Consider the following 55,836-nt stretch of genomic DNA (forward strand, 5'->3'; position numbering starts at 1 on the left):
AGCGCTCACTCGAGTGGCCCTGCCGTCCCGGCTCTCCTACGTGGGTGGTGGTTCGGAGCGCTCACTCGACTGGGGCGGAGCGCTCACTCGAGTGGTCCTGCCGTCCCGGCTGTCCCATGTGGGTGGGACGACGCGCTCACTCGAGTGGTCGTGCCGTCCCGGCTGTCCCATGTGGGTGGGACGACGCGCTCACTCGACTGGTGCCGAGCGCTCACTCGAGTGGCCGCGTGGTTTCTGTGGTCTCACTCGCCCCGTTTCGGGTGTGACGACGGAGCGGGGCGGGTGTCAGAAGTACTCGGTGATGAAGGGCTGGCAGGCGAAGACGTCGTCGAGGGCTGCGTCGCCGTCGAGGCTGCCGCCGCTCGCGAGACCGGCCTGGCGCAGGCGCGACACCGACCAGCCGCACCAGAGCGCCGCCAGCCCCCGAGCCCCGACCCGCAGCGCCCCGCCCGACTCGCCGTTCGGTGTGATCCCGTCGGCCGGCGGGGTGCCGGCAATACCTCGAGCCGGGGCGTTGTCGGCGCGCGTCGCGGTGCCACGGCCGTCGCGGACCGAAAGGCGCCACCGACCGGCGTTGGCGGGCGCCTCGGCGTCGTCGACCACGAGGTCGGCCTCGACCGAGAGGTGCCCACCGAAGCCTCGCCCGGCGAAGGCCCCCTCCAGGTCGACGACCCGTGCCATCCAGGGGGTCTGCTGGACCTTCACCTTCGGCAGCCCGCCCAGCACGAGCGTCACCGGGTCACGCGGGTCGAGGAAGGTGTGCACCGTCGGAGCCGCGGACGAGCCCGACCCGACGACACCCCAGAGGGTCGCCGCCGCCTCGGGCGTCGTCGCGACGAGATCCTCGACCGTGACTGCCTGCTCGGACAGGTCGTAGACGACGAAGCCGCCGTCGACGACGTAGGCGGTGAGCTCGTCGCGCTCGAGCATCCCGGTGAGTGCCGCCACCGACCGCAGCATCGGTCCGCTGACCCCGTGCCGGGCGCTCGAGGCGCGGGCGAGGTCGTGCATCTGCCGTGCGTCACTCGGCACCGCGGGGCGCAGGCCGGTCATCCCGGCCCGCCGGGCGCCCGTGGCGCCGAGGCCGCGGAGGTGGTGGGCGGCATACGTCATCCGGGTCTGCACGCCCCCGATCTCGTAGCCGGAGCGGCGGTACAGGGTCGCCGTGGTCGGGAAGAGGCACGACACGACGTCGCCGAGCTCGCCCATCCGCGTGACGAGAGCGCGGGTCAGGGTCGTCGCGACGCCCCGGCCGCGGGCGCTCGGCTCGACGTAGACGCCGGCGACGCCGCCCATCCTCAGGTGCCGCCCACCCCAGGCCTGCTCGTAAGGTCGGATGCGGCCCGCGCCGAGGACCCGGTCGGACTCGTCGACGACGGCGATCATCCGGCCACCGAGGGTCTCGGCCGAGACGCGCTGCCACCACAGGTCGCCCCCGGTGCCGAGCGGACCGAACGACCGGTTGCGGATCGCCAGGACGGCGGGGAGGTCGGCGTCGACGACGTCACGCGTGCGCAGCTCGCTCATGGCCCCGAACCTAACGAGTGGTCACCCTCGATCGCGAACGGGGTGATCCCTCAGGCGCGGTGCAGGTAGGTCAGCCGGCGCACCTTCGAGACCGCCCAGGCGAGCACGGCGTAGACCAGCCAGCTCACGACCGAGAGCCACGTGTAGTTGGCGGCCTTGGTCAGCACCGCGATGAGCGAGCCGAGCACGACGACGGTGAGGGCGGGCACGGCATACCAGGCGACGACCATCTGGGGACGCAGCATGAAGGTGGGGGAGCCGCGGAAGGCCGCCAGCACGTTGCCGGCGACGACGAGGACGAGGACCAGCCACAGGGACAGCGGCGCACTGGCCGGCAGCGAGCCGACGGCGCCGGCGACGGCGACCCAGCCGCCGAGCACGAGGACGGTCAGCGCGGTGGGGACCGTCACGTGGGCCACGGCCTCGGTCAGCTCGCCGGTGCCGAGGAGGGAGGGAGTGCCGACGTTGTCGGCCTGCAGACGCAGGCCCTCCGCCCAGGCGCCGAAGCCGAGGTAGAGCGGCAGCAACCCGATCGTCGCCGCGATGCTCGGCGCCGCCGGCTGCGTGAACGCCCAGGTGACGATGGCGCCGCCCAGGACCGTGAGGCCGAGGCCCGAGAGGAACGCGCCCGGCGTGCGCCGCAGCCCGATGACGTCGCGGCGGACGAGCACGCCGAAGGGGCGGCCGGGGCGCAGTCGGGCAGAGCGTCCGTGCCGGACGGGGCGGGTCAGGGCGAGCCGCGCCGTGCGGAGGTTGCCCGTGAGGGCCGACCCGGCCATGGTCGAGGTGTTGGCGGAGTGGGCGCGCAGCGACTCGGCATGCAGCTCCCGCAGGGCGTCGGGAACGCGCCAGAGCAGGCTGAGGCCGCGGTCGGGGCCGGGCCAGGACCGCACCTGCGACCAGAGCCAGAGGCGGGTCGCGAGGACCCCGAGCGCGGTGCCGACGAGCGTGGTGACGACGACCGTCCCGACGCCGGCGAGGTGCGCGAAGGCGAGGCCGGCTCCGACGGTGAGGCCACTCAGCGCCCCGACGAAGATCCCGCCGACGGCGGCGTAGCGCCACCACCGACGGAGCGCGAGAGCGCGGTCGAGGGGGACCGGGAGCACGAGGTCGATCCACGGCATGGGGGGCACGACCGGCCCACGGAAGCGGCCGGCGAAGACGACGGCGCCGAGCAGCGCCGCCACCGACGCGACGAGCAGCGCGATCGCCACGGGCGAGCGCAGCTGGTCCCCGAGCGACGTGGCGTCGGACGTGCGGAAGACCGCCTGGACGATCGGGAGGCCGTAGACGAGCGCGCCGAGGAAGAGGACGTAGCCGGCATACAGACCCTGCTGCCGCGCCTTGCGCGCGGCCTCGCCACCGATGACCCAGTCGGCCTGGCCGAGGAGGTCGTGGTCGTCGTAGTCGACCTCGGCGGGTGCCGTGAGGTCGCGTGCCGAGCCGTCGTATGCCGTCTCGCCGGGTGCCCGGGTCGGAGTCGGCGTTGCCGTCGGCTCCGGCTCCGGCGTCGGCTCGGGAACCGTGGGCTCGGGCACCGTGGGTCGGGGTGCGGCCTGCTTGCGGGCCGGCTGCTTGCGCTTGCTCATCGTCGGTCCGCGATCAGCGCGCCGGGACGATGTCGACCACGCGGGTCGCGAGGGTGGCCGTCAGCTCGGGGTCGTGGCAGGCCATGACCACCGTGCCGCCGGACTCGGTGCGCTCGCGGATCAGCTCGGCGACGACCTGGCGCTTGCCGGTGTCGAGCCGCTGCTCGGGCTCGTCGAGGAGCACGACGCTGGCGGGGCGCGAGAACGTCAGGGCGAGCCGGAAGAGCTGCTCCTGACCCGACGACAGCTCGTGCGGGAAGCGGTCGTCGAGGTGGGCGATGCCGAGACGGTCGAGCAGGGCGAGGCTCCGGTCGTCGGACGTGGCCGGGTCACCGCCCCACGTCGAGTCGATGAGGACGAGGTGGTCGACGAGGGTCAGGTCGCGGTAGGTCGTCGGCGCGCCGAGCAGGGCCGCGACGGCGGCCCGGACCGTCCGGTCGCGCTCGTCGGCCTCGCGACCGCCGATGGTAGCGGTTCCCGTGCTGGGCACGAGCAGCCCGCCGATGATCCGCAGGAGGGTCGTCTTGCCCGAGCCGTTGGGACCCCGGAGCACGATGCACTCGCCGGGATCGGCGCTGACGTCGGTCGGCAGCAGCAGGGTCGTCTCGTCGATCGTCTTGCCGACGCCCTCCGCACGGACCTCACCGGTCAGCACTGCGACCGCACCCATGTGCGTCCATCCCTTCGTCGACCCTGTCGAGCTGTCGGAAGCCACCGTATGCCGCCCGGCTCGGAATGCCCTGACCGGGAGGAGGCGCCCACCGCCCGGGAGCGGGCGACGTGGAGGCGTCGGGTCAGCCCTGCGTGCCGACGGGCGGGCCGAGGAGCAGGGCGACACCGGTCAGCGCGAGCACCGCGACGACGCCGACACCGACGGCGACCAGCGGGCGAGCGAGCAGGGCGGCGACGAGTCGTTCGGCCGGGGTGGCCGGGGTGTCGCCGCCGCGGCCGAGGCGCCAGCCGCCGTCGAGGCGCCCGCGACGTTCGAGGCGTCGCTCCCACCACACGGTGAGGAACGGCGGCACCGCGCTGAGCAGGCCGAGCAGGCCCTCGCGGGCGGTCCAGCGCTGGTTGACCCAGAGCAGGAGCGTCACGAGGCAGAACGCGAGGAAGACGACGCCGTGCACGAGTCCGAAGACCCTGACCCCGAGCTCGGTCGTGTGGGTCACGTACTTGAGGAACATCCCGATCAGGAGCAGCGCCCACGTCACCACCTCCGCGAGGGCGATCCGGCGGTAGAGGGAACGAGGGGTCATGCGGAGATCTCCTACGTCGTGTCGTACTGGAGCGCCCAGTGTGCCAAACGCCCGAAACGCCTCGACGGGCACCCCGACGGGTGGGCACCGGGTCCACCGGCACAGGGGTATGCCGTCGCTGCGTGGTGCGACGGCATACCTCGGGCGCGGCGCGTCGTGGGTCAGCGCCGCGCCACCCTCTCGGACCAGACGATCCGGACGCTCGTGCCGATGATCCACACGTCGACGAGGGTCTGGGCGGCAAAGAGGTTCGAGACCTGTGGGTTGCCCGTGACCGCCAGCAGTGGTGCGGCGACCGCGAAACCGAGACCCCCGACAATGCCGAGGACGGCGAGGAGCCGGGCGGGCCACGTCGCTGCCGCCCGTGCGACGGCGATGGCGAGCAGGGCCGCAGACACGCCGACGAGCGGGGTCGTGAGGGTCGAGAGCGCCAGATGGGTGTCGACCATCGGGGTCGCGCCGCCGGCTTCCAGCGCGTCGTGCTCTCCGCCGGCGAGCAGGTGCGGCACGAACTCCGGCGTCGCGACGGCCCAGGCGACGATCGTCCCGGTGAGCCACGGCCGGACCCGGGCCGGGAAGGCGTCGTGGCGCCGGAGCAGGACGAGGCCGATCAGCGCCGTCAGCATGCCCGCGAGGAGCACGGCGTGTGCGGGCAGCCAGACCGGAGACCCGATGAGGGCGAGGAGGCTCTCGTGCATCGACCCCGACGTCTCGTGCGGGTGCATCATCCCGCCGACGGCGAGCAGGGCCCCACCGACGCCGAAAGCCACGGCAGCGTTACGCGCGAGGCGGGACGGGCCGGACGGACGCTCCGACACCGGCGTGGCGGTGGGCTGAGCGGCCCGGCCCGCGAGCGCCTCGCCGACGGTGCCGCCCACGAGGGCGCTCATCGCGTGGCCTCGAGGGTGTTGTGGGTGACGGCGATCTGCCAGGTCTCGCCGACGCGGACGAGGATCGAGGTCGACGTGGCGGCGTGGACGCCGGCCAGCGGACCGCTCGGGGCGTCCATCGTGTTGCGTGACGTCGCGACGATGACGTCGTCGGCGAGGTGGCGCGCGTCCATGAGCTCCATCCGGTTCGTGCTGCCGGCGTAGATGGTCGCGAAGATCGCCGCGTGCCCACCGGCGATGGCGTCGCGTCCTCGGTGGTGCTCGCCGCGGATGTTGACGAAGGACGCGTCCGCGGCATAGGGCGCGCCGAAACCCTGACCGTCGCCGGCGTTCCAGGCCGACTCGAGGCGCCGGAGGACGGCCGTGGCCGTGTCGCGGGCGGGCGTGTCGGTGGCAGCCCTGTCGGTGACGGCGGTGTGCGGCGCGGCTTCGGTGGCGGACGGGTGCAGCTGGGTCGTGCTCATGGTTCTCTCCTTTGAGTGAGTTGCTCATGATTGATTGAGCGATACTCAGTCAATATAGACACGCTCAACCGACCTGTACAGTGGTTTCCGTGAAGAGCTCCGAGCCCGCCCCCCGCGCCTACCGCTCCGCCCTTCGCGAGGAGCAGGCCGAGCAGACGAGGCAACGCATCGCCCGGGCCGCCCGGCGGCGCTTCATCGAGTCGGGGTGGGCGGGCACGAGCGTGCGCTCGGTCGCGGCGGATGCCGGCGTCTCCGAGGCCACGGTCTATGCGGCCTACGGCACCAAGGCGGGGCTCGCGACCTCCCTGATCGAGAGTGGCGAGCTGGATGCCGGGGTCGAGCAGGTGGCCCGCGAGATCGAGGAGGCGCAGGGTGACCCCGCCGCACAGCTCGCTGCGTTCATCCGGTTCGACCGGCGACTCTTCGAGCGGGGTGGTGACGGCCTGCGGCTCACCGTCGAAGGCGGACGCAACGAGCCCGCGCTCGCCGCGGCATATGAGCACGGCCGGGCCCGCGGCGACACGAACCGTCGCCGGCTGTTCGCCTCGTGGCCGAGCGGGGCGCTGCGCGACGGACTCACGGTGGACCGGGCCTTGGACGTCTACGCGACGGTCTGCTCGATCCAGACCTTCGACATCGCGACGCGTGAGCGCGGCTGGTCCGTCGACGAGGTCGAGCAGTGGTGGGTCGAGTCGCTCACCGAGCTGCTGCTCGCCTGACCCGCACCGCTGTAGGGATCACCTCACCCGGATCACCCGGTCGGGATCACCCCGCTCAGCGGTCCTGGTCAGCCGTCCCGGCGGGCGAGGGTCAGGGCGAAGTCGCCGTCGTCGTCGGTCCACGTGCGCTCGACCGTGAAGCCGGCCGCGCCCAGCTCGTCGCGCAGGCTCTCGTGGCGGAACTTCGTCGAGATCTCGACGCGGATCTCCTCGCCGTGCGCCAGGTCGAACGTCAGGTCGGCACCGGGGATGCTCACCCGTTGCGGCATGTCGGCGCGCAGCCGCAGGTCCATCCGCTCCTGACGCGGGTCCCAGAACGGGACGTACGAGAAGGCCTCGATGTCGAAGTCGGCCCCGAGCTCGCGGTTGAGCACGCGCAGGCAGTTCGTGACGAACCGCGCCGTGACTCCGCGGCTGTCGTCGTAGGCGGCGATGAGCCGGTCGGTGCTCTTGACGAGGTCGGTACCGAGCAGGAACCAGTCACCCGGCTCGAGGCTGTCGTGCAGGGCCCCGAGGAAGGCCGCCCGCTCCTCGACGTAGAAGTTGCCGATGGTCCCGCCGAGGAAGGCGACGAGCCGCCGCCCGCCCCGCGGCAGGTGCCCGAGGTGCAGCGTGAAGTCGCCGACGAGGGCCTCGACGCGCAGTGACGGGTAGCGCTCGGAGAGCATCACCGCCGCGTCGCGCAGGGTCTGCTCGGACACGTCGACCGGGACGAAGCGCTCGAGGCTCCCGCGCGCGGCGAACGCGTCGAGGAGAGTGCGGGTCTTGTCGCTCGTGCCACTGCCGAGCTCGACGACGGTCGTCGCGTCGCACGCGGTGACGATGTCGTCGGCATGGTCGCGCAGGATCGCCCGCTCGCACTCGGTCGGGTAGTACTCCGGCAGTCGGGTGATCTCGTCGAAGAGGTCGGAGCCGACGTCGTCGTAGAGCCACTTCGGCGGGAGCGTGCGCGGTTGCGACCCGAGCCCACGACGGACGTCGTCGACGAGCGCTCCCGACGCCCAGTCGGGGTCGAGCGCGACGGTGACGACCGGCTCTCGGGCGCTCATCGGCGCGCACCCCCGTCTGCGAGGCGGACACCGGACAGCGCCCAGCGTGATCCCGGCGGGAAGAAGTTGCGGTAGGTCGCGCGGGCGTGACCGGGCGGGGTCAGGGCGCACCCACCGCGCAGCACCATCTGGCCCGACATGAACTTGCCGTTGTACTCGCCGATGGCGCCGGCCGGTGGGTGGTAGCCCGGGTAGGCGAGGTAGGCCGAGCTCGTCCACTCCCAGCAGTCGCCGTAGACCTGGCGCAGGTGGCCGGTGCTCGGACCGGCCGCGCGTGGGTGGAACGTCGCGGTGTCGGCGAGGTTGGCGCCGGTGGCCGGCGGCTCGGACTGGCCGTCGGCGACGACGGCGTGCTCCCACTCGCCCTCGGTGGGGAGCCGCTTGGCCGCCCACGTGGCGTACGCGTCGGCCTCGTAGTGGCTGACGTGGCTCACCGGGAGCCCCGGGTCGACAGGCCGGGTGCCGCTCAGCGTGTGCTCGAACCACACCCCGTCGACCTCGGACCAGTAGAAGGGCGCCTGCCAGCCCTCGGCGCGCACCTTCCCCCACCCATCGGAGAGCCACAGCTCGTGGCGCTGATAGCCGCGGTCGGCCATGAACTCGAGCCACTCGCCGTTGGTGACGAGGCGGTCGGCGAGGCGGTACGGCTCGAGCCACTGCTGGTGCAGCGGCAGCTCGTTGTCGAAGCTGAACCCGCCGCCACGATGCCCCACCTCGACGAGGCCGCCCTCGACGTCGACCCAGCCCAACGTGTCGGGAGCCGACGGCGCGAGCGGGCTACCGGCATACGTCGGCTGGAGGGGGTTGACCGACAGGACGTGCTTGATGTCCATGAGGAGCAGCTCCTGGTGCTGCTGCTCGTGGTGGAAGCCGAGCTCGATGGTGGACGTGAGCTTCTCGAGCGCCCCGCCGTCGAGGGTCGTGACGAGGTCGCGCATCCGCGAGTCGACGTCGGCGCGGTAGAGCCCGACGTCCTGGGCGCCCGGGCGGGTGATGAACCCGCGCTCGGCGCGGGCGTAGCGGGGCCCGACGCCCTCGTAGTAGCTGTTGAAAAGGAACCAGTAGCGGTCCTGGTAGGGCTTGAACGACGGCTCGTGGTCGGCGAGCACGAACGTCTCGAAGAACCACGTGACGTGCGCGCGGTGCCACTTCGTCGGCGACACGTCGGGCATCGACTGGACGGTCTGGTCCTCCGGTGACAGCGGGGCGGCGAGCGTCTCGGTGTGGGCTCTCACCTCGTCGTAGCGGGCGACGAGCGTGTCGGCGTCCCAGGTCGGGTCGGGCATGGGTGACCTCCTCCGTCGGGCCGCTGGCGCACCGTGCACCGCGGACCGGTTCATCGAGCCTAGGCATACCCGGTGACAGCCGCGCGTGCGACCGACGGTCCGTAAGGAGCTGTTCACCGTCTCGACGGTCCCGACCGTCCGGACGGACCCCCGGAGCCGGCCGCTCGGTCGGCGTTCCCGGCGTCGGTCGTGGCGGTTAGGGTTTCGGGCATGGCCACCGCCCTGTACCGCCGCTACCGGCCCGAGAGCTTCGCCGACGTCATCGGCCAGGAGCACGTGACGGAGCCGCTCATGCAGGCGCTGCGCACGGGCCGGGTCAACCACGCCTACCTCTTCAGCGGCCCGCGCGGCTGCGGCAAGACGACGAGCGCGCGCATCCTCGCGCGCTGCCTCAACTGCGAGCAGGGCCCGACGCCGATCCCGTGCGGCACGTGCGACTCCTGCGTGGCGCTCGCGCGCGGCGGCTCCGGCTCGGTCGACGTCATCGAGATCGACGCCGCTAGCCACGGAGGTGTCGACGACGCCCGCGACCTGCGCGAACGGGCCAGCTACGGCCCGGCGCAGAGTCGCTTCAAGATCTACATCATCGACGAGGCGCACATGGTGACGCCGCAGGGCTTCAACGCGCTGCTCAAGATCGTCGAGGAGCCGCCGGAGCACGTGAAGTTCGTCTTCGCGACGACCGAGCCCGAGAAGGTCATCGGCACGATCCGGTCGCGCACGCACCACTACCCCTTCCGCCTCGTCCCGCCGGCCAAGCTGTCGACCTACATGGAGCGGCTGCTCGAGTCCGAGCACGTGGCGGTTCAGCCGGGCGTGCTCAGCTTCGTCACGCGCGCCGGCGGGGGTTCGGTGCGTGACTCGCTGTCCGTCCTCGACCAGCTCATCGCCGGCTCGGGTCCCGAGGGGCTCACCTACGACGGCGCCGTGTCGCTGCTCGGCTTCACCGATGGCGAGCTGCTCGACAGCACCGTCGACGCGATGGCCGCCGGTGACGGCGCCGCGACGTTCCGCCAGATCGACCGGGTCATCGAGTCGGGCCACGACCCGCGACGCTTCGTCGAGGACCTCCTCGAGCGGCTGCGCGACCTCATCATCGTCGCGGCCATCCCCGAGGGCGTCTCGCAGGTGCTCCGCGGCGTCCCCGAGGACCAGCTCGAGCGCATGCGGGTGCAGCAGGCGGCGTTCGGCCCGGGCGCTCTGTCGCGCGCGGCCGACATCGTCAACACCGGCCTGACCGAGATGACCGGTGCCACCGCGCCCCGCCTCCAGCTCGAGCTCATCTGCGCGCGCATCCTCCTGCCGGCCGCCTCCGGCGAGCAGGGGTATGCCGCCCGCCTCGACCGCCTCGAGCGTCGCCTGGACGTGGGCGGGGTTCCGACCGCTGCCCGTGCCGACGTCCCACCCGTGGGGGCGCCCAGGAGCGCGTCGTCCGCCCCATCGGCGGCCCCGGCACCCTCCGGCCCGTCGGCCTCGGGGTCCTCGGTCGTGTCTGCGCCGCCGCGCACCGTCTCCGACTACACACCTCCCTCGAGCGGCGGGTCAGGTGCGTCGCACGCCGCCGGTGGGATGGGTGGGGGCGGTCGCAGCACCGGCCCCGACACCCCCGGAGCGGCTGGCGCCGCGACAGCCGGGTCCTCGGGTCCGGGTGATGCGGGCCGGGTCGACGCCGTGCGCGCCGACATCGGCTCCCCGCCGGTCGCGGCGCCGGACGAGTCCGTCGGCGGCCCGTCGTCCGTCGACCAGACGCACTCCGGCGGCCAGCACCTCGCCGGTGCCTCCGAGGAGGCCCGGTCCGCGGCCGAGCCGTCGCCGTCCGGACGCACGTCGCAGCCGTCGGGCGGAGCGCCCACCGGCACCGACGAGCCGAGCGGCGTTGGCGAGGGCGCCCCGGCCGGTGGCATGGACACCGATGCGATCCGCCGGGCCTGGCCCAACGTGCTCGGGCGCATCTTCACGATGCGTCGCATCACGTGGACCTTCGTGTCGCAGAACGCCCAGGTCACGGCCTTCGACGGCAAGAAGCTGACCCTCGGCATCGCGACGGCCGGCCTGACGCAGACCTTCCGCGCCGGCAACCATGCCGACATCGTCCGACAGGCCCTCATCGACGAGCTCGGTGTCGACGCCATCGTCGACGGTGTCCACGTCGACGCGGTCTCGCAGCAGGCCCCCGTCGCGCCGCCGCCAGGGGTGGTCCCTCCCGGCCTGCCGGACCCTCCCAGCAAGGGCGCGCCCGGCGGTCCGGACGCCGGTCAGCCCTCGGGCCAACAGGGTGACGGCGGCGCAGGCGGACAGTCGTGGGGTGATGCCGGCGCGGGGCATGAGTCCGCCGGCTCCCGAGACAGCGCTCTCGGCGGGACCGGCGGTTCCGGTGGATCGTCCCCGAGCGCAGGAGGCGTCTCCTCGACCGCCGGCTCGCGTGGCACGACCGCCCTCGCAGAGGCCGGGCTGAGCCCGGTCTCCGGCCGCTCGCTCGAGGACAACGCCGGCTGGGGCTCGGCGACCGGGCCCGCTCCCGACTGGGCCACCGCGCCCGCCGGGGAGTCGCCGGCGCCCGGCGCATCGGGTGGGGCTGCACAGACGGCAGCGTCCGCTGCCCGTCCCGCTGCCCCGGCAGCCGCCGGCTCGTCCGCCGGGGGAGAGGTGCCCACCGACTCCGCCGTGCGCGGGGCGAGTGCCGTCAGACAGTCGTTCGCCCAGGCCCGGTCGCGCGCGGGAGGCTCTCGCCCCACCGACGACGACGAGCCGCGGCAGCCGGTCACCGACGACTCGGCGGTCAGCGACGACGACGAGGACATCGAGCAGTCCGGGGACGTCGGGCGCTCCGTCATCGAGAAGGTGCTCGGCGGTCGGGTCGTCCAGGAGCTCGAGAACTGACATAGCCGGTCCTGCCGCGCCGCTCCGGCGCCGTCCGACCCGTGAGCACGGCAGGTGCATTCCCTCGAGTGGCCTCGCCGTCCCAGGCGCACCACGACCCAGGGGGTCAGGAAGGGCGGCGCCGGAGGCCCAGGGCGCGAGCCAGCGCCGGGAGAGCAGCGGCGAGGACCGGGTCGAGCTCGCCGCGCGCGATGACCGACAGGCGCACCGGGAGGTCGACCCGTGAGGCCATGACGCGGTCGCCGGGACGGCCTGACATCCGGGCCGCGCTCGAGGGCACGATGGCGATCCCGTCGCGTCGGCGTGAGATCTCGAGCGCCACGGGAGCCGTCGCCGCGTGTCGGGGCGTGCCGCCGAGGGCCGCGATGCGCTCGGCGATGAGCGGGCCGGAGTTGTCGTAGGGGGCGTACGTGACGACCCGGTCGAGGAACGGCAGGTTGCCGCGCCGGGGCGGCTGAACCCCCGACGCGACGAAGGCGACGAGCTCGTCGGTGCCGAGACGATGGGCGACGACGTGGGGTGGCAGCTGCACCTGCTCGGCGATCCCGATGAGGGCCGCGTCCATCGACCCCTCGGAAACGAGCTCGATCATCTCGCCGCCGTGGTGCACCACCGTCGAGAGCCGCACGGCGTCGCCGACGAGCTCGTCGAGCGCCGGGAAGGCATAGCCTGAGATGCCGGCGAAGGTGCCCACGCGGAGGGTGCGCGCTGCCGCTGAGGACCGGACCGCCGCGAAGACGCCGTGCAGGTGACCGAGGATGTGCTCGGCCTGCCGGACCATCTCGAGACCCGCCGGGGTCGCCGTCGTGCCGAGCGGGCTACGGGCGAAGAGGACTGTCCCACAACGCCTCTCGAGTCGGGACAGGCGCTGCGACGCGGCCGGCTGGCTGATGAGGAGCTCGCGCGCCGCCGCCCCGAGGGACTGGGTCCGCTGCAGGGTGAGCACGAGCGTGAGATCTTCGACATCTGGCACCTGAACCAATGCGTCCATAAGTCCACCTTATGAGCAGTGCGCACCTCATGCTGTCTACCGCCCAGGGCGGCACACGTCGAGGCTGGAATCCGTGACCGCGACCCCGACCACCGAGAACACCGACCACTCCCCGACTAGACCCATCCGGATCCTGCTCCTGTCCAACGCCATCGAGCACCTCGCCTACCGCTTCACGCAGATCGCCCTGCCGCTCGTCGTGCTCCGCGAGTTCGACTCGGCGGCCGTGGCGGGCCTCGTCGGCGGTCTCGCCGGTCTCCCGGTCGTCACGTCCCCGTGGTGGGCCCGCCGCCTGCGCCAGCGTCTCAGCGACGGCCGGGGACTCGCCCTCGTCTCCCTCTGGCAGGCCGGCGCGGTGCTCGTCGTCCCGATCGCCCTCGCCCTCGGCACGCTGCACCCGGTCATGCTCGCCGTGGCCGGCCTCGCGGTGGGGGTCTCCGACGCCCTCGCCTCCCCGGGGCGGACGGCCCTGCTCGGAGATCTCGGCGACCGGGTCGGTGGCGGCGCCGCGATCCGCGTCATCACGTGGGACGACGCCCTCCGCCGAGGCGCGATGGTCGTCGGACCCGCCCTGGCCGGGCTCGGTGTGCAGCTCGGCTGGACCCATGCCCTGCTCTGGGTCGAGGGTCTCGCCCTGGTCGTGTCGGCGCTGCTCGTCCGCCGCGTCGTCGTGCCGGTCGCCCCGGTCGCCCCGGTCGCCCCGGTCGCCCCGGTCGCCGCCGGCCGCTCGACGGCACGAGCCGACACCAGGTCGGCCGCCACGGCACCGGTTCCCGCGCCGGGCATCCTGGCCTCCGTCCGGGACCACCCCGACGTGCTGCGCGGCTGGGTCATGCGCGGGACGAGCTGCCTGCTGTGGTTCGCCTTCGCGCTCGGGCTCGCCGTCGAGGGGGAGCGGACCGGGCGGGCGGGGGCCCTCTACGCGACGGCCCTGACGGCATACGGCCTCGGCTCCCTGATCATGACCCTCGCGATCGCGCGGCGCCCGCCGTCCGCGCAGCCCCTCCGTCTCGCGACGGTCGCCTGGGTGGGACAGGGCCTCGCCTTCGCGGCGATGGCGGTGTGGACGACTCCGGTCACCGTCGCGGTGGGCGCGGCCGCGGCCGGCGCCGTGACCGTCGTGGGCATCCGCGCGATGATGCAGGTCCTGCTGACCCGGACGCACGGCGCTGCCCGGCGAGCGGCTCTCGCCGGCCAGTCGATCCTCGTCGACGTGACCGTCTCGGTCGGGATGCTCGCCGGAGGGCTTGTCATCGACCACGCGGGTCCTCGCCCGACCCTCGCCCTGACCGGGCTGGTCACGGCGGCCGTCGCGCTCGTCGCCGGGCTCACCGCACACGAGGCAGCCGCGACCTCCGACCTCCGGTCGCACGCGGCGGTCCCCGGCGGCCTCGGCCGGGGACGCTTGCGGCAGTTGCTGACCCGGGGATAGGAGAATCTTCATTCACCCGTGGACGTACGTCTTGCGGGAGTAGCGTCACAAGGTGACCTTCGAGGTTGCGGCGGACGCCTACAACCGCTTCATGGGGCGTTACTCCGGGCCGCTCGCCGCACGATTCGCCGACTGGTCCGGTGTGGCCGGACCGGGTCGGGCCATCGACGTGGGCTGCGGGACCGGCGCCCTGACCCGAGTCCTCATCGAGCGGCTGGGCGTCGACGGCGTCTCGGCGGTCGACCCGTCTCAACAGCTGCTCGCGGCGCTGCGCCAGTCGTTCCCGACTCTCGACGTGCAGACGGGGTCGGCCGAGGCGCTGCCCTTTCCCGACGACCTCTTCGACCACGCGCTCGCCCAGCTCGTCGTCAGCTTCATGGCCGACCCGGTGCTCGGCCTGCACGAGATGGCTCGGGTCACGCGCCCGGGCGGAACCGTCTCGGCGTGCGTGTGGGACCTCGCGGGTGGGGGAGCGCCGCTCACCGTCTTCTGGCAGGCGGCCCGAGACCTCGACCCCGACGTCGACGACGAGTCGGGGATGAGCGGGGTCCGGGAGGGCGAGCTGGCGCACCTCTTCGACCGGGCCGGACTCAACCAGATCGAGGACACCGCCCTCACGGTGTCGGTGCGACACCCGACCTTCGACGACTGGTGGGACCCCTACACGCTCGGCGTCGGCCCTGCGGGAGCGCACGTGCAGAGCCTCGACGAGGTCGGACGCGTCCGGCTGCGCGAGCACTGCCGCGAGCTGCTGCCCGAGCCGCCCTTCTACATCATGGCGACCGCCTGGGCCGTTCGAGCCCGGGCCTGAGACCTCTGCGCGCGACGCGCTCCGGGCCGCCACCCGGCATACCAAGGCGTGAACACCGGGCCGCTGCGACGCACGCCCCACACCGGGCGGCCGGTCCACGGCCCTAGGCTGTGGCCCATGTTCTACAGCCTCGGGCGCAACCTCCTGTACCCGCTGTCCCATGCGCTGTACCGGCCCACCATCGAGGGCAAGGAGAACATCCCGCGCGAGGGTGGGGTCGTCGTGGCGAGCAACCACCTGTCGTTCATCGACTCCTTCGCGATCCCGCTCGCCTCGCCACGGCAGGTGCGCTTCCTCGCCAAGGAGGAGTACTGGACGGGCACGGGCGTCGGCGGCTTCGTGCGCAAGGGCTTCTTCAGCGCCGTGGGGATGGTGCCGGTCAACCGGCACTCGCCGACCGCCGCGCAGGAGAGCCTCGACGCGGCACTGGAGGTGCTCAAGGCGGGCGACGCGTTCGGCATCTACCCGGAGGGCACGCGCTCGCGGGACGGCCGGCTCTACCGCGGGCGGACGGGCGTGGCGTGGCTCGCGCTCACCGCGCAGGTCCCCGTCGTGCCGGTCGGGCTCATCGGGACCGAGGACATCCAACCCGTCGGGGCGAGCTTCCCGCGGCTCGCGAAGGTGACGGTGCGCTTCGGCGAGCCGATCGGCGTCGAGGAGTACGCCGGCATGCCGGCGGGCAAGGCGCGGCGCCTGCTGACCGACCGGGTCATGGAGGCCATCGCCGAGCTGAGCGGCCAGGAGCGCGCCGACACCTACAACGAGGTGCCGGGCGGCGAGCCCGCCATCTGAGGGAGGACGTTGCAGATGCGACCCAGTCGCATCTAGCGTGGGGTCGTGACCCTGACGTCCTCACGCCCGAGCTCGGGCCCGCGCTCGCGCTCGCGCTGTGCGGTGCGTCGGCGGCTCTCTCGCGACGAGCGCCGCAGCCTCGTCGGGATGGCGGCCTTCGTGGCCCTGCTGCACGTCGTCGGCTGGGGACTGCTCCTCCTCGTCGTGGCCCCGGCGGAGTACCGCGTCGCCGGCCAGCTCTTCGGCGTCGGTCTCGGCGTCACGGCCTACACCCTCGGGATGCGCCACGCCTTCGACGCCGACCACATCGCCGCCATCGACAACACGACCCGCAAGCTGCTCGCCGACGGCCGGCAGGCGATGAGCGTGGGCTTCTGGTTCAGCCTCGGCCACTCGTCGGTCGTCTTCGTCATGGTCATGCTCGTGGCCCTCGGCATCCGGGCCCTCGCCGGCGCCCTCGAGGACGACGGCTCGGCGCTCCAGCAGGCGACCGGTGTCTGGGGCACGACGGTCTCCGGTGTCTTCCTCGTCCTCATCGGTCTCATCAACCTCGCGGCGCTCGTCGGCATCCTCAAGGTCTTCCGCCGGATGCGCGCGGGGCACTACGACGAGGCCGAGCTCGAGCGGCAGCTCGACAAGCGCGGCTTCCTCAACCGCGTCCTCGGGCGCGTCACGCGGGCCGTGCGCACGCCGTGGCACATGTACCCGGTTGGTCTTCTCTTCGGCCTCGGCTTCGACACGGTGACGGAGGTGGGCCTGCTCGTCATCGCCGGCGGCGCCGCCGCGGCCGCCCTGCCCTGGTATGCCGTCCTCACCCTTCCCGTGCTCTTCGCCGCGGGCATGTCCCTCCTCGACAGCCTCGACGGGTCGTTCATGAGCGTCGCCTACGGATGGGCGTTCAACCGGCCGGTGCGCAAGATCTTCTACAACATCACCGTCACGTCGCTGTCGGTGGCCGTCGCCCTGCTCATCGGCGTCATCGAGCTCGTCGGGCTGCTCGCCGACAAGCTCGACGTCACGTCGGGACCGGTCGCGTGGATCGGCTCGATCGACCTCGGCGACGTCGGCTTCTGGATCGTCGGGCTCTTCGTCCTCACCTGGGCCGTGGCGCTCGCCGTGTGGCGGCTCGGGCGCATCGAGGAGCGGTGGTCGGCGACGCTCGCCGACGGCGGCGCCTGATCCGCTCCCGCTCCCGCAGCATGCCAACTCAGCCCAGGCGTGACTGGCGCCCGGGTGTGGGCGGGTTCGGGTGCGCCAACCCAGCCCAGGCGTGACTGGCGTGCGGTTCCGGGCGGGCTCCGGTGCGCCGGCTCAGCCGGGGCGAGACTGGCGTGCGGTCTCGAACGCGTCGCGGAAGTGCGGTAGCGCAGCCTCGACCGACTCAGCCGTCGCGGTGAGGCAGATCCGGAACCATCCCGGCGTCTCGAAGAGCGTGCCGGGCATGACGAGCACCCCGCGCCGCGACAGGTCGTCGACGAAGGCCTCGTCGTCCGGGACCGGCGACCGGGGCCAGAGGTAGAAGGTGCCGTCCGGGGGAGTGACCTCGTAGCCGAATCCCCGCAGCGCGTCGACGAGGCGGTCGCGCTTCGCCTCGAGCCCGGCGACGTCGTGCGAGAGCTCCTCGAGCCGTGGCGTCGCGTGCTGCATGACGGCGTTCGGGAAGAGCCACCCGGCCGCGATCTGCATCATCTCGATGGCCTCGAGCAGCGCGGAGCGGTCCTCGATGGCGGGCGGCACGGCGAGGTAGCCGAGCCGCTGGCCGGGAGCGAGCAGCGTCTTGCCGTAGGAGTAGCAGATCAGGGTGTGCGGGTAGAACTCGGCCGGGCTGTGGAACTCGCTGCGCGAGAAGACGATCCGGTTGTAGGGCTCGTCCGAGACGATCCAGATCCGCCGGCCGTGCCGCGTCGAGGCCTCGTCGAGCAGGGCGGCGAGGCGACGCAGCAGCTCGGGTGGGTAGATCCGGCCCGACGGGTTGTTGGGGGAGTTGACGACGACGATGCGCGTGCGCGGGGTGATGGCGGCCGCGATCGCCTCGAGGTCCAGGTCGAAGCTCGGCTGGAGCGCCGGGACCTTGACCGGCACGAGCCCGGCTTCGAGCGCGAGCGGCTCGTAGAGGAACCACGGTGGCAGCGTGTAGACGACCTCCTCGCCGGGGTCGGCGAGGACCTTCATCGCCACGGTGATCGCGCCGAACCCACCGGTCGTCATGCGGATGTCGTCGACGCCCCAGCCGAGTGGCACGACCCCTTCGAGCGAGGCCGCGGCCGCTGCCTGTGCCGCGACCTCGCTCTGCTTGTAGGCGAACCACAGCTCGTCCCGGGGCAGCGCGGCCTCGCGCAGCGCCTCGACGTACGCCGGCATCTGCAGCTCGTGCGGGTCGCCGAAGGTGAAGTCGAGGACTCCGGGCTCGAGCCGGCGCTCGGCATATCCGGAGTGCATCCGGAAGCCGAACATCGTCCGGAAGGGCACGGCCGCCTGGACCCGCTCGCTGCGGCGGGACACCGCCCGTTCGTCCACCACGGTCACCCACTCCGCTCACCCCGTCAGCCCCTGACGCTCCTCGTCACGCTAGACCGGTGCGGCGGTCCGCAGGAGGCGTTTGCGGGGCTTAGGGTTGCGGTGTGTACGAAGGCGCGGTGCAGGACCTGATCGACGAGCTCGGACGACTCCCCGGAGTCGGTCCCAAGAGCGCCCAGCGCATCGCCTTCCACCTCCTGCAGACCGACTCCGACGACGTGACCCGGCTCGTCACGGCGCTCACCGAGGTCAAGGCCAGGGTCCGCTTCTGCGAGCAGTGTGGCAACGTCGCCGAGGCGGAGCGGTGCCGCATCTGCGCCGACCCGCGCCGCGACCAGACGGCGATCTGCGTCGTCGAGGAGCCCAAGGACGTCGTCGCCATCGAGCGCACCCGCGAGTTCCGTGGCACCTACCACGTGCTCGGCGGCGCGATCAGTCCCATCGACGGCATCGGTCCCGACGACCTGAGGGTGCGTGAGCTCATGGTGCGCCTCGCCTCCGGTGAGGTGCAGGAGGTCATCATCGCGACCGACCCCAACCTCGAGGGCGAGGCGACGGCCACCTACCTCAGCCGGCTGCTGCGCGACGTGGGCCTCACCGTGACGCGCCTCGCGTCGGGCCTGCCCGTCGGCGGCGACCTCGAGTACGCCGACGAGGTGACCCTCGGGCGGGCCTTCGAGGGCCGCCGCCGAGTCGACGCCTGACCTTCCGGACGCCGCCCCGCCGAGGACCGAGGCTGTATGCCGTATGCCGTCCCACCCCACCCACGTCGAGTGAGCGCCCCGCAACAGTCGAGTGAGCGCTTCGCAACAGTCGAGTGAGCGCTTCGCAACAGTCGAGTGAGCGGCTATTAACACGAGCGCGTCGCGGCTGGGACTGGGCGCTCACTCGAGTGGGACGGGGCGCTCACTCGAGTGGGACTGCGCGCTCACTCGAGTGGGGTGGGGCGAGACCGGGCCGTACGGCATACGGCATGCTGGGGGCCATGACTGACGAGCCGCTGGACGAGGGCCGCACGAGCGAGATCGACGACCTGTCGGGTCTCGCCGACCTGACCGCCGCGGAGGCGAGCGCCTTCCTCACCTCGGTCACGGAGGTCGCCTCGGGGAGCTCTCCCGACACGGCGCTGCCGCTGCTGACGCTCGCCCTCGCGCAGGCGCTCGTGGCCGGCGCGCGGCTGGGCGCGATCCAGGACGTCGTGCCGGAGGAGCGCTTCGAGCCCGACGCGACCGACGACGACGCCGACCCGCTCCGCACGGGCCTCGCCAACGTCTTCGCCGGCATCGACGACTACGTCTACGTCATCGACCCGATCACCTCGTCCGAGCGCGCCGACGGCTCGATCACCAACGACGTCGTCGACGTGGCGGTCGCCCTGAGCCACGGCCTCAAGCACTACGGGGCAGGCCGCAAGCTCGAGGCGCTGTGGTGGTGGCAGTTCAGCTACCTGTCCGAGTGGGGCGACCGCGCCATGACGTCGCTGCGGGCCCTCCAGTCGATCCTCGCCCACCTGCGCCTCGACGCCGACGAGGAGGCCGTCGGCGAGGCGGAGTTCGACGCGCTGCACCCGTAGTCCGCGCAAGAACGTGCGGCGCCCGGGACGAATCGGCGCACATCTCACCATCGCGACGTCCCGGTGGACGTCCTGCGCGCGCGCCTAGACTCGGAGCCGCCGCAGACCACCGAGGAGATCCGGAGCCAGTGTGAGCATCGTCGTCCAGAAGTACGGCGGGTCGTCCGTTGCCGACGCCGAGGCCATCAAGCGTGTGGCCCGGCGCATCGTCGAGACGCAGCGGGCGGGCCACTCCGTCTGCGTCGTCGTCTCCGCGATGGGTGACACGACCGACGAGCTGATGGATCTCGCCGAGCAGGTCACCCCGGCCCCACCGGCGCGCGAGCTCGACATGCTGCTGACGTCGGGCGAGCGCATCTCGATGGCGCTCGTCGCGATGGCCATCGCCCAGCTCGGCGCCGAGGCGCGCTCCTTCACCGGCAGCCAGGCGGGCGTCATCACCGACGACGCCCACGGCGCGGCGCGCATCATCGACGTGACCCCCGGCCGCATCCAGAGCGCGCTCGACGCCGGCCACATCGCCATCGTCGCCGGCTTCCAGGGCGTCAGCCAGACGACGAAGGACATCACGACCCTGGGCCGCGGCGGCTCCGACACGACGGCCGTGGCGCTCGCCGCGGCCCTCGGCGCCGACGTGTGCGAGATCTACACCGACGTCGACGGCGTCTTCACCGCGGACCCGCGCGTGCTGCCCAACGCCCGCAAGCTCGACGTGCTGTCGATGGAGGAGATGCTCGACCTCGCCGCCAACGGCAGCAAGATCCTGCACCTGCGCTGCGTCGAGTACGCCCGCCGCTACGGCATCCCGATCCACGTCCGCTCGTCGTGGTCTCGGAAGCCCGGCACGTGGATCAAGGACAACCCCTACGAAGGAGAAGGCGCCGTGGAGGCACCGATCATCGCCGGCATCGCCCACGACCGCAGCGAGGCCAAGATCACGATCGTCGGCGTGCCCGACCGGGTCGGCATCGCCGCCAAGATCTTCGGGGCCATCGCCGAGGCCGGCCTCAACATCGACATGATCGTGCAGAACGTGTCGGCCGCCGAGACGGCCAAGACCGACATCTCCTTCACGCTGCCCAAGGCCGACGGTCCCAAGGCGATGTCGGTGCTCCAGTCGATCAAGCACGAGGTCGAGTACGCCGACCTGCGCTTCGACGACGGCGTCGGCAAGATCGCCCTCGTCGGCGCGGGCATGAAGAGCCACCCCGGTGTCTCGGCCCGCTTCTTCGGCGCGCTCGCCGAGGCCGGCATCAACATCGAGATGATCTCGACGTCCGAGATCCGCGTCTCGGCCGTGACCCGGGCCGAGGACCTCGACGAGGCCGTCCGCGCCGTGCACACGGCCTTCGGCCTCGACTCGACCGAGGACGCCATCGTCTACGGCGGCACCGGCCGCTGAGCGCGCCGACGAGCCCGATCGCCGCTAGTTTCGGGAGGCATGAGACTCCCGACGCGACCCGTCCTGCTCGCAGCCGCCACCACCGCGCTCGTCGCCTCCGCGACCACTGCGTATGCCGTGTCGCCCGGTGCCGTGGGACGTGACGCTCCCGCGAAGGCGGGGGTGACGGCATACGGCTGGACGGTCACGCCGACCGGGACGACCGAGCGCCTCCGCGGCCTCGCGCCCGTCTCACGCGACGTGGCGTGGGTGAGCGGCTCGAACGCCGCCGTGCTGCGCACGACCGACGGCGGCAGGACGTGGGGCGACGTCAGCCCGCAGGGGCTCGGCACCGACGCGCTGCAGTTCCGCGACATCGAGGCGTTCGACCCGCGGCACGCCGTCATCCTGTCGATCGGCGAGGGTGAGGACTCCCGCATCCTCGTCACCGACGACGGTGGCACGACCTGGGCCGAGAGCTTCCGCAACACCGACCCGGACGCCTTCTACGACTGCATGGCGTTCAGCTCGCCACGGCACGGGCTCGCGATGAGCGACCCCGTCGACGGGAGGTTCCGGCTCGTCGAGACCTCCGACGGCGGCCGGTCTTGGTCGCTCGTCGGTGCGGCCGGGATGCCGGATGCCCAAGAGGGCGGGTTCGCCTTCGCGGCGTCGGGCACCTGCCTCTCGGCGGGCGCCGGCGGACGCACCTATCTCGTGAGCGGCGGCGTCGACCCGGCGCGGGTCTTCACCTCGGCCGACCGCGGACACACGTGGACCGTCGCCGACAGCCCGGTGGCCGGTGGTCCGTCGGCCGGCATCTTCTCCGTCAGCTTCCGGGACGCCCGGCGCGGCGTCATCGTCGGCGGCGACTTCGCGGCCCCGACCGGCGCCGACGACAACGCCGCGTGGACCGCCGACGGCGGCCGCACGTGGACGAGGTCGACGACCAACCCCTCGGGCTACCGGTCCGGGTCGGCGTGGGTGCCGCGGACGGCACGGACCGTCCTGGCGGTGGGCCCGTCGGGCTCCGACGTCTCGACCGACGGCGGCCGCACGTGGTCGACGTTCGACACCGGGAGCTTCGACTCCGTCGAGTGCACGCACGACGGCGCCTGCTGGGCGTCCGGCGAGCAGGGCCGAGTCGGCGTGCTCACCCGCTGACCTGGTGCGCCGGGCCATCGCCTGACTCTCGTCGGGACGGTCCGGCGCCCCGACGCGGCCCCGAGGCGGCCCCGAGGCGGCCCCGAGGCGGCCCCGAAAGGCACAGGTTCACGTCGGGCGGCCGCGGGTATGGTCGAAGAGGTAGCACGACACAACCACCTACTCGGGGCGATAGGTAATGACTGACGTGACCCCTCACGAATCACATCTGCAGAGCGACGGCTCGGTCTTCCCGCCCGTCACGCCCGACCCCCCTCCGCCGCCCGGTCAGCCGGAGATCAAGGTGCCCGACATGGTGCCGGTCGCCTCACCGGACGGTCCCGACGCCGAGGTGTCGACCCGCGAGACCACGAACGCGACCTCCGAGGTCGCGGGCGTGCGCCCCGACCCGGCTGACTGAGCAGCACCCGTCCGCCCACCACGCCGAGCCGCGCAGCACCGTGGCGCGGTGGGGTGGGGGTGCGGTTGGGGCTCGACCCCGTGCGGGTATCTCCTCGGTGTGAGACTGCGCCGGAGCACCATGGACAAGCCCGGGATCCGTCGCGTGCGACGGGGCAAGGGCTTCAGCTACGTCGACGCCGACGGCAGGGCCGTCGACGCAGAGACCCGTGAACGGGTCACCGCACTCGTCATCCCGCCGGCCTGGCAGGACGTGTGGATCAGCCCGCACCCCAACGGCCACATCCAGGCCGTCGGCACCGACGACGCCGGGCGGCGCCAGTACCTCTACCACGACGCCTGGCACGAGGCGCGCGGCCGCGAGAAGCACGACCGCGTCATCGTGCTGGCCCGCAAGCTGCCGGCAGCCCGCAAGCAGATCGCCGCAGACCTGCGCACCAACGGCCTGACGAGGAAGCGCGTCACCGCCGCAGGCCTGCGGATGCTCGACGCCGGGCTCTTCCGCAGTGGCGGAGAGGAGTACGAGGCCGAGCACGGCTCGCACGGCGTCGCGACGCTGCTCCGCTCCCACGTCACGGTGAGCGGTGAGGACGTCACCTTCGAGTTCCCGGCGAAGTCGGGGGTCACCCGCGAGGCCGTTATGACCGACCAGCTCCTGGCCCGGATCGTACTGTCCCTCAAGCGAAGTGGCTATCCGGGTGAGCGCCTGCTGGCCTACCGCGACACGAGCGGCTGGCACGAGCTGCGCTCGAGCGACCTCAACGTCGCGTTCAAGGAGCTCGTCGGCGAGGAGTACACCGTCAAGGACCTCCGCACCTGGGCGGCCACCGTGACGGCCGCCGTGGCGCTCGCCCGGACCGGCCCCGTCGACTCCGAGCGCGAGCTCAAGCGCGCCGAGAAGGACGCGATGAAGGTCGTCTCCGAGCACCTCGGCAACACCCCCGCGGTCGCCCGCAGCTCGTACGTCGACCCCCGGGTCCTCGACGAGTACGCCGTCGGCCGCACCATCGCACGCAGCCTCTCGCGCCTGACCAAGGCCGACCGCACGCGTCTCGAGCTCGGCGAGCTCGTGCGGGTGCGTGACCGCGACGCGCTCGAGCGGGCCGTCATGCGGCTCGTCAAGGGCGCCGCCTGAGGCGGGGTCCGAAAGCACGTATGCCGCCGGGTTCCCTTCAATGCGAAGGGGACCCGACGGCATACGACCGTCTCAGGCGGTCAGAGGTCGACGACCTCGTTGTCACCCTCCATGCGCTCACCGGTCACCTTCGCCTTGACGAAGTTGGCGATCTGCGTGACCTTGGCGCCGGGAGAGTCCCAGTACTCGGCCGAGTCCGCGCTCACCTTGATGATGATGTTGTTGGGGTTCTCGGGCCCGCCCTCGAGCCAGGCTCCGGTGAAGGAGTTCCACAGCTCGGCGAGCTTGGCGGTGTCGTCGACGATGGTCGCCGTGCCGGACAGCGACACCCAGGAGCTCTTCGAGCTGTAGGCGACGTTGACGCGCGCCGGCGACTGCGCGGCGATGTCGCGCGCCTTGTGGCTGTCGCGCTCGGCGACGAAGAGCACGTCGCCGTCGAACTCGACCTCCTGGGTCGCCATCGGGTGGCTCACGAGGACACCGTTCGAGTCCGCGTGCGTCAGCATCGCGATCCGGATGTCCTTGATCAGGTCGGCGACCTTCCGGGTGCCGTCGTCGTGCTCGCTCATCGCGTTCTCCTCGTCGTCGGGGTCGGTGACGCTGTCCCTGGCGACGTACCCGATGCCCTCGAGCGCTACTCGTTCCTGTCGAGGGTTGGCCGTCCGATGGCCACGGCTCAGGCCGTCGAGGGCTCGGTCTGCGCGACGTCGGTGGACTCGGCGTCCGACGGGCCGCCGTGGGCGACGTCCTCGGCGCGCGTGTGGGGCATGAGCAGCCCGGCTGCGACGGTGACGAGAGCGGCGACGAGGACGGCGAGGAAGACGGCCGTCGAGCCGGCTTGCACCGCCTCGCTCGACGCCTCGCCACCATGGGACGCGATGACGGCGTTCGCGATGGCACCGAAGATCGCGACGCCGACGGCGCTGCCGACCGAGCGCATGAACATGTTCGTCCCGGTGACGACGGCACGCTCGTTCCACGGCACCGAGGCCTGCGCCGCGATGAGCGTCGGCGTGGCGACGAGACCGAGGCCGAAGCCGACGACGAGGCACGAGGCGGCCGTGGCCCAGACGTTGGGGGCGGCCGAGGTGAGCCACAGGGCGAGGGCGCCCACGGTCGCGATGACGAGGCCGATGAGGGCCGTCGGGCGGAAGCCGATGCGCATGTAGAGCCGACCCGACTGCGAGGCCGAGATGGGCCAGCCGATCGTCAGGGCGGCGACGGCGAGCCCGGCCACGATGGGGCTGGCGCCGGTCGATCGCTCGAGGAAGGTCGGCACGTAGGAGGTGAGCCCGACGAGCACCGCGCCGACGCCGATGCCGATGAGGCACGTCGCGACGATGAGCCGGCGGGTCAGCACCTCGAGCGGGAGGATCGGCTCAGCCGCCCGACGCTCGATGAGCCCGAAGACGAGGAGGAGCACGGCGCCGACGGCGAAGGAGCCGACGCTCTGCCACGAGCTCCACGCCCAGGCCTGGCCGCCCTCGAGGACGGCGAGGATGAGCAGGGTCAGGGCGACCGTGAGCACGGTGGCCCCGGCGTAGTCGATGCGGTGCCGACGACGCTCGACGGACTCGTCGTACTTCCGCCAGATCATCCCGGCGGCGAGCAGGCAGAAGGGGATGTTGACGAAGAAGATCCAGCGCCACGAGGCGAACTGGGAGAAGACGCCGCCGAGCGTCGGGCCGACGACGGACGACACGGCCCAGACGCTCGCGATGTAGCCCTGCGTCTTGGCCCGCTCGGCCACGGTGTAGATGTCAGCGGCGATCGTCGTCGTCATCGGCAGGACCGCGCCGGCGCCGAGCCCCTGCAGTGCTCGCATGACGATGAGCGAGCCCATGTCCCAAGCGAACCCGCAGAGGATGCTGCCGATGAGGAAGAGCCCGATGCCGACGAGGATGACCGGCTTGCGCCCGAGCGTGTCGGCGAGCTTGGCGTAGACGGGGACCGACACCGCCTGCGCGAGCAGGTAGACGGAGAAGAGCCACGGGAACTGGGTCAGGCCGCCGAGGTCGGCGACGATGGACGGGACCGCCGTGGCGAGGATCGTGGAGTCGAGCGCGATGAGCGACGTCGACAGCATCAGGGCGATGAGGATGGGCCCGCGTTCCGAGCGAAATCCGAGGGTGGACGAGGTCGACACGTTGCTCCTGCCGGTTGGGGCGACAAAGAGGGACAACGCACGCGGCCGCCGTTCATTCCCGCCGGTCCGGCATCCGGGCGCTTCGCCGCGTGTGACGGGACGCGCTCCGCCACACTGGTGACGCGGAGCAACGGGCGTATGCGGTCCGGTGCAGGCGGCGTCAACGGGCGTCGTCGTGCGCCGTCGGCGGTGCCGGGCCACACGGCATACGTCCTCGGTCGTGCTCCGGAAGGAGTGCCACGGTGCGGACCCTCGGTGTCGAGGAGGAGATGCTGCTCGTCGACGTCCACGATGGTCGCCCACGGTCGGTCTCCGGGCAGCTGCTCTTGCGTGCTGCGAGGCGGCATGCCGAGGGGGTGGTCGACGGTGTGCACGGGGCCGTCGAGGGGGAGTTCCAGCAGCAGCAGATCGAGACGCACACGCCACCCACCGCCGACCTCGACACGCTGCGCCACGAGGTGCGGCACTGGCGGGCGGAGGCCGTCGCGGCGGCCCGCGGGACCGGCTCTAGCGTCGCCGCGCTCGCCACGTCGCCGCTGCCGGTCCGCCCGGTCCCCGTCATGTCGCCGAGGTACGCGTGGCTCCAGGAGCGCTACCAGCTGACGGCCCGTGAGCACCTCATCTGCGGCTGCCACGTGCACGTGTCCGTCGCCGGCGACGAGGAGGGTGTCGGCGTCCTCGACCGCATCCGCGTCTGGCTGCCTGCCGTGCTCGCGCTCAGCGCCAACTCGCCCTACTGGAACGGCGAGGACTCGGGCTTCGCGAGCTACCGGAGCCAGGCGCTCGCCCGGTGGCCGTCGTGGGGTCCGACGGGACGTTTCGGATCGGCGGAGGCCTACCACCGGCTCGTGCGCGACATGGTGATGTCGACCGTGGTCCTCGACGAGGGGATGGTCTACTTCGTCGCCCGTCTGGCCCAGCACTACCCGACGGTGGAGGTTCGGGCTGCTGACGTGTGCTTCACCGTCGAGGAGGCCGTCGTCGTCGCGGCGCTGTGTCGAGGACTCGTCGAGACGGCCGCGCAGGACTGGGCTCTCGACCGTCCGGCGCCGGACGTGGCGACGACGATGCTCCGGCTCGCCATGTGGCAGGCCGGGCGCGAGGGCCTCGGGGGGCGCCTGCTCGACTGGCGGACCGGTCTGCCCGTGCCGTGCTGGACGGTGCTCGAGTCGCTGCTCGACCACGTCGGCCCCGCGCTGGAGGCAGCGGGGGACCTCGCCGTCGTGCAGGACGGGCTCGCGCGGGTGCGGGAGGAGGGCAACGGGGCCGTCAGGCAGCGCGCGATGCTGGCGCGCACCGGTCGCCTCGTCGACGTCGTCGCCGAGGCGGTCCGCGAGACGGCGCTGGCCGACGAGCCGTAGCTCTTCCGGCGCGGGCGTCGGTCGGGCGTCGGTCGGGCGTCCCAGCGGGCATCGGTCGGGCGTCAGTCCGGCGTCGGGAAGCGCTCGTCGTCGTTCGGCCCCGCGAAGACGCGTCGTTCGATCGCCAGGTGGCCGACGAGGTAGCAGACGCCGGACAGGGCCCCGACAATGGCGATGACCGCGGTGCCCGCACCGGCGACGTCGGCGATGAGGGCGCCCAGGGTGCCGGCCACGATCCCGTTGACGACCATGAGGAAGAACGCGGTGCTGCCGACGACGTGCAGCACGAGGTGACGTCGGTGGCCCAGCGAGTACGTCTGCAGGAGCCCGCGGGTGTCGTCGTGGACCGAGGCGGTCAGGTAGGGCGCGAGCTCGGGGGCCAGCTCGACGTAGGCGTGCCGCAGCCGGTTCATCGCCCGGATCAGGTCGGCGTCCTCCCGGCTCGCGAGGTTGACCCGGATCGCCGTGAGCGAGCCCATGACGAGGGCGGCCGACGCGAAGCCGACGGCCATGACCCGGAACGGCGTGCCGAAGCCGGTGGCCTGCGCGGTCAGGGCCAGGACGACGAGGAAGGCCGACACGACGGTGAGGTAGATCGTGATGCGGCTCATGATCTCCGACCACGTCATCGAGCGGGTGCCGAGCAGGCTCCAGTGCTCCGTCGACAGGAAGACGGGGAGACCGGGTGTCGTCGAGTCGCGCAGGAGGGGCGGGTCGGCGGATCCGTCGGGGACTCGCTCGGCCGCTCGCTCGGCCGCGTCCTCGGGGTCGGCGGTCCGGCCTGCCGAAAGGGGCACGTCGCTCATCGCGGTCTCCGTCCCTGCTCGGGGCCGGCCGCCCGGGCCGGCGCCTCCGCACCAGTGTCGCGCCGCGCCGGGCTCGGCACCCGGGGTTTTCGGTCGATGTCGGCGGCAGCTCACCAGGACGGCACGGGGACCTGCTGTCAGGATGTCCGGATGACGTGGACCGCGCCCGACGTGTCGTTGCCGCAGTTCGAGCCGGTGGGGGACGAGCGGACCCTGCTCGAGGCCAGACTCGGCTGGCGGCGCGCCGTGCTGCTCGACACGTGCGCCGGCCTGACCGGCGAGCAGCTCGCCGTGCGCTCCGTCCCGCCGTCGAACCTGTCGTTGCTCGGTCTGGTCCGGCACATGGCCAAGGTCGAGCGTGGATGGTTCCGCGAGTTCATCGGCGGGGAGGAGCTGGAGCCGATGTACGACCCGGCGCTCGGACCCGACGCCGACTTCGAGGACCTCGACCCGGCCCGCGCCGAGGCCGACTACGAGCGGCTGGTCGAGGAGTGCCGTCGCGCTGAGACGGCGCTCGCGGCGGTCTCGCTCGACGACGTCCGCGCCACCGAGGGCGGGTCGTGGTCGGTGCGGGCCGTGGTGGGCCACATGATCTCGGAGTACGCCCAGCACAGCGGGCACGCCGACCTGCTGCGAGAGTGCATCGACGGCCGCACCGGCCGGAGCGGATGACACCAGTGAAGCCGCTCGCGACCCACCCTTGACGACCCCCGGGCTGGCTGGAGGAAGATTCGGGTGAACCGTCCTGTCCCTGGAGGAATGATGTCCGATCACACGATCGCGTCCGACCACGAGCACCTTCCTGACGACGGCTGCGAGGTCGTCGAGCATGGCGACCACCTCGACCACGTCCATGGCTCCGAACGTCACGCCGAGCAGTCCGTGCACACGGACCACAGTGACGCCCACACCGAGGGCGACGGGTGCGAGACGGTCCAGCACGGCAACCACGTGGATCACCTGCACGATGGGCACCGCCACTACCAGCACGGCGACCACGTCGTCGAACACTGAGGCTCCACCTCTGCCCTGAAACTCGCAGGAGATGGCAGGTGACGGTTCCCCGACAGACGACGAAGGGCCCGCTGGAACGACGTCGTCGTCTCCAGCGGGCCCTTCGCGGATGGTCGGGGTGACAGGATTTGAACCTGCGACCTCTTCGTCCCGAACGAAGCGCGCTACCAAGCTGCGCCACACCCCGGTGCTGCATCTACCCCTGATCCGTGGACCGGAGGCAGCAAGCAGAGATGCTAGCGCAGCCTCGTGCCCATCTCCGAATCGGGCTCGTCGACCGCCCCGGGTGACCGTGCCGGTTCAGCCCTGCGAGCGGGGGACGAGCGTCAGGAGGGTCGCCTCGGGACGGCAGGCGAGGCGTACGGGAGCGGTGGGCGCCGTGCCCAGGCCGGCGGACACCTCGAGCCATGCGGCGCCCTCAGGGGCGTGTGACGAGGGCGTGGAGCCGGCTCCCGGCCACCAGCGCGACAGACCCTTGACACGGCCCGTGTCGAGGTCGCAGTTCGTCACGAGCGCGCCGTAGCCGGGCACGCAGACCTGGCCGCCGTGCGTGTGTCCGGCGACGATGAGCTGGGCACCGTCCGAGGCGTACGCGTCGAGCACCCGTTGGTAGGGCGCGTGCGTCACGCCGAGCGTCAGGTCGGCGTCCGTCGAGGCCGGGCCGCGCACGAGGTCGAGGCGGTCGTAGCCGAGGTGCGGGTCGTCGACGCCGCGCACGTCGATCCGCAGGCCCCGCACGGTGAGCGAGTCCCGACGGTTCGTCAGGTCGACCCAGCCACGGGCGCCGAGCCCGCGCACGAGGTCGGCCGTCGGCAGCCGCTGGGTCGTGCCCACCCCTTTGGCGAAGTTGCGGGTCAGGTAGCCGAGGGGGTTCTTCAGCTTCGGGGCGAAGTAGTCGTTGGACCCGAGGACGAAGACGCCCGGGATGCCGAGCAGCAGGTCGTACGCGTCGAGCAGCGCGGGCACGGCGTCGGGCGCCGCGATGTTGTCGCCCGTGGTGATGACGAGGTCGGGGTCGAGCGAGGCGAGGCTGTGCACCCATGTCCGCTTCGCGCGCTGGCGGGGCAGCAGGTGCAGGTCGGACAGGTGCAGCACCCGCAGCGGCTCGGCGCCGTCGGGCAGCACCGGCACCTCGAACCGACGCAGCACGTAGGCGTTCCGCTCGACGAGCGAGGCCCAGCCGAGCACCCCGGCGCCGGCGATCCCCAGGCCCAGGACGGTCTTGGTCACGGCACGCATGGGGCCCATCCTCGCACCCGACCGCGCGACCCCCGACAAACCCGGCGGGACCCGCGTGGCCGACCTGACAGACTGGCCCCATGAGCACCCTCAAGGAGCAGCTGAAGTCCGACCTCACGTCCGCGATGCGCGAGCGCGACCAGGTCCGGGCCGGCTCGCTGCGGATGGCCCTCACCGCCGTCACCACCGAGGAGGTCGCCGGCACCGAGCACCGCGAGCTGACGGACGACGACGTCCTCAAGGTCCTCACCAAGGAGGCCAAGAAGCGTCGCGAGGCCGCGACGGCATACGTCGGCGCGGGGCGCCCGGAGCTCGCGGCCAAGGAGGAGGCGGAGCTCGCCGTCCTCGAGGCCTACCTGCCGACACAGCTCGGCGACGACGAGCTCGAGGCGATCGTCCGCGAGGCGGTCACCGCCTCCGGCGCCACGGGCATGCCGCAGATGGGCCTCGCGATGAAGGCCGCGAACGCTGCCGTGGCCGGCCGCGCCGAGGGTGGGCGGGTCGCCGCCATCGTGCGCCGGGTCCTCGCGGGCTGACGGACGTGTCGACGCGCTGGGTGGCCGTCGTCGGTGGCGTGCTCACGGTCGTGGGCGCTGCGTGCGCCGGCTGGGGACTCGTCTACCTCGCGGGCGCGCTGTCGCCCGAGAACGCCGGCAACGAGCTGCGGGAGATCGGTGTCGCCGTCGGCATCGGCGCCGTCGTCGTGGGCGCCCTCCCGGCCGTGGCCGGGATCCTGCTGATGGTCAGCGCGAGCCGGCGCCGGCGTCGGGAACGTTCGGCGGGCACGGTCCGCTCGTCGTGAGATGGCGGTATGACGAAGGCCCGACGCGGATCGCGTCGGGCCTTCGTCATCGTTGGGTCAGCCGCGGCCTGGCGGCTTGGTCGGCTTGCCCGGCTTGCCGCCCCCGTTGCCGTTCCCTCCGCCTCCGCCACCGCCACCGGTGCCGCCGGGGTTGAAGACGGTGGTCTGCGGTGCGGGTAACGCCTGGCGGGACCCACCACGGGAGGTGTAGATCGTGATCATGCTGCCGGCCGGCGGCGACTGGTAGGGCGAGATGCCGGCGACGAGGCCCTGCGGCACCTGCGAGGACATCGTGCCGCCGACCTGGGTCTGGAAGCCCGCCGCCTGGAGCAGGGACTCGGCCTCGGCGACGGAGCGGCCCACGACCGCCGGCAGCTGGCCCGGGGTCACAGTCTGGTTGCTGGTGTCGGTGCCGAGGTACTTGTCGGCCGGATCCCCGAACTTGACCTCGGGCTGGCCGTCGAGGGCCCGGTTCATGATGGCCTTCCAGATCGGCGCGGCGATCGCCGCTCCGTGCATGACCGGGTAGAACTCACCGCCGACGTGGACGTTCTTCATGACGCGGGACACCGGGTCGTAGGGCGTGCCGACCCAGACGGCCGTCACGAGCTGCGGCGTGTAGCCGACGAACCACGACTCGTTGTTGTTGTTGGCGGTACCGGTCTTGCCGGCCGACTCACGGGTGCCGTCGTTGAGCTGGTTCCGGATGCCCGAGCCGTGGGTCATGTTGTACTCGAGGAACTTGTCGGTCGCGCGTGCGACGTCGGGCTCGACGACCTGGTCGCACTTCGACGCCGGCAGGGCGATGTTCTTGCCGCCCTGCGTGATCTTCGTGATGGCCACCATCGGGCACTTCTTGCCGTCCGCGGCGAGGACGCCGTAGGCGTGCGCGACACCCTGCGGGGAGACGTCGTCGCCACCGAGGATGTACTGCGGGGCGTACCTGCCGATCGTCTGGCCGTCGGAGCGGTGCAGGCCCAGGCGGATCATCGTGTCGCGGACCTTGCAACCGCCGAGCTTCTCGACCAGGGCGACGAACGCGGTGTTGGTCGAGAGGGCCGTCGCCTCCATGAGCGAGATGTTGCCGCCCTTGAACGGGGTGTCGTTGCGGACCTTCCACGTGTCGCCCGGGCCGCAGTTGGCGGTGCCGCCGGGCCACTCCTTGGGCGTGTACGTCGCCTTGCTCTCGCCGCCGGCCGCCTTGGCGTTGATCGACGACTTCGTCGTCATGCCGGACTGCATGGCCGTGACCAGGGCGAACGCCTTGGCGGTCGATCCGAACTGGAACCCGCCGGATCCGCCGTACTTCTTGTCGAGGGCCCAGTTGATGCCCGTCTCACCACCGGCGTCCTTGGTGACGGAGTATGCGGTGTTCTGGGCGAAGGCGAGCACCTTGCCGGTGTTGGGGTCGGCGACGTAGGCGGCGGAGCCGATCCGGGCCTTGTTGCCGATCGGCACCTTCTTGGTGATCTCCTTCTGCGCGTAGTCCTGCAGCTTCGGGTCGAGCGTCGTCGTGATCGTGACGCCGCCGCGGTAGAGGGTGCGCTTGCGCTCCTCGACGGTCTTGCCGAGCTGGGGCATCGTCAGGGCGTAGTTGACGATGAAGTCGCACCAGTACGGGTACGGCGAGGCGAGGCACGTGCTCTTCGGCTGCGTGACGCGCATGTCCTGTTTGAGCGTGCGCTTCTTGGCGGCCTGCCACTGCTTGTCGGTGATGCGGTCGAGCTCGTGCATGCGGTCGAGCACGACGTTGCGGCGGGCCAGGGCCTTCTTCGGGAAGTTCACCGGGTCGGTCGTGCCGGGGTTCTGCGTCAGGCCGGCGAGGAGCGCGGCCTGCGACAGGGAGAGCTTGTCGGCGTGGACGCTGAAGTAGTGCTGGGCCGCGGCCTCGACGCCGTAGGCGCGGTCGCCGTAGTAGACGAGGTTGAGGTAGCCCTCGAGGATCTGGTCCTTCGTCAGCTTCTTCTCCAGCGTGATCGCGTACTTCAGCTCCTTGAGCTTGCGCATGTAGTCCTTCTTGACGGCCTCGGCGGCCGCCTCCTCGTTGCCGGAGCTGAGGGCGGAGTACTGAAGCGAGATCTTGACGTACTGCTGGGTGAGCGACGAGGCACCGACCGAGGAGCCGTTGCGCAGGTTGGAGATGACAGCGCGGGCCGTGCCCTGGATGTCGATGCCACCGTGGTCGTAGAAGCGGTGGTCCTCGATCGCGACCTGGGCTTCACGCATGATCGGCGCGATCTTGTTGAGCGGCACGATGGTGCGGTTCTGCTCCTGCGGCGTCGCGATGACGGTGCCGTCAGCAGCGAGGATGCGGGAGGTCTGGGCCAGCGGGTCGGTCGTGAACTCGCTCGGGAGCTCGTTGAAGACGTCGACGCCGCTGCGCGCGAGCGCCCCGGTGGCACCCACCGCGGGCATCACCAGGCCGGCGGCGAGCAGTCCGAGCACGAGCGCGGACGCGAGAAACGCGCCGAGCAGGCTGATGACGCCACCGATCGAGGTAGTGCGTGAAGACATGGGCCCAAGGGTAACCGCTCACCCTATGGCCACCGGATTTCCGCAGTCACCGGGCCTGTGGGTGTCTCAAAGCGCCCATCCGTGCCTCTGGATGACCAGGGGTCCGAGGTCCAGGTGACTAGTCACCGTCTCAACTAAATGGTCCATAGAGGCTATGTCCGGCACGGCCCAGCGCTCGTAATGTCTCGTTTGGGCCTTAGGGGGGTCCACATGATCAGGATCGGTGGGACGGTCCGCGGTCAGTCCGGATGTCATGGGAGGCGCCGGGCGGGGAGGGGTAAACAATGAGTGCTGTCGCAATCGTGGATCCGTGGGTGGACGAGTGGGCCAGTCAGGCCAGCTGTTCAGGCTCGGACCCGGATGCTCTGTTCGTCCGAGGCAAGGCTCAGCACGACGCGAAGGCCGTCTGCAAGACGTGTCCTGTTCTCGCGCAGTGCCTGGCCGAGGCTCTCGACAACCGGACCGAGTTCGGCGTCTGGGGAGGCATGACCGAGCGCGAGCGCCGGGCCCTGCTCCGCAAGCGTCCGGACATCACGTCCTGGAAGTCGGCGCTGCGTGCGGGCATGGCGTCACAGGTCAAGCACGACTGAACCGGCGGCACGCCGACCGGTCTCCGGTCGGTGCACGTCGAACGTGAGCGGGGCCGTGGCCACCTGAGGGTGGATCACGACCCCGCTAACGCATGCCCGATCTCACGCAAGCCGTCGAGGTCGTGGACGTCGCGTCCCAGCGCCGGCACCTGCACGACGGGTATGCCGGGGTGTGACCGTGAGAAGCGGTCCGCGAGCTCACGCTGTCGCTCGGCTGTGCGCACGAGCGAGGCGTGCAACCGCAGCAGGCCGGCGGCGTTGGACGCCGACTTCGGCCCTCCGCCCTCCTCGAGCGACTCCGCGGCGGCGAGCGCGCGCGACGGGGTGACCCCGGTCGCCGAGACGCGACCGATGCGGTTGACGACGAGCCCGGCGAGCGGCATGCCGTCCGCCTCGAGACGGTCGACGAAGTAGGACGCCTCACGGAGCGCGTCACGCTCGGGTGCGGCGACGACGAGGAAGGCCGTGCCGTCCTCGGAGAGCAGGCGGTAGGTCTCGTCGGCGCGCTCGCGGAAGCCGCCGAACATCGTGTCGAGCGCGTTGACGAACGTCTGGACGTCGGTGAGCATCTGCCCGCCGAGGATCTTCGTCATCGTCGACGTCACGATCTGCACCCCGACGCCGAAGACCTTGAGGCCGGCGCGGCCGCCCGCCTTGGCGGGCGCCGTGAGCAGACGGATGAAGCGCCCGTCGAGGAAGCTTCCGAGACGGTTCGGGGCATCCAGGAAGTCGAGGGCCGAGCGCGATGGCGGGGTGTCGACGACGATGAGGTCCCACGGGGCGTCCTCGGTGCCGGCGCTCGCCTTGAGTTGACCGAGCTTCTCCATCGCCATGTACTCCTGCGTGCCGGCGAAGGAGCTGCTCACGGCCTGGTAGAAGGGGTTGGCGAGGATCTGCTCGGCCTTGCCCGGCTCGGAGTGGGCGATGACGACCTCGTCGAAGGTCCGTTTCATGTCGAGCATCATCGCGTGGAGGCTGCCACCGGCCGAGGCATCGATGTCGGTGACCGGTCGAGGGGTGTTGTCGAGCTCGGTGAGGCCGAGCGACTGGGCCAGGCGGCGGGCGGGGTCGATCGTCAGGACGACGACCTTGCGGCCCGACTCGGCGGCGCGCAGGCCGAGGGCTGCGGCGGTCGTGGTCTTGCCGACGCCGCCGGAGCCGCAGCACACGACGATCTGGGTCGACGGGTCGTCGATGAGGGTGTCGATGTGGAGCAGGGGCGGCGTGGTCGAGACGGGTCCGGGGCTCATGGGCGGACCTGTTCGGAGCCGGGCCCGACGCCGGCGTGGCGGACGAGGAGCGGCACGAGGAGGTCGGCGAGCTCGCGGACCGAGCCCGAGTCGACGCCGCCCGGGAGCGCGGGCAGCTGGGCGATCGGCAGGCCGGTGGCCTCGAGGAGGGCGAGCTGCTCGCGCTCGAGGTCGATCCGCTGCGCGTGGTCGCGGGCCTCCTCGAGCAGGCCGTCGACGAGCTCGGGTGTGGCCTTGACGCCAGCCTCGCCGAGCTGGGTGCGGATCGACGGCTTGTGCAGCCGTCCCTCGCGAGCCTGCTCGAGCGCCGTGTCGTCGAGGAGCGGCTCGCGCACCATGTTGACGATGATCGCGCCCGGGTGCAGGCCCTTGGCGCGCAGGTCGTCGATGGCCTCGAGGGTCTCCTGCACGGGCATCTCCTCGAGGAGGGTCACGAGGTGGACGACGGTCTGCTCGGACTCGAGCAATCGGGTGATCGAGCTCGCCTGCGAGGCGATCGGGCCGACGCGGGCGAGGTCGGCCACCTCGGAGTTGACCGAGAGGAAACGACCGATGCGTCCGGTCGGCGGCGCGTCGAGGACGATGCCGTCGTAGACGGGGGGTGCGTCGCCCTTGTGCTTGCCGTCTCGACGGCGGCGGTTGGCCTCGTAGATCTTGCCGATGAGCAGGACGTCCCGAACGCCGGGGGCGATGGTCGTCGCGAAGTCGATGGCGCCGAACTTCTCGAGGAGCTTGCCGGCGCGGCCGAGCTTGTAGAAGAGCTGGAGGTACTCCAGGAGCGCGGCCTTGGGCTCGATGGCGAGGCCGACGACCTCGCCGCCTCCGGGCAGGCGCACGATGCGGGTCTCGTCGGTGCCGAGCGGAGGGACGTCGAAGGTCTGGCTGATGCCCTGCCGGCCCTCGACCTCGGTGAGCAGCACGTGGGCGGGGGTTGACGCGAGGGCCAGCGCGATGGCCGATGCGACGGTGGTCTTGCCCGTGCCGCCCTTGCCGGTGACGACGTGCAGCCGCACTCGCGCCCAGGAGGGGTCGGTGGGGCCGGTCGTCACCCCTCCACCTTAGGGCGAGACACGCGGGACACCGGTGGCGCGGGCCCCGAGCCGACGTCGCCTCCGTCAGTGCCCCGCCGGCCGGAGCAGTGACGCAGGGCGGGGCCGTGCACCCGGGTCGGCGCCCTACGTCACTGCTCCACCGGGCGGAGCAGTGACGTAGCGCAGAGCCCTGGGGTGTGCGTCGCGCTGCGTCTGTGCTCCACCGGGCGGAGCAGTGACGTAGCGCAGAGCCCTTGGGGTGTGCGTCGCGCTACGTCTGTGCTCCACCGGGCGGAGCAGGGTCGTGGCGTTGGGCGGCCGGGACAGACGGTCGCGTGAGGGAGAGGACGGCGGGTCGGACAGTCAGGTGAGGGAGCGGACGGCGGCCAGGACCGCTGCGAAGGCCTCGGACTGCGGGTCGATGACGGCGAAGTGGTCGGCGCCGGGCACGACCTGCTCGGTCACGTCGCCGCCGGCCGCTTTCGCCTTCGAGACGTAGTCGTCGGCGACACCCAGCGGCACGGTGTCGTCGTCGGCGCCGTTGACGAGCCGCACCGGCACCTTCGGCGGCAGCGTCGACATCGGGTCGGCCGAGGTCCACGCCGCCGTGCCCGGGCCCGACCCGACGAAGTCACGCGTGGCGTCGGACCCGAGGTGCAGCCGGTCCGCGGCACCGAGGTCGACGACCCCGGCCAGCGAGACGACCCCGGCGATGCCGCGCTCCGACGCCCACGGCTGACCGGCCGCCCACGCGACGAGGTGGCCGCCGGCGGAGTGGCCGACGAGGACGAGCGGCTTGGGCAGGTCCTGCTGCGACGCGATCGACGCGACGAGGTCGCGCACGTCGTCGAGGGTCCCGGGGACGCCACCACCCGGCATACCGACGCGGCGGTACTCCGCCAGCACCACGTGGTAACCCGCCCCCGCGAAGGCGCGAGCCTCGGGGAGCGCGTGCTCACGGTCGTACTGCGCCCGCCAGAAGCCGCCGTGGACGACGACGACCGTGCCGGTCGCGGCCGGGGCGCCGGCGGTCGGCGGGATGACGTCGTAGACCTGGGCGGGGTCGCTGCCGTAGGAGCGCGTCGAGGCGCTCGCGGGTGACGTCGTCGAGGGGCTGCTCGTCATGGGCGTCATGGTGCCACCCGCGCCACCGACGCACCCCGAGAGAGCCGTGGTGACACTGAGTAGGGTGATGGCCATGACCCAGTGGGAATACCTCACCGCACCGCTTCTGATCCACAACACCAAGCAGATCCTCGACAACTTCGGGGCGGACGGGTGGGAGCTCGTCCAGATCGTCAACGGTCCCGACGGCACGAGCCTCGTCGCCTACTTTAAGCGCCCGAAGTCCTGAGGAGTCAGCGCACCATGTCTGCAGTCGAAGACCGCCTGTCCGAGCTCGGCCTCACCGTGCCCGAGGTCGTGCCGCCCGTCGCCGCCTACGTCCCCGTCGTCCGTGAGGGCGACCTCGTCTTCACCTCCGGTCAGCTGCCCATGGTCGACGGTTCCCTCGCCGCGACCGGCAAGGTCGGCGCCGAGGTGGACGCCGAGACCGCCAAGTCCCTCGCCGAGACGTGTGCCCTCAACGCGATCGCGGCCATCAAGTCCGAGATCGGCGACCTCGACACGGTGACCCGTGTCGTCAAGGTCGTCGGTTTCGTCGCCTCCGACCCGGGCTTCACCGGCCAGCCCGGGGTCATCAACGGCGCGAGCGAGCTGCTCGTCAAGGCGTTTGGTGACAAGGGGATCCATGCCCGTTCGGCCGTCGGTGTCGCTGCGCTCCCGTTGGACGCACCCGTCGAGGTCGAGGTCATCGTCTCCGTCGCCCGGTGAGGGCAGGTGAGGGCACGATGACGGCAGGTGAGCGCCGGGTGACCGGGACCGCAGGTCGCCAGTTCCCCCTGACCACGACGCCCGGCATCTCCGACACGGCCACCCGCTGGCTCGCGGGGGAGCGCTGGGATGAGGCCGAGCCCCGCCGCGCCAGCACCGTGATGCTCGTGCGCGACGGTGTCGGCGGCGTCGACGGACCCGAGGTCTTCATGCTGCGGCGCGTCTCCGAGATGGAGTTCGCGCCGAGCATGATGGTCTTCCCCGGCGGTTCCGTCGACGAGCGCGACGGCGAGATCGGCCTGCCGTGGGCGGGTCCCTCCCCGTCCGAGTGGGCCGACCGGCTCGGCTGCTCGCCGTCGGAGGCGCAGATGTACGTCGCGGCCGCGATCCGCGAGGTCTTCGAGGAGTGCGGCGTGCTCCTCGCGAGCCCGTCGGCGAGCGGACCGCTCGTCACGGTCGACGGCCCCGAGTGGCTCGACATCCGCCTCGCGCTCGTCGACCGCCGGCTCTCGCTGGCCGACGTGCTCCGCGACAAGGGCCTCGTCCTGCGCTCCGACCTCATCGTCGCCAAGGCGCACTGGCTGACCCCGGTCTTCGAGCCGCGCCGCTACGACACGTGGTTCTTCGCCGCGCTCATGCCGCCCTTCCAGGTCGCCGACGGTGAGACCACCGAGGCCGACGAGGCCACGTGGGTCGTGCCCTCCGAGCTGCTGCGGGCGTATGCCGCCGGGTCGGCCCTCATGCTGCCCCCGACGGTCGTGTGCGTGGAGGGGATCCGCGACGCCCCTTCTGCCGCAGACGTCGTCGTGCACAGCGACCACCTGCCGCTCATCATGCCGGAGGTCGTCGAGGGGCCGGGCGGGCCGGCCATGGAGATCGTCGAACGATGAGCCCGGTGACGCCGTCGCGCCGGTCGCGGGAGGTGGCGCGGTGATCGGGACCGCGGCCGACCCCGGCTGGCACGGCGGCGTCACGAGCGAGCGTGCCGAGTGCGTGCTGTGCCCCAACCCGTCGCCGATGACCCTCGACGGCACGAACACCTGGCTGCTCGCCGAGCCCGGGTCCGACGAGGTCGTCGTCGTCGACCCGGGCCCGCTCGACGAGGGCCATCTCCAGCACGTGCTGACGCAGGTGGCCGACTCCGGGCGCCGGGTCGCGCTGACCCTGCTCACCCACGGCCACGACGACCACGCCGAGAGCGCGGACCGCTTCCACGAGCTGACCGGTGCGCCGGTGCGCGCCTTCGGGCGTGGGCACGACGACCTCTGGGCCGGCGAGACCATCACGGTCGGTGGGCTCGAGATCCTCGCCGTCGAGACGCCCGGCCACACGAGCGACTCCTTCTCGTTCGTCCTGCCCGCCGACAACACGCTGCTCACCGGTGACACGATCCTCGGGCGCGGGACGACCGTCGTCGCCTGGCCCGACGGCAGCCTCGAGTCCTACCTCGCCTCGCTCGACCGCATCGAGGGCCTGACCCGGGCCGGTGACGTGACGAGCCTGCTGCCGGGCCACGGGCCGTTCGTCGCCGATGCGGCCGCCACCGTGACCTTCTACCTCAGGCACCGCGCCGAACGGCTGGACCAGGTGCGCGACGCGGTCGCCCGGGGTGCGCAGACGGCATACGCCGTCGTCGAGGTCGTCTACGCCGACGTGCCGCGGAGCGTCTGGCCGGCGGCCGAGCTGTCCGTGCAGGCGCAGCTCGAGTACCTCCGCACCCACCCGTGACGGAGTGGGAGACTCCCACCGTGCACGGCATCGACGAGCTCGCCGCTGCTGCGGTCGGCCTCGTCGGTGACCGCAGGCGGGTCGTGCTCGGCATCGCCGGGGCGCCGGGGGCGGGCAAGTCGACCCTCGCGGAGGCGCTGCTCGAGGCCGTGGCGGCCCGCGCAGGTGCGGACTGGGTCGCCCACGTGCCGATGGACGGCTTCCACCTCGCGGACGCCCAGCTCGACCGGCTCGGCTCGCGGTCGCGCAAGGGCGCGCCGGACACCTTCGACGCCGACGGGTATGCCGCCCTGTTGCGTCGTCTCGTCGAGCAGCCCGACTCGTGGGTCTATGCGCCCGGCTTCGAGCGGACCCTCGAGCAGCCGATCGCGGCGGCGGTGGTCGTGCCACCGACCGCCCGTCTCGTCGTGACCGAGGGCAACTACCTGTTGTTGCCCGAGGAGCGGTGGGCGCGGGCCAGGGCCCAGCTCGCCGAGGTCTGGTTCGTGTCGGGTGACGACGACCTGCGACGGTCACGGCTCGTCGAGCGACACGTCCGCTTCGGCAAGGCCCCGGCCGAGGCCGAGGCCTGGGTGGCACGCAACGACGACGTCAACGCGGCGCTCGTCCTGGCCACCGGTGGCGCCGACCGCGTCGTGCTCAACGGTCCGGACGGCTGGTCCCTCAGCGGGTGAGGCGCTCGGCGAGGGGCTCCGCCGGGGCGTGCCCCACCGGGTGGCGTGAACCGAGCGCGCTTGCCGCCCAACCGCTTTCGCGAGTGTCAGCGAGCGCGGCGCTTGAGCCGCTCGACGTCCTGCAGGAGCACGGCACGTGCCTCGAGACGCAGCCAGCCGCGCGTCGCGAAGTCCGCGAGGGCCTTGTTGACCGTCTCGCGGGAGGCGCCGACGAGCTGGGCGAGCTCCTCCTGGGTGAGGTCGTGGGAGACCATGATGCCGCCCTCGACGGGGCGGCCGAAGCGCTCGGACAGGTCGAGCAGCGCCTTGGCGACGCGACCGGGGACGTCGGTGAAGACGAGGTCGGCGAGGTGGGCGTTGGTGCGGCGCAGGCGCTGGGCGAGCGCCGCGAGCAGCGCCTTGGACACCTCGGGGCGTCCGGTGAGGATCGCCGTGAGCGAGTCGTTGCCGAGGCCGAGGAGCTGCGTCTCGGCGACGGCCGTGGCCGTCATGGTGCGCGGGCCCGGGTCGAAGAGGCTGAGCTCGCCGAACATCTCGCCCGGGCCGAGGATGGCGACGAGGTTCTCGCGGCCGTCGGGGCTCGTGCGGCCGAGCTTGATCTTGCCCTCGGCGATGACGTAGAGGGTGTCGCCCCGGTCTCCCTCGTGGAAGAGCACGTCGCCGCGCTCCATGTGCGACCGGCTCATCTCCGACTGCAGCGCGGAGGCCGCCTCGTCGTCCAGAGCCTTGAACAGGGGCGCACGCCTCACCACGTCGAGATCCACGGGGTCAGTGTGCCACGTCGCCTCCGCCCGTGCCCTGTCACTGCAGGGGTTTCGGGCCACGGGTCTCAGTCGTCGATGCGGTAGTCGATCGGCTTGCAGACACCGTTGTTGGACTTCTCGGCCGAGCAGGCGGTCAGGCCGACGACGAGATCGGCCTCGGCGCGCAGGACGAGACGGTCACCGGCCTTCGACGTCGGCGGGTCGATGTGCAGCTCGCCGTCGCGCTCGTTCCACACGTTCATGAAGATGTTGAGGGTCGTCGAGATGCGGTCGGGGTCGACGCCGAAGGCCGCCATGTTCGTCGCGAGGTTCTCGAAGCAGCTCGGGTGGTACGCGCCGTCGAACTCGGGGTAGAGCAGGTCGAACGTCTGCTGCGAGCAGGGCGTCAGCAGGATGTCGTGGTGCCCGCAGGTGTCCTCGACGACGGTCGCCATCGGCCTGCTCCGGTTGCTGTAGAGCACGCTGCCGGTCGTCACGGCGGTCGAGTTGGCGTAGTCGATGGTGCGGCCGGAGCTGAACCACTCGTCGCGGTCGTCGTCCATGACGGCGAAGAAGTCGCTGACCTGCTCGCCGGTCGGGTCGACGACGGTGAGGCGCTGCCCTGCGCGGAGGAGGAAGGCGGTGCCGGTCTGGGGAGCGAGCCGGGTCAGGTCCATGCCGTCACGGTAGCCGCCGGCCGGTTGCAGCACGGGGCCACCGGGGCCGAAGAGGCGGTCGGTCATGAGTCGTGCGTCCTGCGAGATCGTCATCCTTGCTCCCCTGGTCGTCGGTCGTCGGTCGCGTGTCGGGTCGGGTCGTGCGCGCGTCTAGTCGGCGTCGTGGACGTCGAGGGGTGGCTCCCACCCCGCGGCGTGCCGGCGCCCGGAGTACTGCATGGCCTCGCTGCTGTCGCCGTGGTCGGCGACCATCGGGTTGACGAAGCCCTGGAGGTCCTCGTCGCGCCGGCGGATCGTCGTGCGCATGCCCTCGAAGCGTCCCTCGGCCCGCAGCTCCTCGAACTGGGCGTGGGGGTTGAAGACGAGCGTGGGCAGCGGTGCGCGGCGGGCCACCCGGGAGGCGGCCGGGTGCAGCCCGACGATGAAGTACGCCGTGCCACCGGCGGAGAAGGCGAAGTGCGGGTCGTTGGGGTCCGAGCCCACCCCGTCGGCCCACGACTGGTCGTCGGCGTCGTGGAGCCGCTGGAGCAGGCCGAAGAGGGCCGACTCGAAGTCGGACTCGTCGGTGGGCAGGGGTCCGCGGAAGGTCGCGATGAAGGAGTGGAAGCCGCTCTCGCCCTCGATGGCCCGGGCGAAGGTCTCGAGCCGCTCCAGCAGCAGCCCGGGGACGTCGGGGTCGGCCATGTCGTCGAGGACAGCGTGGGCGACGCTGCCGCGGCGGAAGACGGACTTGGCCCCGAGGCAGGGGAACTCGGCATGGGTGACCATGAGCTCGAGGGCCCGGACGACGTCGGCGTCGGACGCGTGGGCGAGGTCCATCCCGGCCAGCAGGTCGAGGGTCGTCTCGAGCCCGTGGTGCTCCTCGGGGACCTCCGTCCCGGAGGCTCCGGTTGGTGTCGGTGCTGCGGTGCGCGTATCCGTTGACATGTCGGACTCCTCCCGTGCAGGCAGGACGTACCCACCTCGGGTTCGCTTTGTGCGCAACGTTGGACGGGCCCGGGACGCAGTCGCACCAAACCCTGGACGACCTCGACCCGTCCGACCGCCCCACGGAGGCGGACAGCGGGTGACAGCGCGGCGGCATACAGTGTCGTCCGTGTCCCCCCGAGCCCTCGTGATCGACGACGAGACCCCTGTGGCGCGGACCCGGCGCGCCCGGAAGATGTACCGCTCCCTCCATGAGCGCTACCCGTACGCCCACTGCGAGCTCGACTTCAGCACGCCGCTCGAGCTGCTCGTCGCGACGATCCTGTCGGCGCAGACGACCGACGTGGGGGTCAACAAGGTGACGCCGGTCGTCTTTGCGAAGTACCCGACGGCTGCCGACTACGCGAACGCCGACCGCACCGAGCTCGAGACGATCATCCAGCCGACCGGCTTCTACCGCGCCAAGACCGACTCGCTCATCAAGCTCGGGATCGCCCTGGTCGAGCGTTTCGACGGCGAGGTGCCGCCGCGCCTCAAGGACCTCGTGACCCTCCCGGGCGTGGGCCGGAAGACGGCCAACGTCGTGCTCGGCAACGCCTTCGGCATCCCCGGCATCACCGTCGACACCCACTTCGGCCGCCTCGCGCGCCGCTTCGGCTGGACCGAGGAGGAGGACCCGGTCAAGGTCGAGCACGAGGTCGGCGCGCTCTTCATGCGCAAGGACTGGACGATGCTCAGCCACGTCGTCATCTTCCACGGCCGCCGCACGTGCCACGCGAAGAAGCCTGCCTGCGGGGCGTGCCCGGTCGCGCGGTGGTGCCCCAGCTACGGCGCCGGCGAGACCGACCCCGACAAGGCGGCGAAGCTCCTGAAGTACGAGCTGGCTCCGAAGTGACCCGCACGCGCAGCCGGATCGCGTATGCCGGCAGGTCGGGTTCCATCGACCCCTCCCCGACGCTCGGGGCGGGGACCGTGCCGCGCCCGGCGTGGATGGACGAGCTCGCGGTGCGGCTCGAGGAGGTCGCGCCCGAGTGGTTCTCGCGCTTCCTGCCGCCGGAGGAGGGTGGCCGCGAGTCGGCGGTCCTCATCCTCTTCGGGCCGCCGCCCGCCGGCGCCGACGACGACGGGGAGCACGTCGTGCTCATCGAGCGCTCGCACACCATGCGCACCCAGCCCGCCCAGATCGCCTTCCCGGGCGGCTCCCGCGACCCCGGGGACGACGACCTCGTCTCGACCGCGCTGCGCGAGGCCGAGGAGGAGACCGGCGTCGACCCGGCGGGTGTCGACGTCGTCGCCCAGCTGCCCTCGCTCTTCCTCGCCCCGGCCCAGTTCGTCGTCACTCCGGTGCTCGGCTGGTGGGCGCAGCCCTCGCCGATCGGGGTCCGTGACCCGGCCGAGGTGCACGACGTGCTCTCGGTGCCGGTCTCGCACCTGATCGACCCGGCCACCCGCTTCTCGGTGACCCATCCCTCGGGGTACGTCGGACCGGGCTTCGACCTCGACCACCTGCTCCTGTGGGGCTTCACGGCCGGGCTCATCAGCAGCGTCCTCGAGCTCGGCGGACTGTCCGTTCCGTGGGACCCTGAGATCAGGCGTGAGCTTCCCGAGCGCTACCTCGGAGGGAGGCGCTCATGACCGGCAGCGTCGTGCTCGACATCGCCCTGGTCCTGCTCCTGCTGGCCTACGCCTACTCCGGCTACCGGCAGGGGCTGATCCAGAGCGTCTTCTCGCTCGTCGGCTTCTTCGCGTTCGCGATGTTCGCGGTGTGGCAGCTGCCCGAGATGCTGGCGCGGTGGCAGGCGGTCGCCGACGACGACCGCACCCGGGTGCTCGTGCTCATCCTCGGCGTCGTCGCGTTCGGGTGGCTCGGCCAGTACCTCGGCAGCCTCCTCGGCGCGCGGATCCGGCGTCGTGTCGGCCAGACCTCGCTGCGGCAGATCGACTCGGTGCTCGGCGGCATCGTCGTCATGCTCGCCGCGAGCCTCATCATCTGGTTCATCGGCGGCGCGCTGCGCACGGCCGGCAACCCGGCGCTGTCCAAGGCGATGGCCGAGTCGAAGGTGCTGCAGGTCGTCAACTCGGTCGTCCCCGAGCAGACGGGGCAGGTCTTCGCGAGCTTCCGCGGCTTCCTGTCGAGCCAGGGCTTCCCGCAGGTGTTCGGCGATCTCGCGCCCGAGCCGATCACCCCGGTGCAGGACCCCGACCCCGCCGTCGCGCGGTCGGCGGCGATCCGCGCGGCCGGTCGGTCGGTCGTCAAGGTGACGACCCAGTCCCAGTCGTGCCAGCGCGGCCAGGAGGGCACCGGCTGGGTGCTCTCGCCGGGCCGCATCGTCACCAACGCCCACGTCGTCGCCGGCGCCGACGAGGTGCGGGTCGAGGGCGGCGACCAGACGCTCCGGGCACGGGTCATCGTCTTCGACTCGCGTCGGGACCTCGCCGTGCTCAGCGTGCCGGGCCTGGCGCTGCCGGCTCTGCCGCTCGGCGGCGAGCTGAAGCGCGGCGACTCGGCCGCGGTGCCGGGCTTTCCGCTCGACGGCCCCTACCGGGTCGTGTCCGCCCGCGTCCGGGCCCAGCTCGAGGCCCGCGGACTCGACATCTACGGCGGTGAGCGCGTCATCCGCGAGATCTACTCGCTCGCCGCGACGGTGCAGCCGGGCAACTCCGGCGGGCCCCTGCTCGACCCCGAGGGCCGAGTCGTCGGTGTCATCTTCGCCAAGTCGCTCGAGGACGACTCGACCGGCTACGCGTTGACGCTCGCCGAGGCCAAGCCGGTGCTCGACGAGGCCATGTCGGCGGGGGCCGAGGTCGACACCGGAGCCTGCGTCGCCGGCTGATCCGGGCTGGGCTGGGTGGGGGCCGGCTGGGCTGGGCGGGGCCGGTCCGGGTCCGGGCCATGGCGACACAGGATGTCGCTCGGGCGCTGGTCACGCGTGCGGGCGCCCGGCTGCCGGGTGACGGTTCATGTGTCCGAAGGGCCCACCGCGTCGGCCCCGGCTGGTCGCCCGTGTGGGGGAGGATCGGGGGATGCGCATCGACAGTCCCGGCCTGACCACCGACCTCGACCTGCTCCGGCTCCAGGGATCGACCGTCACCGACCTCGGTGACCACCTCGTCGTGCGCACCGAGGCGAACCCGACCTTCTGGTGGGGCAACTTCCTGCTCGTGCCGTCCGCGGCCCGTTCGGACGAGGTCGAGCGCTGGACCGCACGTTTCGAGGCAGAGCTCCCGGACGCCCACCACCGAGCGATCGCCTTCACGCACGACGGCGGAGACACCGATGCCTGGGCCGCCCAGGGCTGGGACGTCGAGGTCGACGTCGACCTCGCCACGACGTCCGTGCCGGCCCCCGCAGACGCACCGGACGGCCTCCAGCTGCGGCCGCTGGAGTCCGACGACGACTGGGAGCAGTCGGCCCGGGTCGGCGGGAGCGACACCCCCGAGGACCGGCGCGACGGGCGTCTCGTCTTCGAGCGGCGGCGGGCGGCGGCGCAGCGCGGGCTCGTTGAGTCGGGACGGGCGCGGTGGTTCGGGGCGTTCGACGGCGACCGGCTCGTGGCCAACCTCGGCATCGTGAGGCTCGGTGGCCTCGCCCGCTACCAGGACGTCGTGACGCTCGAGAGCCATCGGCGGCGCGGCATCGCCGGTGCGCTCGTGCGTGCCGCGGGGGAGTGGGCGCTCGAGGATCCCGCCGTCGGGCGGCTCGTCATCGTCGCCGAGGACGGCGGGCCGGCGATCGGGCTCTACCAGCGCGCCGGCTTCGTCGAGGTCGCCCGCCACGTCGGCGTCTCCCGAGCCCCCGCCTGACGCGTGCCGGGTTCGAAAAGATGACGGCAGCCTGGTGACGTCGGGCGTTCCATCGAACCCTCGGGAACGCGAGTCGAGGTGATACCGGCAGCACGTGGCCACCGGTATCACCTCGAACAGGGCGTATGCCGGACCGCTCAGTCCGCCTTGACGGCGAGCACCGGGCACGTGGCGTCGAGCAGCAGGCGCTGCGCGGTCGAGCCGAGGAGCAGCTTGCCGACCGCGCTGCGGTGCCGGATGCCGATGACGAGCATCCGCGGCTGCTCCCGGTCGACGACCTCGAGCAGCTGGTCGGCCGGGTCGGTGCCGTGCTCGATGCGCCGCACCTCGTGCGTCACCCCGGACTCGGCGAGGTCGGCGTCGAGCCGGTCGAGGTCCGAGCCGTCGGCGCGGTGGGAGTCGACGAGCTTGTCGTCGCGCGACATGTTGATGACGAGGACCGACTCGTCGTGCGCCTTCGCCTCGGCGATCGCGGCCGCGAGGGCCGCCTCGCCCTGTGACGTCGGGATGTAGCCGACGAGGATCGTCATGCCATGACCTCCTTCGTGGCCGGCGTGCTCGACCCCGGGCCACCGTCGCCGTCGTGACCGTGTCCACGACCGCGCCCGGTCAGCTTGCCGACGAGCGGCCACAGCAGGACCAGCGCGATGATCGCGTAGCAGACCCAGGCGACGGGGCCGCCAACGAGACCGCTGAGGTCGCCGCCGGAGAGCTGGAGCGAGCGGCGCCCCTGCAGCTCGGCGAGCGGGCCGAGGATGACGCCGATGATGAGCGGCAGCACCGGCAGCCCGAAGCGGCGCAGCGCGAAGCCGACCATGCCCAGCGCGAGCAGGAGGAGCAGGTCGAACGGCTGGGCGTTGACGGCATACGCCCCCATCGAGGCGAAGAAGAGGATGCCGGCGTAGAGGTAGGGACGGGGGATCTGGAGCAGCTTGGCCCAGGCCGGGGCGAGCGGCAGGTTGAGCAGCAGCAGCATCGTGTTGCCGACGAAGAGGCTCGCGATGAGCGTCCAGACGAGCACCGGCTGCTTCTCCATGAGCAGGGGACCCGGCTCGAGGCCCCAGCCCTGCAGCGCGGCGAGCATGATGGCGGCTGTCGCGTTGGTCGGCAGCCCGAGCGCGAGCATCGGGACCAGCGTGCCCGCGGCCGAGGCGTTGTTGGCGGCCTCGGGTCCGGCGACGCCCTCGATGGCGCCCTTGCCGAACTCCTCGGGCTTCTTCGAGAGCTTGCGCTCGGTCATGTAGGACAGGAAGGTCGGGATCTCGGCGCCACCGGCGGGCAGGGCGCCGAACGGGAAGCCCAGGGCGGTGCCGCGCAGCCACGGCTTCCACGAGCGGCCCCAGTCGTCCCGGCCCATCCACGGACGACCGACCGGGATGACGCCGGCAGCCTTGCGCCGCAGGTGGGCCGCGACCCAGAGCGCCTCGCCGACGGCGAAGATGCCGACCGCGACGACGACGACGTCGATGCCGTCGGCGAGCTGCGCGGTCCCGAAGGTCATGCGCTGCTGGCCCGTCACCTTGTCGATGCCGATGAGCCCGATGGCGAGGCCGATGAGCAGGGCCGCGAAGCCGCGGATGCGTGAGCTGCCGAGCACGGCGCTCGCACCCGCGAACGCCAGGAGCATGATCGCGAAGTACTCGGGCGCACCGAGGCTGACCGCGAACTTCACGACCTGCGGCATGACGAGCGCGAGCAGCAGCGTGCCGATCGTGCCGGCGACGAAGGACCCGATGGCCGCGGTCGCGAGCGCCTGCGCGGCCCGGCCGGCCTTGGCCATCTTGTTGCCCTCGATGGCCGTGACGACCGACGAGGACTCACCGGGTGTGTTGAGCAGGATCGAGGTCGTCGAGCCGCCGTACATGCCGCCGTAGAAGATGCCGGCGAACATGATGAGGGCCTGGGTGGGCTCGAGGCCGTACGTGACGGGCAGGAGCAGCGCGACGGTCATGGCCGGGCCGATGCCCGGGAGGACGCCGACGGCGGTGCCGATGGTGACGCCGATGAGGGCGAAGAGCAGGTTCATCGGGGTCAGGACGTGCCCGAACCCGTCGATGAGGTTGGCGAAGTTGTCCATCAGAGGATTCCTTGCAGCACGCCGGCGGGCAGGTTGACGTCGAGCCCGATGGCGAAGGCGTAGAAGGTGGCGAGCGCGAGGCCCAGGCCGAAGAGCAGACCGCGCACGTGGTGGCGGTTGCCGAGGGCGAAGGCCGAGCCGGCGAAGAGGATGGTGCCGCTGATGACCCAGCCGAGCGGCTCGATGAGCACGGCGTTGAGGACGAAGAAGGCGGCCAGCAGGCCGAGGGTCTTCCAGTCCGAGCCGGTCGAGAGGTCGACGTCCTCGCCCTCCTCGGCGCTGCCGACGCCGCCGCGGTAGACGTCGACGGCATACAGGACGGCGGTCACGAGCAGCAGGATGCCGAGGATGATCGGCACGGGACGGGGACCCACGGGGTCGTTGCTGCTCGTCGCGTGGCCGATGCGGGCCGCGTCGAAGAGGAGCAGCCCGCCGAGGACCGCGAGGAACGCGCACATGCCGTACTGCGCGCGGTCCCCGCGGCCCTGCGCGGCCACCCCGTCGGACGTGACGGCGGACGGGCCGCCGGTGCTGGTCACAGCACCGGCAGGCGCGTCGCGCGTGGGGTCGGGGGTGTGGTCCGACATGGTCAGTTGGCCAGTCCGAGGGTGGTGAGGATCTCGGCGACCGAGGCGTCCTGCTCCTTGAGGAAGGTGCCGAACGCGTCACCGGTGACGAAGGCGTCGGTCCAGCCGCGCTTCTCCATCTCGTCCTTCCAGCCCTGCGTGGCGTGCATCTTCGTCAGCGCGTCGATCCACGTGGCCTTGTCGGCGTCGGAGATGCCGGGAGGGGCCACGATGCCGCGCCAGTTGGTGAAGACGAGGTCGATGCCGGACTCCTTGAGGGTCGGCACGTCGGGGAGGGCGTCGATGCGCTTCTCGCTCGTGACGGCCAGGACCTTGACCTGGCCGGCCTTGACCTGGTCGAGGAACTCGCCGAAGCCGCTGGCCCCGAAGGAGATCTTGTTGCCGATGAGGGCCGGGAGCAGCTCGCCGCCGCCGTCGAAGCCGATGTAGCTCACGGCCTTGGGGTCGATGCCGACGGCCTTGGCCAGCTGCATCGGCAGGAGGTGGTCGGGTCCGCCCGGGGACGAGCCCCCGCCGACGTTGACCTTCTTCGGGTCGGCCTTCCACGCCGCGACGAGCGCGTTGACGTCCTGGTAGGGCGAGTCCTTCGGCACGACGATCGCGCCGGCCTCCTCGATGAGCTTGGCGATCGGGGTGGTGTCGTTGAGCGTGGCCTGGCTCTTCTGCGTGTAGGCCGCGCCGACGACGCCGAGCCCCATCTGCATGGCGAGCTTGCCGTTGCCCTTCTCGTTGACCGTGCGCTGCAGGCCCACGGTGCCGCCGGCGCCCGGGAGGTTGAAGACCTGGATCGCGCTGGTGATCTTGGCGGCCTCCATGACCTTCGCCGCGGTGCGGGCGGTCGTGTCGTAGCCGCCGCCGGGGGCGTTGGGGACCATGATCTGGAGGTTGCTGGCAGGAGAGCCGCCGGCCGCGCCGGTGGCGGCGTCGTCCTTCTTGGCGGTGGCGCCGCAGGCCGAGAGGGCCAGGGCGGTGACGCCGACGGTGACGCCGAGAAGGACGGACCTGCGGGCGGGGGTGCGAGTGCTCATCGTTGAGGTCTCTTTCGCGATCTGTGGCTGGAACGGCATGATCGTGGCCTGCGTCACGACGCCGTGTCGCCCTTGTGTCAGCAATGAAGGTTGAGTTCGTTTTGGTCACGCAGAGACCGGGCCGCTTCGGTCGCCTCTCCCTCGCCGGGCAGCTGCTCGTCGTGCAGATGGTCATCCTGCTCGGTGTGCTCGTCACGGTCGCACTGGTGTCCCTCGCGCAGTCGGAGTCGACCTTCACGCGGACCGAGGGGCGCCGGGTGTCGGCCATCGCCGAGCAGCTCGCGAGCACCCCGATCGTGCGCACCGAGATGGGCCCCGGCGGGATCGTCAACGTGCTCCCGGCGGTCGTGCAGTCGGTCGTGACGCAGTACACCGTCACGTCGGTGACGATCGCCGACGCCGACGAGATCGCGCGCGTGTCGTCGGACCCGACCATCGACAAGACCCGCATCCCGCTCGGCGCCCCGGCGGTCGGCGAGGGCGCGAGCTGGACCGGAGTCATGGACGTCCAGGGCGAGCGGATGCTCGTCGCGCAGAGCCCGCTGCTCTACACGCCGACGTCCTCGTCGGAGTCGGCGCCGCTGCCCGTCGGTGCCCAGCTCGGCACCGTCATGGTCGCCGTGCGTATGCCGTCCGCCCTCGACCGCCTCCAGGGTGCGTCGTCCTACCTGCCGACCTACCTCGGCATCGCGCTCGTGCTCGGAGGCGTGGGCTCGTGGCTGCTCGCCCGCCGCATCAAGCGGCAGACGCTCGGGCTCGAGCCGTCCGAGATCACGGGCCTCGCGGAGAGCCGGGAGGCGATGCTCTTCGGGCTCGCCGAGGGTGTCGTCGCGCTCGACACGAACGAGCGGATCACGCTGGTCAACAACGTCGCCCAGCGACTGCTCGACCTGCCCGAGCATGCCGTCGGGATGCGTCTCGACGACCTCCCGATCGGTCCACGGCTGCGTGACGTGCTGCGGGGGGTGACGGACGAGAGCGAGCCATCGGAGTCCGACGACGGGGCCGACGAGGGGGCCGACGACGTGGCCGACGACGGGGCCGACGACGGGGCCCGGCCGATGCCCCGCGACCAGGTCGTCCTGCGCCGCGGTCGGGTCCTCGTCATGAACCGCATGGAGGTCAGCAAGGACGGCCGGCCGCTGGGCTCGGTGACGACCCTGCGCGACCGCACCGAGCTCGCCGACCTCGAGCGCGAGATCGGCTCGTTCCGCAGCACGACCGAGCTGCTCCGGGCGCAGGCGCACGAGTTCGCCAACCAGCTGCACACGATCTCGGGGCTCATCCAGCTCGGCGAGTACGACGAGGTCGTCGGCTACGTCGACGCCGTGAGCGAGCACCGGGCGCAGCTCGACCTCACCGTCTCGCGCCGCATCCGCGACACCGCCGTGACGGCGCTGGTCATGGCCAAGGCGGCGCAGGCGACCGAGCGGCGGGTCGAGCTGCGGGTCTCGGACGACACGTCGCTCGGCCGCGTCGGCCCGCGGGACTCGGCCGACGTCGCCGCCGTCGTCGGCAACCTCGTCGACAACGCCATCGACGCCGCCGCGTCGTCGGAGGGGTCGGACAAGTGGGTCGAGCTGACGATCCGCCAGGACGCGAGCTCGCTCGAGGTCAGCGTCGTCGACTCGGGACCGGGCATCGCGCCCGAGGTCGTGACGGAGGTCTTCACCCACGGCTACACGACCAAGGCGGCCCGGGCGGGCGAGCGTGGCATCGGGTTGGCGCTGACGCGCCTGATCTGCCAACGTCGGGGCGGCGAGGTCGAGGTGGAGAACACCCCGACGGGCGCGAAGTTCGTCGCCCGCCTCACCGTCGAGGCCGCCAACGGGCACGCGGAGGAGCAGCGATGACGACGGTCCTCATCGTCGACGACGACTTCATGGTGGCCCGCATCCACCGCGGCTTCGTCGAGCGCATCGACGGCTTCGACGTCGTCGGCACGGCCCAGTCCGGCGAGGAGGCCCTGGCCCTCGTCGAGTCGCTCCGGCCCGACCTCGTGCTGCTCGACCTCTACCTCCCCGACGCGTTCGGGCTCGACGTCGTCACGCGCCTGCGCGCGGCGGGGCACACGTGCGACGTCCTCGTCATCACCGCCGCGAAGGAGGCCGATGCGGTGCGCGGCGCCGTGCGCCAGGGCGTCGTCGGCTACCTGCTCAAGCCGTTCGCCTTCGCCGACCTCGAGCAGCGCCTGCGGTCGTATGCCGCCGAGCGGGCCCGTGGTCTCAGCGACGTCCCGACGCAGGAGGAGATCGACGCGGCGTTCACGTCGCAGCCGGTCGGCCGGGGCCCGGTCGCCGTGCTGCCGAAGGGCCTGAGCGCCGAGACGGCGGAGGCCGTCGAGAGAGCGCTCCGTGAGTCGAGCGAGACGCTGTCGGCGACGGAATGTGCTGAAGCCGTGGGGATCTCGCGCGTCAGTGCTCGCCGCTACCTCGAGCACTTCGTGTCGTTCGGCCAGGCCGAGGTGACCCTTCGCTACGGCGCGACCGGTCGCCCGGAGCGCCGCTACCGCTGGCTCTGAGCGCGCCGGCCCCACCACGTGCGCAGGGCCCCGGCCGGGTGGACGGGGCCCTGCGGCATACGTGCTCGGTACGGGGGCGGATGCCCGGGTGTCAGCGGACGGTGACCCGGCGCAGTGCGCTGCTCGAGCCGACGAAGGTGCCCGACCCGCGGTAGATCCACATGTAGTCGACCGATGCCGTGGGGGCGTGCGTGAACGACACGGCTCCGGTCGAGCTCGACGTGCGCGTCGCCGTGAGGTTCCACGTCGTGGAGCCCACCCGTCGCCAGTAGAGCTGGACCGGGACGCCGGCGATGGCACCGGCCGTGTCGCGCCGGGTCAGCCTGCTGGTGACGGTGACCGTGCGGCCCTTCGTCAGCGACGTGACGGTGGACGCGATGGTCTCGGCGGTGCCGACGAGCCGCGCGGACGAGGCGACGCTGTACCTGCCCGAGCGGTCCTTGGCCCAGATGCGGAAGCTGTACGCCGTGCCCTGGGCGAGGTTGACCTTCGCGCTCAGCGCCGTGCCCGAGTAGACGGCGGTGCCGGTCGTCGGGCTCGACGGCGCGGTGGATCCCGCGGCCATCCGGATGACGTAGCGGTCGAGGTCGTTGATCGCCGGAGCCGTCCACGTCAGCGTCGCCGCGCGCAGCGCGCCCGTCGCCCGGAACGCCCCGACCCCCTTCGGCGCCACGTCGACCGTGCGGAACGTCGAGGAGTAAGCCGTCGTCATCGTCGTTGCCGACGTGTCCTTCACGCCGGAGACCGTGAGCCGGTAGGGGGCGTTGTCGTAGAGCGGCGACGTCGGCCTGACCGTTGCGGTGCGCTTCACGGCGTCGTAGCTGACCGTGGCAGGGACCGCGGATCCGTTGCGGCCGTTGAGGATCCGCACCGTCGACGTCGTGACGCTCGACGGGACCACGTCGCGCGCGAAGGTCACGGTCGGCGTGTAGGTCTGCGTGATGCCCGACCCGAAGTCGTTGGGCGACGTGCTCCTCACCCACAGCTGAGTCGTCCCCGGCGTGGAGGCGCCGCCGTTGCGGACGAGGCGGAGACCGCTGTCGGTCGCGACGGCCGCATCGGGGCTGCCATCGCCGGTGACGTCGCCGACGGCCAGCGCCCCGGGACCGAAGTCCTGGACCGTGTCGGTCTGCCCGTAGCCCGTGGCGCCGAGTGTGCCGTCCTGCCCCTGGAACTCGACCGTGACGTGGCCCCACTTCTCGTGCAGGGCGATGACGTCAGGTCGCCCGTTGCCGTCGACGTCTCCGGACTCGACCGAAGTCGGCCAGTCGGTGGTGCTGCGCACGACGGGGTCGGCCAGCTGACCCGTGCTCGTCTGCGTCAGCACGACGATCTGAGACGAGGGCGCGACCTCGCCGGTGCTGACCACGAGGTCCGCACGCGAGTCGCCGTTGACGTCGGCCACCTCGATGCCGCGGTGGACGGCGACGGCGACGTGAGTGGTGCTCGTCCACCCGGTGGTCGTGTTGTGCAGCACGCGGACGCCGTCGGCCGCGAGGGCCGCCACGTCGGGGCGTGCGTCGCCGTCGAGATCACCGGTCTCCAGCTCCGTGGCGGGAGCGTCGGAGACGACCGTGGCGGCCCACGACCCGTCGACCTGCTGCACCAGCGCCGTGACGCCCGCAGGAGAGGAGGTGACGAGGTCGGTGCGACCGTCGCCGTCGAGGTCGGCGGTCTCGACGAAGGTCACGCCGGACGTGCCGGGCACGAGGCTGGCGGGTGCGAGGTCGCCGGTTGTCTGCTGCAGGAGAACCTGCACGCCGAGATCCGTCGCGACGACGACGTCCCGGCGTCCGTCACGGTCGACGTCGGCGACGACCACGTTGTGGGCGAGCGAGGAGTCCACGGTCCCGTACGGCCGAGCGGCGCCGAACGTCCCGGAGCTGGTCTGGGCGAAGACGTAGAGCTGTGCCCCGGTGCCGGGCACGGCCGCGGTGGCGACGGCGTCGACCCTGCCGTCACCCGTGAGGTCGCCGACCGCGGTGGCGCCCAGTGCCGCGTTGCCTCCGGCCTCGGACGCGACCGGGAAGAGGACGGACGGGTCGAACTCACCGATGGGGGCGGAGTCGACGCTGACGACGTAGGACGCCTTGGTGCGGTTGCCGTTGAAGTTGCGCACCGTGAAGAAGTACTCGTCGCCGGATGGTCGGAACGTCAGCGTCTCGCTCTCGCCGGGTCCCTTGGCATCGGCCTGACCGACGAGGCGGAGGTTCTTGTCGTAGACCGCGAGCACGGGGTCGAGGTTCTGGGCGTCGTCGACGTTGAAGTACGAGGGCCCTACCGTGACGCTCGCCGGCCGAAGGGTGGTCGGCGTGAAGCGGTACCAGTCGATGTCGCCCTCGACGTCGACGAGACCGTAGCTGGCCTGGTCCAGCGTCTTGGCGCGCACGGGTACATCGTTGGGCTCACCGATCCACGGGGCCGGCTGGGCGAAGTCCGCGGCCCAGCCACCGCCGAGCGCGTTCGTCGCGTCGACGACGCCGGCACCGTAGTAGGGGTCGATGCCGCGGGGCCCGGCGTCACGCGCCGTGGACCTCAGCCGCGAGAGCACCTGGGCCGGCGTCAGGGCCGGCGACTGGGTGCGGATCAGGGTGGCGACGCCGGCCACGATCGGCGCGGAGAACGACGT

At 72.0% G+C, this 55,836-nt stretch carries 55 protein-coding genes and 1 tRNA gene (1 of these 56 only partly in view); 29 read left to right on the forward strand and 27 right to left on the reverse strand.

Annotated features, from left to right (window positions below; all coding sequences use genetic code 11):
* Positions 1-285: 285 nt before the first annotated feature.
* The 6 genes from eis to H283_RS0122330 form a co-directional block, all read right to left on the reverse strand.
* Complete coding sequence (gene eis, locus H283_RS0122305; RefSeq protein ID WP_020145751.1) at positions 286-1,527, reverse strand: enhanced intracellular survival protein Eis; 1,242 nt, start codon at positions 1,525-1,527, stop codon at positions 286-288.
* Positions 1,528-1,577: 50 nt separating this feature from the next.
* Positions 1,578-3,116: a hypothetical protein gene (locus H283_RS0122310; RefSeq protein WP_020145752.1), complete on the reverse strand. Its 1,539-nt coding sequence runs from the start codon at positions 3,114-3,116 to the stop codon at positions 1,578-1,580.
* Positions 3,117-3,129: 13 nt separating this feature from the next.
* Positions 3,130-3,786, reverse strand: coding sequence for an ABC transporter ATP-binding protein (locus H283_RS0122315; protein ID WP_020145753.1), 657 nt, complete (start codon positions 3,784-3,786; stop codon positions 3,130-3,132).
* Positions 3,787-3,910: 124 nt separating this feature from the next.
* Complete coding sequence (locus tag H283_RS0122320) at positions 3,911-4,372, reverse strand: DUF3817 domain-containing protein (protein WP_020145754.1); 462 nt, start codon at positions 4,370-4,372, stop codon at positions 3,911-3,913.
* 161 nt (positions 4,373-4,533) lie between these two features.
* Positions 4,534-5,262 carry a hypothetical protein gene (locus H283_RS0122325; RefSeq protein ID WP_020145755.1) on the reverse strand — a complete coding sequence of 243 codons (729 nt, stop codon included), beginning with the start codon at positions 5,260-5,262 and terminating at the stop codon, positions 4,534-4,536.
* Positions 5,259-5,726 (reverse strand): SgcJ/EcaC family oxidoreductase, encoded by a 468-nt coding sequence (locus H283_RS0122330; RefSeq protein ID WP_020145756.1) that lies wholly within the window; start codon positions 5,724-5,726, stop codon positions 5,259-5,261. Before H283_RS0122330 ends, H283_RS0122325 begins: the two co-directional genes overlap by 4 nt.
* An 89-nt stretch (positions 5,727-5,815) precedes the next feature.
* Between H283_RS0122330 and H283_RS0122335 the strand changes: the two genes are divergently transcribed.
* Positions 5,816-6,445: a TetR/AcrR family transcriptional regulator gene (locus tag H283_RS0122335; protein WP_020145757.1), complete on the forward strand. Its 630-nt coding sequence runs from the start codon at positions 5,816-5,818 to the stop codon at positions 6,443-6,445.
* A gap of 68 nt (positions 6,446-6,513) precedes the next feature.
* Here H283_RS0122335 and egtD read toward each other — a convergent pair whose 3' ends face one another.
* Both egtD and egtB read right to left on the reverse strand, forming a co-directional pair.
* Positions 6,514-7,494 carry an L-histidine N(alpha)-methyltransferase gene (gene egtD / locus H283_RS0122340; protein ID WP_020145758.1) on the reverse strand — a complete coding sequence of 327 codons (981 nt, stop codon included), beginning with the start codon at positions 7,492-7,494 and terminating at the stop codon, positions 6,514-6,516.
* Positions 7,491-8,780 carry an ergothioneine biosynthesis protein EgtB gene (egtB, locus tag H283_RS0122345; RefSeq protein ID WP_020145759.1) on the reverse strand — a complete coding sequence of 430 codons (1,290 nt, stop codon included), beginning with the start codon at positions 8,778-8,780 and terminating at the stop codon, positions 7,491-7,493. The genes egtD and egtB overlap by 4 nt, the downstream gene beginning before the upstream one ends.
* Before the next feature lie 210 nt (positions 8,781-8,990).
* On the opposite strand from egtB, the gene H283_RS0122350 reads away from it, so the two are divergent.
* The gene (locus H283_RS0122350) at positions 8,991-11,660 is read left to right on the forward strand and encodes a DNA polymerase III subunit gamma and tau (protein WP_020145760.1); all 2,670 of its coding nucleotides are present in this window, start codon (positions 8,991-8,993) and stop codon (positions 11,658-11,660) included.
* Positions 11,661-11,766: 106 nt separating this feature from the next.
* Here the strand turns inward: H283_RS0122350 and H283_RS0122355 are convergent, their stop codons facing one another.
* Complete coding sequence (locus H283_RS0122355; protein WP_028785836.1) at positions 11,767-12,651, reverse strand: LysR family transcriptional regulator; 885 nt, start codon at positions 12,649-12,651, stop codon at positions 11,767-11,769.
* A gap of 73 nt (positions 12,652-12,724) precedes the next feature.
* On the opposite strand from H283_RS0122355, the gene H283_RS26190 reads away from it, so the two are divergent.
* The 4 genes from H283_RS26190 (at position 12,725) to H283_RS0122375 (ending at position 16,865) form a co-directional block, all read left to right on the forward strand.
* Positions 12,725-14,083, forward strand: a complete 1,359-nt coding sequence (locus tag H283_RS26190; RefSeq protein WP_020145762.1) for a hypothetical protein — start codon at positions 12,725-12,727, stop codon at positions 14,081-14,083.
* 52 nt (positions 14,084-14,135) lie between these two features.
* A complete protein-coding gene (locus tag H283_RS0122365; protein ID WP_020145763.1) occupies positions 14,136-14,894 on the forward strand; it encodes a class I SAM-dependent methyltransferase in 759 nt (252 codons plus the stop codon).
* 117 nt (positions 14,895-15,011) lie between these two features.
* Complete coding sequence (locus tag H283_RS0122370) at positions 15,012-15,686, forward strand: 1-acyl-sn-glycerol-3-phosphate acyltransferase (protein WP_020145764.1); 675 nt, start codon at positions 15,012-15,014, stop codon at positions 15,684-15,686.
* A gap of 45 nt (positions 15,687-15,731) precedes the next feature.
* Positions 15,732-16,865, forward strand: coding sequence for a HoxN/HupN/NixA family nickel/cobalt transporter (locus tag H283_RS0122375; protein ID WP_231372347.1), 1,134 nt, complete (start codon positions 15,732-15,734; stop codon positions 16,863-16,865).
* A 132-nt stretch (positions 16,866-16,997) separates the two neighbouring features.
* Here H283_RS0122375 and H283_RS0122380 read toward each other — a convergent pair whose 3' ends face one another.
* The gene (locus tag H283_RS0122380) at positions 16,998-18,188 is read right to left on the reverse strand and encodes an aminotransferase class I/II-fold pyridoxal phosphate-dependent enzyme (RefSeq protein WP_231372348.1); all 1,191 of its coding nucleotides are present in this window, start codon (positions 18,186-18,188) and stop codon (positions 16,998-17,000) included.
* A 119-nt stretch (positions 18,189-18,307) separates the two neighbouring features.
* On the opposite strand from H283_RS0122380, the gene recR reads away from it, so the two are divergent.
* From recR to H283_RS0122410, 6 genes are all read left to right on the forward strand, one after another.
* Positions 18,308-18,907, forward strand: coding sequence for a recombination mediator RecR (gene recR, locus H283_RS0122385; RefSeq protein ID WP_020145767.1), 600 nt, complete (start codon positions 18,308-18,310; stop codon positions 18,905-18,907).
* A gap of 281 nt (positions 18,908-19,188) precedes the next feature.
* Entirely contained in the window at positions 19,189-19,776 is a 588-nt protein-coding gene (locus H283_RS0122390) for a DUF5063 domain-containing protein (RefSeq protein ID WP_043650603.1), read from the forward strand.
* 130 nt (positions 19,777-19,906) lie between these two features.
* Positions 19,907-21,178 carry an aspartate kinase gene (locus H283_RS0122395; RefSeq protein WP_020145769.1) on the forward strand — a complete coding sequence of 424 codons (1,272 nt, stop codon included), beginning with the start codon at positions 19,907-19,909 and terminating at the stop codon, positions 21,176-21,178.
* Positions 21,179-21,217: 39 nt separating this feature from the next.
* Positions 21,218-22,321, forward strand: coding sequence for a hypothetical protein (locus tag H283_RS0122400; protein WP_020145770.1), 1,104 nt, complete (start codon positions 21,218-21,220; stop codon positions 22,319-22,321).
* A gap of 187 nt (positions 22,322-22,508) precedes the next feature.
* Positions 22,509-22,721, forward strand: coding sequence for a hypothetical protein (locus H283_RS0122405; RefSeq protein WP_156023396.1), 213 nt, complete (start codon positions 22,509-22,511; stop codon positions 22,719-22,721).
* Between the two features lie 120 nt (positions 22,722-22,841).
* Complete coding sequence (locus H283_RS0122410) at positions 22,842-23,855, forward strand: DNA topoisomerase IB (RefSeq protein WP_020145772.1); 1,014 nt, start codon at positions 22,842-22,844, stop codon at positions 23,853-23,855.
* Positions 23,856-23,935: 80 nt separating this feature from the next.
* On the opposite strand, the gene H283_RS0122415 is transcribed toward H283_RS0122410, so the two are convergent.
* On the reverse strand, positions 23,936-24,424 hold the full coding sequence (locus H283_RS0122415; RefSeq protein WP_020145773.1) for a pyridoxamine 5'-phosphate oxidase family protein: 489 nt from the start codon (positions 24,422-24,424) through the stop codon (positions 23,936-23,938).
* Between the two features lie 107 nt (positions 24,425-24,531).
* A complete protein-coding gene (locus H283_RS0122420) occupies positions 24,532-26,001 on the reverse strand; it encodes an MFS transporter (protein WP_020145774.1) in 1,470 nt (489 codons plus the stop codon).
* Between the two features lie 242 nt (positions 26,002-26,243).
* Between H283_RS0122420 and H283_RS0122425 the strand changes: the two genes are divergently transcribed.
* Positions 26,244-27,362: a glutamate--cysteine ligase gene (locus tag H283_RS0122425; RefSeq protein ID WP_020145775.1), complete on the forward strand. Its 1,119-nt coding sequence runs from the start codon at positions 26,244-26,246 to the stop codon at positions 27,360-27,362.
* Between the two features lie 62 nt (positions 27,363-27,424).
* Here the strand turns inward: H283_RS0122425 and H283_RS0122430 are convergent, their stop codons facing one another.
* A complete protein-coding gene (locus H283_RS0122430; RefSeq protein ID WP_020145776.1) occupies positions 27,425-28,168 on the reverse strand; it encodes a hypothetical protein in 744 nt (247 codons plus the stop codon).
* Positions 28,169-28,318: 150 nt separating this feature from the next.
* Between H283_RS0122430 and H283_RS0122435 the strand changes: the two genes are divergently transcribed.
* The gene (locus H283_RS0122435; RefSeq protein ID WP_020145777.1) at positions 28,319-28,840 is read left to right on the forward strand and encodes a DinB family protein; all 522 of its coding nucleotides are present in this window, start codon (positions 28,319-28,321) and stop codon (positions 28,838-28,840) included.
* A 90-nt stretch (positions 28,841-28,930) separates the two neighbouring features.
* The gene (locus H283_RS28555) at positions 28,931-29,182 is read left to right on the forward strand and encodes a hypothetical protein (protein ID WP_028785840.1); all 252 of its coding nucleotides are present in this window, start codon (positions 28,931-28,933) and stop codon (positions 29,180-29,182) included.
* Between the two features lie 110 nt (positions 29,183-29,292).
* Here H283_RS28555 and H283_RS0122445 read toward each other — a convergent pair.
* Positions 29,293-29,369: transfer RNA gene (locus tag H283_RS0122445), tRNA-Pro, on the reverse strand.
* A gap of 113 nt (positions 29,370-29,482) precedes the next feature.
* Positions 29,483-30,421 carry a metallophosphoesterase gene (locus H283_RS0122450; RefSeq protein WP_020145779.1) on the reverse strand — a complete coding sequence of 313 codons (939 nt, stop codon included), beginning with the start codon at positions 30,419-30,421 and terminating at the stop codon, positions 29,483-29,485.
* An 80-nt stretch (positions 30,422-30,501) separates the two neighbouring features.
* On the opposite strand from H283_RS0122450, the gene H283_RS0122455 reads away from it, so the two are divergent.
* Together H283_RS0122455 and H283_RS0122460 are read left to right on the forward strand one after the other, a co-directional pair.
* Entirely contained in the window at positions 30,502-30,957 is a 456-nt protein-coding gene (locus H283_RS0122455) for a GatB/YqeY domain-containing protein (protein ID WP_020145780.1), read from the forward strand.
* A gap of 5 nt (positions 30,958-30,962) precedes the next feature.
* On the forward strand, positions 30,963-31,223 hold the full coding sequence (locus H283_RS0122460; RefSeq protein ID WP_020145781.1) for a hypothetical protein: 261 nt from the start codon (positions 30,963-30,965) through the stop codon (positions 31,221-31,223).
* Between the two features lie 57 nt (positions 31,224-31,280).
* Here H283_RS0122460 and H283_RS0122465 read toward each other — a convergent pair whose 3' ends face one another.
* Positions 31,281-33,737, reverse strand: a complete 2,457-nt coding sequence (locus tag H283_RS0122465; RefSeq protein WP_020145782.1) for a penicillin-binding protein — start codon at positions 33,735-33,737, stop codon at positions 31,281-31,283.
* A 284-nt stretch (positions 33,738-34,021) separates the two neighbouring features.
* Between H283_RS0122465 and H283_RS0122470 the strand changes: the two genes are divergently transcribed.
* Positions 34,022-34,327 (forward strand): WhiB family transcriptional regulator, encoded by a 306-nt coding sequence (locus H283_RS0122470; protein WP_028785841.1) that lies wholly within the window; start codon positions 34,022-34,024, stop codon positions 34,325-34,327.
* 74 nt (positions 34,328-34,401) lie between these two features.
* Here the strand turns inward: H283_RS0122470 and H283_RS0122475 are convergent, their stop codons facing one another.
* The 3 genes from H283_RS0122475 to H283_RS0122485 all read right to left on the reverse strand — a co-directional run bounded on the left by H283_RS0122475 (position 34,402) and on the right by H283_RS0122485 (position 37,733).
* Positions 34,402-35,577 (reverse strand): ArsA family ATPase, encoded by a 1,176-nt coding sequence (locus tag H283_RS0122475; RefSeq protein WP_020145784.1) that lies wholly within the window; start codon positions 35,575-35,577, stop codon positions 34,402-34,404.
* Positions 35,574-36,626, reverse strand: a complete 1,053-nt coding sequence (locus H283_RS0122480) for an ArsA-related P-loop ATPase (RefSeq protein WP_020145785.1) — start codon at positions 36,624-36,626, stop codon at positions 35,574-35,576. The genes H283_RS0122475 and H283_RS0122480 overlap by 4 nt, the downstream gene beginning before the upstream one ends.
* Positions 36,627-36,971: 345 nt before the next feature.
* Positions 36,972-37,733: a S9 family peptidase gene (locus H283_RS0122485; protein WP_020145786.1), complete on the reverse strand. Its 762-nt coding sequence runs from the start codon at positions 37,731-37,733 to the stop codon at positions 36,972-36,974.
* Between the two features lie 73 nt (positions 37,734-37,806).
* On the opposite strand from H283_RS0122485, the gene H283_RS27985 reads away from it, so the two are divergent.
* Genes H283_RS27985 through H283_RS0122510 form a run of 5 tightly spaced genes read left to right on the forward strand, consistent with a single transcriptional unit; the run spans position 37,807 to position 40,843 of the window.
* Complete coding sequence (locus tag H283_RS27985; protein WP_142179199.1) at positions 37,807-37,962, forward strand: DUF4177 domain-containing protein; 156 nt, start codon at positions 37,807-37,809, stop codon at positions 37,960-37,962.
* A 14-nt stretch (positions 37,963-37,976) separates the two neighbouring features.
* On the forward strand, positions 37,977-38,441 hold the full coding sequence (locus tag H283_RS0122495; protein WP_020145788.1) for a RidA family protein: 465 nt from the start codon (positions 37,977-37,979) through the stop codon (positions 38,439-38,441).
* 38 nt (positions 38,442-38,479) lie between these two features.
* On the forward strand, positions 38,480-39,331 hold the full coding sequence (locus tag H283_RS0122500) for a hypothetical protein (protein ID WP_020145789.1): 852 nt from the start codon (positions 38,480-38,482) through the stop codon (positions 39,329-39,331).
* 40 nt (positions 39,332-39,371) lie between these two features.
* A complete protein-coding gene (locus tag H283_RS0122505) occupies positions 39,372-40,169 on the forward strand; it encodes an MBL fold metallo-hydrolase (RefSeq protein ID WP_020145790.1) in 798 nt (265 codons plus the stop codon).
* A gap of 20 nt (positions 40,170-40,189) precedes the next feature.
* Positions 40,190-40,843, forward strand: coding sequence for a nucleoside/nucleotide kinase family protein (locus H283_RS0122510; protein WP_028785842.1), 654 nt, complete (start codon positions 40,190-40,192; stop codon positions 40,841-40,843).
* An 86-nt stretch (positions 40,844-40,929) separates the two neighbouring features.
* On the opposite strand, the gene H283_RS0122515 is transcribed toward H283_RS0122510, so the two are convergent.
* The 3 genes from H283_RS0122515 to gntA all read right to left on the reverse strand — a co-directional run bounded on the left by H283_RS0122515 (position 40,930) and on the right by gntA (position 43,190).
* A complete protein-coding gene (locus H283_RS0122515) occupies positions 40,930-41,607 on the reverse strand; it encodes a Crp/Fnr family transcriptional regulator (RefSeq protein ID WP_020145792.1) in 678 nt (225 codons plus the stop codon).
* Between the two features lie 65 nt (positions 41,608-41,672).
* Positions 41,673-42,356, reverse strand: a complete 684-nt coding sequence (locus tag H283_RS0122520; protein ID WP_020145793.1) for a DUF1989 domain-containing protein — start codon at positions 42,354-42,356, stop codon at positions 41,673-41,675.
* 57 nt (positions 42,357-42,413) lie between these two features.
* Entirely contained in the window at positions 42,414-43,190 is a 777-nt protein-coding gene (gntA, locus tag H283_RS26195) for a guanitoxin biosynthesis heme-dependent pre-guanitoxin N-hydroxylase GntA (RefSeq protein WP_020145794.1), read from the reverse strand.
* Positions 43,191-43,425: 235 nt separating this feature from the next.
* On the opposite strand from gntA, the gene nth reads away from it, so the two are divergent.
* The 4 genes from nth (at position 43,426) to H283_RS0122550 (ending at position 46,994) form a co-directional block, all read left to right on the forward strand.
* On the forward strand, positions 43,426-44,085 hold the full coding sequence (gene nth / locus H283_RS0122535; RefSeq protein WP_156023400.1) for an endonuclease III: 660 nt from the start codon (positions 43,426-43,428) through the stop codon (positions 44,083-44,085).
* Complete coding sequence (locus H283_RS0122540; RefSeq protein ID WP_020145797.1) at positions 44,082-44,825, forward strand: CoA pyrophosphatase; 744 nt, start codon at positions 44,082-44,084, stop codon at positions 44,823-44,825. The genes nth and H283_RS0122540 overlap by 4 nt, the downstream gene beginning before the upstream one ends.
* On the forward strand, positions 44,822-46,024 hold the full coding sequence (locus tag H283_RS0122545) for a MarP family serine protease (protein WP_020145798.1): 1,203 nt from the start codon (positions 44,822-44,824) through the stop codon (positions 46,022-46,024). The genes H283_RS0122540 and H283_RS0122545 overlap by 4 nt, the downstream gene beginning before the upstream one ends.
* Positions 46,025-46,214: 190 nt before the next feature.
* Positions 46,215-46,994 carry a GNAT family N-acetyltransferase gene (locus H283_RS0122550; RefSeq protein ID WP_020145799.1) on the forward strand — a complete coding sequence of 260 codons (780 nt, stop codon included), beginning with the start codon at positions 46,215-46,217 and terminating at the stop codon, positions 46,992-46,994.
* A gap of 137 nt (positions 46,995-47,131) precedes the next feature.
* Here the strand turns inward: H283_RS0122550 and H283_RS0122555 are convergent, their stop codons facing one another.
* Genes H283_RS0122555 through H283_RS0122570 form a run of 4 tightly spaced genes read right to left on the reverse strand, consistent with a single transcriptional unit; the run spans position 47,132 to position 50,686 of the window.
* A complete protein-coding gene (locus tag H283_RS0122555) occupies positions 47,132-47,524 on the reverse strand; it encodes a universal stress protein (protein ID WP_020145800.1) in 393 nt (130 codons plus the stop codon).
* The gene (locus H283_RS0122560; RefSeq protein ID WP_020145801.1) at positions 47,521-49,071 is read right to left on the reverse strand and encodes a tripartite tricarboxylate transporter permease; all 1,551 of its coding nucleotides are present in this window, start codon (positions 49,069-49,071) and stop codon (positions 47,521-47,523) included. The genes H283_RS0122555 and H283_RS0122560 overlap by 4 nt, the downstream gene beginning before the upstream one ends.
* Entirely contained in the window at positions 49,071-49,658 is a 588-nt protein-coding gene (locus tag H283_RS0122565) for a tripartite tricarboxylate transporter TctB family protein (RefSeq protein ID WP_020145802.1), read from the reverse strand. The genes H283_RS0122560 and H283_RS0122565 overlap by 1 nt, the downstream gene beginning before the upstream one ends.
* A 2-nt stretch (positions 49,659-49,660) precedes the next feature.
* Positions 49,661-50,686, reverse strand: a complete 1,026-nt coding sequence (locus H283_RS0122570; protein WP_028785844.1) for a tripartite tricarboxylate transporter substrate binding protein — start codon at positions 50,684-50,686, stop codon at positions 49,661-49,663.
* Between the two features lie 101 nt (positions 50,687-50,787).
* Between H283_RS0122570 and H283_RS0122575 the strand changes: the two genes are divergently transcribed.
* Both H283_RS0122575 and H283_RS0122580 read left to right on the forward strand, forming a co-directional pair.
* Positions 50,788-52,539: an ATP-binding protein gene (locus H283_RS0122575; protein ID WP_020145804.1), complete on the forward strand. Its 1,752-nt coding sequence runs from the start codon at positions 50,788-50,790 to the stop codon at positions 52,537-52,539.
* Complete coding sequence (locus H283_RS0122580; RefSeq protein ID WP_020145805.1) at positions 52,536-53,207, forward strand: response regulator; 672 nt, start codon at positions 52,536-52,538, stop codon at positions 53,205-53,207. Before H283_RS0122575 ends, H283_RS0122580 begins: the two co-directional genes overlap by 4 nt.
* Positions 53,208-53,298: 91 nt before the next feature.
* Here H283_RS0122580 and H283_RS27005 read toward each other — a convergent pair whose 3' ends face one another.
* Positions 53,299-55,836 carry the 3' portion of a S8 family serine peptidase gene (locus H283_RS27005; RefSeq protein WP_196806051.1) on the reverse strand. The gene runs 1,071 nt beyond the window's last position, so only the last 2,538 of its 3,609 coding nucleotides appear in the window; the start codon falls outside the window, past its right edge — the gene reads right to left on this strand; the stop codon is at positions 53,299-53,301.

It is taken from the genome of Terracoccus sp. 273MFTsu3.1 (assembly GCF_000383675.1).
In the GTDB taxonomy this organism is placed as follows: Bacteria; Actinomycetota; Actinomycetes; order Actinomycetales; family Dermatophilaceae; genus Terrabacter.

Bases quoted from the DNA above. Each gene is read 5' to 3' on its own strand.
- H283_RS27985 (WP_142179199.1), top strand. From the start codon at position 37,807: ATGACCCAGTGGGAATACCTCACCGCACCGCTTCTGATCCACAACACC.
- H283_RS0122470 (WP_028785841.1), top strand. From the start codon at position 34,022: ATGAGTGCTGTCGCAATCGTGGATCCGTGGGTGGACGAGTGGGCCAGT.
- H283_RS0122435 (WP_020145777.1), top strand. From the start codon at position 28,319: ATGACGTGGACCGCGCCCGACGTGTCGTTGCCGCAGTTCGAGCCGGTG.
- H283_RS0122580 (WP_020145805.1), top strand. From the start codon at position 52,536: ATGACGACGGTCCTCATCGTCGACGACGACTTCATGGTGGCCCGCATC.
- H283_RS0122330 (WP_020145756.1), bottom strand. From the start codon at position 5,726: ATGAGCACGACCCAGCTGCACCCGTCCGCCACCGAAGCCGCGCCGCAC.
- H283_RS0122495 (WP_020145788.1), top strand. From the start codon at position 37,977: ATGTCTGCAGTCGAAGACCGCCTGTCCGAGCTCGGCCTCACCGTGCCC.
- H283_RS0122370 (WP_020145764.1), top strand. From the start codon at position 15,012: ATGTTCTACAGCCTCGGGCGCAACCTCCTGTACCCGCTGTCCCATGCG.
- H283_RS0122570 (WP_028785844.1), bottom strand. From the start codon at position 50,686: ATGAGCACTCGCACCCCCGCCCGCAGGTCCGTCCTTCTCGGCGTCACC.
- H283_RS0122485 (WP_020145786.1), bottom strand. From the start codon at position 37,733: ATGACGAGCAGCCCCTCGACGACGTCACCCGCGAGCGCCTCGACGCGC.
- H283_RS0122455 (WP_020145780.1), top strand. From the start codon at position 30,502: ATGAGCACCCTCAAGGAGCAGCTGAAGTCCGACCTCACGTCCGCGATG.
- H283_RS0122325 (WP_020145755.1), bottom strand. From the start codon at position 5,262: ATGAGCGCCCTCGTGGGCGGCACCGTCGGCGAGGCGCTCGCGGGCCGG.
- H283_RS28555 (WP_028785840.1), top strand. From the start codon at position 28,931: ATGTCCGATCACACGATCGCGTCCGACCACGAGCACCTTCCTGACGAC.
- H283_RS0122560 (WP_020145801.1), bottom strand. From the start codon at position 49,071: ATGGACAACTTCGCCAACCTCATCGACGGGTTCGGGCACGTCCTGACC.
- H283_RS0122555 (WP_020145800.1), bottom strand. From the start codon at position 47,524: ATGACGATCCTCGTCGGCTACATCCCGACGTCACAGGGCGAGGCGGCC.
- H283_RS0122410 (WP_020145772.1), top strand. From the start codon at position 22,842: ATGGACAAGCCCGGGATCCGTCGCGTGCGACGGGGCAAGGGCTTCAGC.
- egtB (WP_020145759.1), bottom strand. From the start codon at position 8,780: ATGCCCGACCCGACCTGGGACGCCGACACGCTCGTCGCCCGCTACGAC.
- H283_RS0122415 (WP_020145773.1), bottom strand. From the start codon at position 24,424: ATGAGCGAGCACGACGACGGCACCCGGAAGGTCGCCGACCTGATCAAG.
- H283_RS0122450 (WP_020145779.1), bottom strand. From the start codon at position 30,421: ATGCGTGCCGTGACCAAGACCGTCCTGGGCCTGGGGATCGCCGGCGCC.
- gntA (WP_020145794.1), bottom strand. From the start codon at position 43,190: ATGTCAACGGATACGCGCACCGCAGCACCGACACCAACCGGAGCCTCC.
- nth (WP_156023400.1), top strand. From the start codon at position 43,426: ATGTACCGCTCCCTCCATGAGCGCTACCCGTACGCCCACTGCGAGCTC.
- H283_RS0122315 (WP_020145753.1), bottom strand. From the start codon at position 3,786: ATGGGTGCGGTCGCAGTGCTGACCGGTGAGGTCCGTGCGGAGGGCGTC.
- H283_RS0122475 (WP_020145784.1), bottom strand. From the start codon at position 35,577: ATGAGCCCCGGACCCGTCTCGACCACGCCGCCCCTGCTCCACATCGAC.
- H283_RS0122465 (WP_020145782.1), bottom strand. From the start codon at position 33,737: ATGTCTTCACGCACTACCTCGATCGGTGGCGTCATCAGCCTGCTCGGC.
- H283_RS0122310 (WP_020145752.1), bottom strand. From the start codon at position 3,116: ATGAGCAAGCGCAAGCAGCCGGCCCGCAAGCAGGCCGCACCCCGACCC.
- H283_RS0122520 (WP_020145793.1), bottom strand. From the start codon at position 42,356: ATGACGATCTCGCAGGACGCACGACTCATGACCGACCGCCTCTTCGGC.
- H283_RS0122400 (WP_020145770.1), top strand. From the start codon at position 21,218: ATGAGACTCCCGACGCGACCCGTCCTGCTCGCAGCCGCCACCACCGCG.
- H283_RS0122550 (WP_020145799.1), top strand. From the start codon at position 46,215: ATGCGCATCGACAGTCCCGGCCTGACCACCGACCTCGACCTGCTCCGG.
- H283_RS0122430 (WP_020145776.1), bottom strand. From the start codon at position 28,168: ATGAGCGACGTGCCCCTTTCGGCAGGCCGGACCGCCGACCCCGAGGAC.
- H283_RS0122350 (WP_020145760.1), top strand. From the start codon at position 8,991: ATGGCCACCGCCCTGTACCGCCGCTACCGGCCCGAGAGCTTCGCCGAC.
- H283_RS0122320 (WP_020145754.1), bottom strand. From the start codon at position 4,372: ATGACCCCTCGTTCCCTCTACCGCCGGATCGCCCTCGCGGAGGTGGTG.
- H283_RS0122565 (WP_020145802.1), bottom strand. From the start codon at position 49,658: ATGTCGGACCACACCCCCGACCCCACGCGCGACGCGCCTGCCGGTGCT.
- H283_RS0122545 (WP_020145798.1), top strand. From the start codon at position 44,822: ATGACCGGCAGCGTCGTGCTCGACATCGCCCTGGTCCTGCTCCTGCTG.
- H283_RS0122390 (WP_043650603.1), top strand. From the start codon at position 19,189: ATGACTGACGAGCCGCTGGACGAGGGCCGCACGAGCGAGATCGACGAC.
- H283_RS0122355 (WP_028785836.1), bottom strand. From the start codon at position 12,651: ATGGACGCATTGGTTCAGGTGCCAGATGTCGAAGATCTCACGCTCGTG.
- eis (WP_020145751.1), bottom strand. From the start codon at position 1,527: ATGAGCGAGCTGCGCACGCGTGACGTCGTCGACGCCGACCTCCCCGCC.
- egtD (WP_020145758.1), bottom strand. From the start codon at position 7,494: ATGAGCGCCCGAGAGCCGGTCGTCACCGTCGCGCTCGACCCCGACTGG.